The organism is Jiangella anatolica, assembly GCF_003236295.1.
Taxonomy (GTDB): Bacteria; Actinomycetota; Actinomycetes; order Jiangellales; family Jiangellaceae; genus Jiangella; species Jiangella anatolica.
The window spans coordinates 1-57,025 of record NZ_POTW01000035.1 but is presented as its reverse complement, the minus strand read 5'-3'; the positions used below and the strand labels follow the sequence as shown (position 1 = coordinate 57,025).

Annotated in this window: 52 protein-coding genes (1 of these 52 cut by a window edge); 19 read left to right on the top strand and 33 right to left on the bottom strand. The window is 74.4% G+C overall.

The features are described from left to right. Positions 1–1,155 carry the 5' portion of an RNB domain-containing ribonuclease gene (locus tag C1I92_RS16050; RefSeq protein ID WP_199521283.1) on the bottom strand. It extends 291 nt beyond the left edge of the window, so only the first 1,155 of its 1,446 coding nucleotides appear in the window; the start codon lies at positions 1,153–1,155; its stop codon lies beyond the left edge, outside the window. An 85-nt stretch (positions 1,156–1,240) separates the two neighbouring features. Here C1I92_RS16050 and C1I92_RS16045 point away from each other — a divergent pair, with 85 nt between their 5' ends. Both C1I92_RS16045 and C1I92_RS16040 read left to right on the top strand, forming a co-directional pair. After that, a complete protein-coding gene (locus C1I92_RS16045) occupies positions 1,241–1,804 on the top strand; it encodes a hypothetical protein (protein ID WP_111255656.1) in 564 nt (187 codons plus the stop codon). 226 nt (positions 1,805–2,030) lie between these two features. Next, complete coding sequence (locus tag C1I92_RS16040) at positions 2,031–2,594, top strand: hypothetical protein (protein WP_111255655.1); 564 nt, start codon at positions 2,031–2,033, stop codon at positions 2,592–2,594. Positions 2,595–2,715: 121 nt separating this feature from the next. Here C1I92_RS16040 and C1I92_RS16035 read toward each other — a convergent pair whose 3' ends face one another. Next, the gene (locus tag C1I92_RS16035; protein ID WP_111255654.1) at positions 2,716–3,696 is read right to left on the bottom strand and encodes a helix-turn-helix transcriptional regulator; all 981 of its coding nucleotides are present in this window, start codon (positions 3,694–3,696) and stop codon (positions 2,716–2,718) included. 43 nt (positions 3,697–3,739) lie between these two features. Here C1I92_RS16035 and C1I92_RS16030 point away from each other — a divergent pair, with 43 nt between their 5' ends. Next, complete coding sequence (locus C1I92_RS16030) at positions 3,740–4,882, top strand: epoxide hydrolase family protein (protein WP_111255653.1); 1,143 nt, start codon at positions 3,740–3,742, stop codon at positions 4,880–4,882. Here C1I92_RS16030 and C1I92_RS16025 read toward each other — a convergent pair. Next, the gene (locus C1I92_RS16025) at positions 4,876–5,778 is read right to left on the bottom strand and encodes a LysR family transcriptional regulator (RefSeq protein WP_111255652.1); all 903 of its coding nucleotides are present in this window, start codon (positions 5,776–5,778) and stop codon (positions 4,876–4,878) included. The two genes, C1I92_RS16030 and C1I92_RS16025, sit on opposite strands and share 7 nt — an antisense overlap. Positions 5,779–5,851: 73 nt before the next feature. On the opposite strand from C1I92_RS16025, the gene C1I92_RS16020 reads away from it, so the two are divergent. Next, positions 5,852–6,787 carry a DMT family transporter gene (locus C1I92_RS16020; protein WP_111255651.1) on the top strand — a complete coding sequence of 312 codons (936 nt, stop codon included), beginning with the start codon at positions 5,852–5,854 and terminating at the stop codon, positions 6,785–6,787. Here the strand turns inward: C1I92_RS16020 and C1I92_RS16015 are convergent. Genes C1I92_RS16015 through C1I92_RS16005 form a run of 3 tightly spaced genes read right to left on the bottom strand, consistent with a single transcriptional unit; the run spans position 6,784 to position 9,544 of the window. Continuing rightward, on the bottom strand, positions 6,784–7,725 hold the full coding sequence (locus C1I92_RS16015; RefSeq protein WP_111255650.1) for a hypothetical protein: 942 nt from the start codon (positions 7,723–7,725) through the stop codon (positions 6,784–6,786). The genes C1I92_RS16020 and C1I92_RS16015 overlap by 4 nt on opposite strands. Beyond that, positions 7,722–8,636: a hypothetical protein gene (locus C1I92_RS16010; RefSeq protein WP_111255649.1), complete on the bottom strand. Its 915-nt coding sequence runs from the start codon at positions 8,634–8,636 to the stop codon at positions 7,722–7,724. Before C1I92_RS16010 ends, C1I92_RS16015 begins: the two co-directional genes overlap by 4 nt. Beyond that, positions 8,633–9,544 carry a hypothetical protein gene (locus C1I92_RS16005; RefSeq protein WP_111255648.1) on the bottom strand — a complete coding sequence of 304 codons (912 nt, stop codon included), beginning with the start codon at positions 9,542–9,544 and terminating at the stop codon, positions 8,633–8,635. Before C1I92_RS16005 ends, C1I92_RS16010 begins: the two co-directional genes overlap by 4 nt. Before the next feature lie 44 nt (positions 9,545–9,588). Here C1I92_RS16005 and C1I92_RS16000 point away from each other — a divergent pair, with 44 nt between their 5' ends. The 7 genes from C1I92_RS16000 to C1I92_RS15970 all read left to right on the top strand — a co-directional run bounded on the left by C1I92_RS16000 (position 9,589) and on the right by C1I92_RS15970 (position 17,718). Further along, positions 9,589–10,488 (top strand): diacylglycerol/lipid kinase family protein, encoded by a 900-nt coding sequence (locus tag C1I92_RS16000; RefSeq protein ID WP_111255647.1) that lies wholly within the window; start codon positions 9,589–9,591, stop codon positions 10,486–10,488. A 10-nt stretch (positions 10,489–10,498) separates the two neighbouring features. Further along, entirely contained in the window at positions 10,499–11,569 is a 1,071-nt protein-coding gene (locus tag C1I92_RS15995; protein WP_111255646.1) for a DUF4232 domain-containing protein, read from the top strand. A gap of 88 nt (positions 11,570–11,657) precedes the next feature. Continuing rightward, the gene (locus C1I92_RS15990; protein WP_233507027.1) at positions 11,658–14,402 is read left to right on the top strand and encodes an ATP-binding protein; all 2,745 of its coding nucleotides are present in this window, start codon (positions 11,658–11,660) and stop codon (positions 14,400–14,402) included. Between the two features lie 89 nt (positions 14,403–14,491). Continuing rightward, a complete protein-coding gene (locus C1I92_RS15985) occupies positions 14,492–15,340 on the top strand; it encodes a helix-turn-helix domain-containing GNAT family N-acetyltransferase (protein WP_111255645.1) in 849 nt (282 codons plus the stop codon). Positions 15,341–15,395: 55 nt separating this feature from the next. Next, positions 15,396–16,031 carry a 5-oxoprolinase subunit B family protein gene (locus tag C1I92_RS15980; RefSeq protein ID WP_199521281.1) on the top strand — a complete coding sequence of 212 codons (636 nt, stop codon included), beginning with the start codon at positions 15,396–15,398 and terminating at the stop codon, positions 16,029–16,031. Then, positions 16,028–16,789, top strand: a complete 762-nt coding sequence (locus C1I92_RS15975; protein ID WP_111255644.1) for a LamB/YcsF family protein — start codon at positions 16,028–16,030, stop codon at positions 16,787–16,789. The genes C1I92_RS15980 and C1I92_RS15975 overlap by 4 nt, the downstream gene beginning before the upstream one ends. Further along, positions 16,786–17,718, top strand: coding sequence for a 5-oxoprolinase subunit C family protein (locus tag C1I92_RS15970; RefSeq protein ID WP_111255643.1), 933 nt, complete (start codon positions 16,786–16,788; stop codon positions 17,716–17,718). Before C1I92_RS15975 ends, C1I92_RS15970 begins: the two co-directional genes overlap by 4 nt. On the opposite strand, the gene clpX is transcribed toward C1I92_RS15970, so the two are convergent. Both clpX and C1I92_RS15960 read right to left on the bottom strand, forming a co-directional pair. Further along, complete coding sequence (gene clpX / locus C1I92_RS15965; protein WP_111255642.1) at positions 17,624–18,853, bottom strand: ATP-dependent Clp protease ATP-binding subunit ClpX; 1,230 nt, start codon at positions 18,851–18,853, stop codon at positions 17,624–17,626. The genes C1I92_RS15970 and clpX overlap by 95 nt on opposite strands. Positions 18,854–18,946: 93 nt before the next feature. After that, on the bottom strand, positions 18,947–19,594 hold the full coding sequence (locus C1I92_RS15960; RefSeq protein WP_199521280.1) for a pyridoxamine 5'-phosphate oxidase family protein: 648 nt from the start codon (positions 19,592–19,594) through the stop codon (positions 18,947–18,949). Positions 19,595–19,942: 348 nt separating this feature from the next. On the opposite strand from C1I92_RS15960, the gene C1I92_RS15955 reads away from it, so the two are divergent. The 4 genes from C1I92_RS15955 (at position 19,943) to treZ (ending at position 27,231) form a co-directional block, all read left to right on the top strand. Beyond that, positions 19,943–21,004 carry a type IV toxin-antitoxin system AbiEi family antitoxin domain-containing protein gene (locus C1I92_RS15955; protein WP_158564151.1) on the top strand — a complete coding sequence of 354 codons (1,062 nt, stop codon included), beginning with the start codon at positions 19,943–19,945 and terminating at the stop codon, positions 21,002–21,004. A 259-nt stretch (positions 21,005–21,263) separates the two neighbouring features. Next, positions 21,264–23,405 carry a glycogen debranching protein GlgX gene (gene glgX, locus C1I92_RS15950; RefSeq protein ID WP_111255640.1) on the top strand — a complete coding sequence of 714 codons (2,142 nt, stop codon included), beginning with the start codon at positions 21,264–21,266 and terminating at the stop codon, positions 23,403–23,405. Continuing rightward, on the top strand, positions 23,402–25,480 hold the full coding sequence (gene treY, locus C1I92_RS15945; protein WP_111255639.1) for a malto-oligosyltrehalose synthase: 2,079 nt from the start codon (positions 23,402–23,404) through the stop codon (positions 25,478–25,480). Before glgX ends, treY begins: the two co-directional genes overlap by 4 nt. Then, positions 25,477–27,231, top strand: coding sequence for a malto-oligosyltrehalose trehalohydrolase (gene treZ / locus C1I92_RS15940; RefSeq protein ID WP_111255638.1), 1,755 nt, complete (start codon positions 25,477–25,479; stop codon positions 27,229–27,231). The genes treY and treZ overlap by 4 nt, the downstream gene beginning before the upstream one ends. 137 nt (positions 27,232–27,368) lie before the next feature. Here treZ and C1I92_RS15935 read toward each other — a convergent pair whose 3' ends face one another. Then, a complete protein-coding gene (locus tag C1I92_RS15935) occupies positions 27,369–28,133 on the bottom strand; it encodes a sugar phosphate isomerase/epimerase family protein (protein ID WP_111255637.1) in 765 nt (254 codons plus the stop codon). 2 nt (positions 28,134–28,135) lie between these two features. Next, complete coding sequence (locus C1I92_RS15930) at positions 28,136–29,149, bottom strand: hydroxyacid dehydrogenase (protein ID WP_199521278.1); 1,014 nt, start codon at positions 29,147–29,149, stop codon at positions 28,136–28,138. Positions 29,150–29,296: 147 nt separating this feature from the next. Here C1I92_RS15930 and C1I92_RS15925 point away from each other — a divergent pair, with 147 nt between their 5' ends. Continuing rightward, positions 29,297–30,508, top strand: a complete 1,212-nt coding sequence (locus C1I92_RS15925; RefSeq protein WP_111255636.1) for a hypothetical protein — start codon at positions 29,297–29,299, stop codon at positions 30,506–30,508. 17 nt (positions 30,509–30,525) lie between these two features. Here C1I92_RS15925 and C1I92_RS15920 read toward each other — a convergent pair whose 3' ends face one another. After that, positions 30,526–33,588: an AfsR/SARP family transcriptional regulator gene (locus C1I92_RS15920; RefSeq protein ID WP_111255635.1), complete on the bottom strand. Its 3,063-nt coding sequence runs from the start codon at positions 33,586–33,588 to the stop codon at positions 30,526–30,528. A 174-nt stretch (positions 33,589–33,762) separates the two neighbouring features. Here C1I92_RS15920 and C1I92_RS15915 point away from each other — a divergent pair, with 174 nt between their 5' ends. Further along, complete coding sequence (locus C1I92_RS15915; protein WP_111255634.1) at positions 33,763–34,242, top strand: hypothetical protein; 480 nt, start codon at positions 33,763–33,765, stop codon at positions 34,240–34,242. On the opposite strand, the gene C1I92_RS15910 is transcribed toward C1I92_RS15915, so the two are convergent. Next, positions 34,226–36,193 (bottom strand): elongation factor G, encoded by a 1,968-nt coding sequence (locus C1I92_RS15910; protein WP_111255633.1) that lies wholly within the window; start codon positions 36,191–36,193, stop codon positions 34,226–34,228. The two genes, C1I92_RS15915 and C1I92_RS15910, sit on opposite strands and share 17 nt — an antisense overlap. A gap of 211 nt (positions 36,194–36,404) precedes the next feature. Here C1I92_RS15910 and C1I92_RS15905 point away from each other — a divergent pair, with 211 nt between their 5' ends. After that, positions 36,405–37,502 (top strand): winged helix DNA-binding domain-containing protein, encoded by a 1,098-nt coding sequence (locus tag C1I92_RS15905; RefSeq protein WP_111255632.1) that lies wholly within the window; start codon positions 36,405–36,407, stop codon positions 37,500–37,502. Here the strand turns inward: C1I92_RS15905 and C1I92_RS15900 are convergent. The 15 genes from C1I92_RS15900 to C1I92_RS15835 form a co-directional block, all read right to left on the bottom strand. Next, a complete protein-coding gene (locus tag C1I92_RS15900) occupies positions 37,499–38,725 on the bottom strand; it encodes a winged helix-turn-helix domain-containing protein (RefSeq protein WP_111255631.1) in 1,227 nt (408 codons plus the stop codon). The two genes, C1I92_RS15905 and C1I92_RS15900, sit on opposite strands and share 4 nt — an antisense overlap. A 2-nt stretch (positions 38,726–38,727) precedes the next feature. Further along, the gene (gene ligD / locus C1I92_RS15895) at positions 38,728–39,672 is read right to left on the bottom strand and encodes a non-homologous end-joining DNA ligase (RefSeq protein WP_111255660.1); all 945 of its coding nucleotides are present in this window, start codon (positions 39,670–39,672) and stop codon (positions 38,728–38,730) included. Between the two features lie 26 nt (positions 39,673–39,698). Beyond that, complete coding sequence (gene der / locus C1I92_RS15890; protein WP_111255630.1) at positions 39,699–41,072, bottom strand: ribosome biogenesis GTPase Der; 1,374 nt, start codon at positions 41,070–41,072, stop codon at positions 39,699–39,701. Further along, the gene (locus C1I92_RS15885; RefSeq protein WP_111255629.1) at positions 41,069–41,722 is read right to left on the bottom strand and encodes a lysophospholipid acyltransferase family protein; all 654 of its coding nucleotides are present in this window, start codon (positions 41,720–41,722) and stop codon (positions 41,069–41,071) included. The genes der and C1I92_RS15885 overlap by 4 nt, the downstream gene beginning before the upstream one ends. After that, entirely contained in the window at positions 41,719–42,411 is a 693-nt protein-coding gene (gene cmk / locus C1I92_RS15880; RefSeq protein ID WP_111255628.1) for a (d)CMP kinase, read from the bottom strand. The genes C1I92_RS15885 and cmk overlap by 4 nt, the downstream gene beginning before the upstream one ends. 24 nt (positions 42,412–42,435) lie before the next feature. Further along, a complete protein-coding gene (locus C1I92_RS15875; RefSeq protein WP_111255627.1) occupies positions 42,436–43,518 on the bottom strand; it encodes a prephenate dehydrogenase in 1,083 nt (360 codons plus the stop codon). Continuing rightward, positions 43,518–43,883: a chorismate mutase gene (aroH, locus tag C1I92_RS15870; protein WP_111255626.1), complete on the bottom strand. Its 366-nt coding sequence runs from the start codon at positions 43,881–43,883 to the stop codon at positions 43,518–43,520. Before aroH ends, C1I92_RS15875 begins: the two co-directional genes overlap by 1 nt. 269 nt (positions 43,884–44,152) lie before the next feature. After that, positions 44,153–44,308, bottom strand: a complete 156-nt coding sequence (locus C1I92_RS33840) for a hypothetical protein (RefSeq protein ID WP_233507025.1) — start codon at positions 44,306–44,308, stop codon at positions 44,153–44,155. Between the two features lie 295 nt (positions 44,309–44,603). Next, the gene (locus C1I92_RS15865; protein ID WP_111255625.1) at positions 44,604–45,338 is read right to left on the bottom strand and encodes a pseudouridine synthase; all 735 of its coding nucleotides are present in this window, start codon (positions 45,336–45,338) and stop codon (positions 44,604–44,606) included. After that, positions 45,331–45,894, bottom strand: coding sequence for an SMC-Scp complex subunit ScpB (scpB, locus tag C1I92_RS15860; protein ID WP_111255624.1), 564 nt, complete (start codon positions 45,892–45,894; stop codon positions 45,331–45,333). Before scpB ends, C1I92_RS15865 begins: the two co-directional genes overlap by 8 nt. Beyond that, positions 45,887–46,714 carry a segregation and condensation protein A gene (locus C1I92_RS15855; RefSeq protein WP_199521277.1) on the bottom strand — a complete coding sequence of 276 codons (828 nt, stop codon included), beginning with the start codon at positions 46,712–46,714 and terminating at the stop codon, positions 45,887–45,889. Before C1I92_RS15855 ends, scpB begins: the two co-directional genes overlap by 8 nt. Beyond that, positions 46,711–47,616 (bottom strand): ParA family protein, encoded by a 906-nt coding sequence (locus C1I92_RS15850; protein ID WP_325048150.1) that lies wholly within the window; start codon positions 47,614–47,616, stop codon positions 46,711–46,713. Before C1I92_RS15850 ends, C1I92_RS15855 begins: the two co-directional genes overlap by 4 nt. A 38-nt stretch (positions 47,617–47,654) precedes the next feature. Then, positions 47,655–48,635 (bottom strand): site-specific tyrosine recombinase XerD, encoded by a 981-nt coding sequence (xerD, locus tag C1I92_RS15845; protein ID WP_111255623.1) that lies wholly within the window; start codon positions 48,633–48,635, stop codon positions 47,655–47,657. 31 nt (positions 48,636–48,666) lie between these two features. Next, positions 48,667–49,782: an alanine dehydrogenase gene (gene ald / locus C1I92_RS15840; RefSeq protein ID WP_111255622.1), complete on the bottom strand. Its 1,116-nt coding sequence runs from the start codon at positions 49,780–49,782 to the stop codon at positions 48,667–48,669. A 143-nt stretch (positions 49,783–49,925) separates the two neighbouring features. Beyond that, positions 49,926–50,369: a TrmH family RNA methyltransferase gene (locus C1I92_RS15835; protein WP_111255621.1), complete on the bottom strand. Its 444-nt coding sequence runs from the start codon at positions 50,367–50,369 to the stop codon at positions 49,926–49,928. A 270-nt stretch (positions 50,370–50,639) separates the two neighbouring features. Between C1I92_RS15835 and C1I92_RS15830 the strand changes: the two genes are divergently transcribed. Further along, positions 50,640–51,284, top strand: a complete 645-nt coding sequence (locus C1I92_RS15830; protein ID WP_111255620.1) for a hypothetical protein — start codon at positions 50,640–50,642, stop codon at positions 51,282–51,284. Here the strand turns inward: C1I92_RS15830 and C1I92_RS15825 are convergent. From C1I92_RS15825 to C1I92_RS15800, 6 genes are all read right to left on the bottom strand, one after another. Further along, a complete protein-coding gene (locus tag C1I92_RS15825) occupies positions 51,224–51,889 on the bottom strand; it encodes an NUDIX domain-containing protein (protein ID WP_111255619.1) in 666 nt (221 codons plus the stop codon). The genes C1I92_RS15830 and C1I92_RS15825 overlap by 61 nt on opposite strands. Next, positions 51,886–52,416, bottom strand: coding sequence for a GNAT family N-acetyltransferase (locus tag C1I92_RS15820; protein ID WP_111255618.1), 531 nt, complete (start codon positions 52,414–52,416; stop codon positions 51,886–51,888). Before C1I92_RS15820 ends, C1I92_RS15825 begins: the two co-directional genes overlap by 4 nt. 1 nt (position 52,417) lies before the next feature. Beyond that, positions 52,418–53,776 carry an RsmB/NOP family class I SAM-dependent RNA methyltransferase gene (locus tag C1I92_RS15815; RefSeq protein WP_233507024.1) on the bottom strand — a complete coding sequence of 453 codons (1,359 nt, stop codon included), beginning with the start codon at positions 53,774–53,776 and terminating at the stop codon, positions 52,418–52,420. Further along, positions 53,773–54,702 carry a methionyl-tRNA formyltransferase gene (gene fmt / locus C1I92_RS15810; RefSeq protein ID WP_111255616.1) on the bottom strand — a complete coding sequence of 310 codons (930 nt, stop codon included), beginning with the start codon at positions 54,700–54,702 and terminating at the stop codon, positions 53,773–53,775. Before fmt ends, C1I92_RS15815 begins: the two co-directional genes overlap by 4 nt. A 236-nt stretch (positions 54,703–54,938) precedes the next feature. Then, positions 54,939–56,048 (bottom strand): barbiturase, encoded by a 1,110-nt coding sequence (bar, locus tag C1I92_RS15805; protein ID WP_111255615.1) that lies wholly within the window; start codon positions 56,046–56,048, stop codon positions 54,939–54,941. Continuing rightward, positions 56,041–57,006, bottom strand: a complete 966-nt coding sequence (locus C1I92_RS15800) for a carbamate kinase (protein WP_111255614.1) — start codon at positions 57,004–57,006, stop codon at positions 56,041–56,043. The genes bar and C1I92_RS15800 overlap by 8 nt, the downstream gene beginning before the upstream one ends. Positions 57,007–57,025 lie beyond the last annotated feature (19 nt).

The following is a 57,025-nucleotide window of genomic DNA, read 5'->3' as shown; positions in this document are numbered from 1 at the left end:
GCCGAGCCGGTCGATCACCCAGCCGGGCACCTCGTCGCCCGCGCTTAGGGCGACGCAGATCTCGCCGGCGTAGCGGTCGATCAGCCGCCGCAGCGGCGCCGTCACGTGCGCGTAGTCGGCGGCGATGGCCGAGTGGCCGGTGTGCTGCGGGAGCTCGCCGGCGAAGCCGACGTAGCCGGAGCCGCGCAGCAGCCGCGTGCAGGCGACCAGCATCGCGGCGTGGGCGGACGTCGCCGGGTCGAGGGAACGGACGAAGTCGGGGTAGCTCTGGTTCTCCGGCCAGTCGATGCGCAGCGCTCTGGCCGTGCGCCGCAGCCGCTTGACGTCGCGCGGGTCGGCCGGGGCGAGGGTGCGGAGCAGGCCGGTGCGGGCCTCCACCATGAACTTGGCCGCCGTCATGCCGGTGAGCAGGGAGATCTGCGCGTTCCACTGCTCGACCGGGTGCTGCTGGCGGAACTCCAGCGACCAGTGCTCGCCGTCGACCCGGACCTCCTGCTCGGGCAGCGGCAGCGAGACCCCGCCGCGCTCGGCCTCCTTCCTGAGGCGTCGCTCACCGACCTCTTTCAGCAGCGTGAAGACCGGGTCGGCGGCGCCGTGGTCGAGCTGCTCCTGCACGTCGGCGTACGAGAGCTTGGCCCGGCTGCGGACCCGGGCCCGCTCGACGCGGGCGGCGAGCGTGTCGCCGTCGGCGTCCAGCCCGATCGTCCACAGCAGCGCGGGCCGGACCTGGTCGGCCAGCAGCGAGGCGGCGTCCTCGGACAGCGCCTTCGGGTAGAGCGGCACCTTCGAGTCCGCCCCGTACAGCGTCTCGCCGCGCCTGTGCGCCTCCTCGTCTATGGCGTCGCCGGGGCTGACGAACGCGCCGACGTCGGCGATGGCGTAATAGACGGTGTAGCCGTCGTCGGTCCGCTCGATGTGGAGGGCCTGGTCGAGGTCCATCGCCGTCGCCGGGTCGATGGTGACGAACGGCAGGTCGGTGCGGTCGAGGTCGGGCAGGCGCGGGTTCTTCGCCGCGTCCTGCGCCGCCTGCTCGACGTCCGGCGGGAACTCCGGCGTGACGTCGAGCTCGGTCTGGATCGCCTGGATCCCCGCCCGCAGCGTCTCACCGTCGGCCGACAGCACCTCGTCGCGCAGGCGCACCACACGTCTGGGCACTGCCGCTCCCCTCGTTCGTCACCGAGCCGTCCACAGCCTCTCACGGGCTGTCACAAACGGCCCGCGAAACTCACCCATAGGAGGCGTGAGCTGGTTGGTCCACGTGGACGAGTCCATCCGCACCGACGACGGCGTCTACGTCCTCGCCGCGGTGGTCATCGGGGCGCCCGACGCCCCGCTCGTCCGCGACGCCATGCGGTCGCTCGAGCCTCGGCCTGGCCACCGGTTCCACTGGCGCGACCGGTTGCCCGACGCGCGCCTCGCCGCCGCCGCGGTGGTCGCCGGCCTGCCGGTCCTCCCCGTCGCCGTGATCGGCGCCCCGGTCGACGCCAGGCGGCAGGAGCGCGCCCGGCGGCAGTGCCTGGAGGCGCTGCTGTTCGACCTGGCCTCCGCCGGAGTCGACGAGGTCTGGCTGGAGTCGCGCAACCCGGCGCTGGACCGCCGCGACGTCCAGGCCATCGCCGCGTTCCGCTCCCGCGGCGTCATCTCACGCGACCTGCCGGTCGGTCATCGGCGCCCGGGCGAGGAGCCACTGCTGTGGGCGGCGGACCTGGTGGCCGGCGCGATCTGCGCGGCCGAAGGAGGCGAACCGGCCTACCGGGACCTGCTGGCTCCCGTCCTCACCGAGCACCGGATCCGGCTGACCTGACGGCGCCAGACATGCGCGAAGCCGAGGTCCGGGTATACCCCCGGGGTTCTCGGCTTCACTTCCTACCCAATCGCAAAAGGGCGGCTACCAAGGATGCTAGCAAGAGCGGACGATCGCGGCGACCCGTCCTAGCCGCCGGCGACGGCGCGGCGACTCGCCTTCAACCGACAGCACGTCGTTCCGCATGGGCTGTCACAACGGCCCGCCAAACCCACCCACAGGAAGTGTGAGCTGGCTGGCCTATGTCGACGAGTCCATCCGCACCGACGACGGCGTCTACGTCCTCGCCGCGGTCGCCCTGGAGCGGGTGGACGCCGCTGCGGTACGTGCCGCCGTCCGGGCGCTCGAACCACGGCCAGGCCGGCGGTTCCACTGGCGCGACAAGGAACCGTACGAGCGCCGCGACGCCGCCTCGTTGCTGGCCGACCTACCTGTCCTCCCGATCGTGACGATCGGTGCGCCGGTCGATCCGCGGCGGCAGGAGCGCGGCCGCCGACACTGTATGGCTGCCCTGTTGTTCGAGCTGGCCGAGGCTGGCGTGGAAGAGGTCTGGCTGGAGTCGCGCAACCCGACGGCCGACCGGCGTGACCTCCACGTCATCGGCGGATTCCGGACGCGCCGGATAGTCCCGGGCGGTCTCCGGATCGGCCATGCCCGCCCCGGCGACGAGCCGTTGCTGTGGGCGGCCGACATCGTCGCCGGCGCGGCAAGCGCGGGTGCGGGCGGTGACGCGGCGTACCGCGAGCTCATCGGCGCGAAACTGACCGAGCACCAGGTGACGCTTGGCTGATCGGGCCCCGGACAGCGCGAAGCCGAGGTCCGGGTATGCCCCCGGGGTCCTCGGCTCACTTCCGACCCCACCGCAGAGGGATCGGCATCGCGCTCAGCATAGCAAGATCAACCCTACGGCGTCAGATCGCCGTGACCGGCCGCGGGACGGCGCGGCGGTAGCGCTCCCCCAGCACCCGCAGGTGCTCGACCAGCGCCGGCGGCGAGGTCACCTGGAAGTCCAGCCCGAGCATGCCGATGTAGACGGCGATGATCTCGAGCGAGTCGGCGCCCGTGACCAGCACACACGTCGACTCGTCCACCGACTCGACGACGCCGACGGTGGGGTTGATGCGGGCCAGCACCTCGGTAGCCGGCGCGAGGACGGTGATCCGGGCGTGCACCGACCACCCCGCGGACGCGACCTCCCGCAGCACGAACGCCGTGTAGTCGCCGCCCGGCAGGACGGCCGGAGCGAACCGCAGGCCGGTCCGCATCCGCAGCGTCATCCAGTCGACCCGGTAGGGATGCCAGCCCGACGCGGGGTCGCGGCCGACCAGATACCAGTGCCGCTGCCAGCTGACCAGCCGGTACGGCTCGACGAGGAGGGGCGGGGTGTCGTCGGAGCGGCCGTGGTAGTCGAAGCGGACGTGCTCGTGGTCACGGATCGCCGCCGCCAGCGCGGTGAGCACGGCGGCGTCGACGACCGGGTCCTCGACGTTGCTGCCGGTGTTCTCCGGGCCGCGCGACATCGCGTCGTGGATGGCGGCGACCTGACGGCGCAGCCGGTGCGGCAGCACCTGCTCCAGCTTGGCCAGTGCCCGCGCGCTGCTGTCCTCGATGCCGGCGACGCCGCTGCCGGCGCGCAGCCCGATCGCGACGGCGACCGCCTCCTCGTCGTCCAGCAGCAACGGCGGCAGCCGGGCGCCGGCGCCGAGCCGGTAGTGCCCGGCCGGGCCGCGCGCGCCGTCGACCGGATAGCCCAGTTCGCGCAGCCGGTCGACGTCGTAGCGGATGGTCCGGGTGCTGACGCCGAGCCGTTCGGCCAGCTCAGTACCGGTCCAGGCGGGCCGCGACTGCATCAGCGACAGCAGCGCCAACATCCGTGCGGAAGTCCCGGTCATACTAGGAAGATACCTTGCCTAATAGGCCCGTAGCGTGACTGTCATGACGAACACCACCGCACCGATCCGCCCGTTCCGCGTCGAGATCAGCCAGGCCGACCTCGACGACCTCCACGACCGTCTGGTCCGCACCCGCCTCCCCCGCCCGATCCCCGGCGACAACTGGGACTACGGCACGCCCAACCACTACCTCACCGAGATGGTCGACCACTGGCGCGACGGGTTCGACTGGCGGGCGCAGGAGGAGCGGATGAACGCGTTCCCGCACTTCCTCACCGAGATCGACGGCCAGACGATCCACTTCATCCACGCGCCGTCGGCCGAGCCGGGCGCGACGCCGCTGCTGCTGGCGCACTCCTACCCCGGCTCGTTCGTCGACTTCCTCGACATGATCGGCCCGCTGACCGACCCGGTCGCGCACGGCGGCAAGGCCGAGGACGCGTTCTCCGTCGTCGTCCCGTCGATGCCCGGCTTCGGCTTCAGCACCCCGGTCGAGGACCGCGGCTGGACGATGGCCCGGGTCGCCCGCACCTACGACACGCTGATGCGCCGGCTCGGCTACGAGAGCTACGGCTCGCACGGCAGCGACGGCGGCGCCATGGTGTCGCGCGAGCTCGGCCTGCTGGACCCGCCCGGGTTCCTCGGCCTGCACGTGCTGCAGCTGTTCTCGTTCCCGTCCGGCGACCCGGCCGAGTTCGCCAACCTGTCCCCCGCCGACCACGCCGGGTTGCAGCACCTGGAGTGGTTCCAGTCCGTCGGCGGCTACAACGCCATCAACGCGAGCCGCCCGCAGACCGTCGCCGTCGGAACGTCCGACTCCCCGGTCGGGCAGCTCGCCTGGAACGAGCTGTTCAACTCCTTCGGCAACGGCACCAGCCTGGTGACCCGCGACCAGATCCTCACCGAGGTGTCGCTGTACTGGTTCACCAACACGTCGGCGACCGCGGGCCGCTACCACTTCGAGGAGGCCCGCTCCGGCGCCGAGCCGGCCGTCAACCACGCGCGGACCGGGGTCGCCGTCTTCGCCGACGACTTCCGCACCATCCGGGCCTTCGCCGACCGCGACAACGACAACATCGTCCGCTACACCGAGTTCCCCGACGGCGGGCACTACGCGGCGCTGGAGCGGCCGGACGTGCTGGTCGAGGACCTGCGGGCGTTCTTCGCGGGCCCGCCCGCTCAGTGACGACCCGCCGCCGCGCCGTCGACCGCCTCGCTGAGGAGGTCGACGGCGCGTCGCGCTGCCGGGTGCTGGGCGGCGGCCTTGCGGACGGCGACGTGGATGCGCCGCACCGGGGTCGGCGCGACGATGCGCACCGTCGTCACGTCCGGCGGCAGCTCGCGGATGCCCAGCGCCGGCACGACGGTGAGCCCGATGCCGGTCGCGACGAACGGGATCGCCGTGTGGTAGTCGTGCGTCTCGACGGCGAACTCGGGCGAGAAGCCGGCCTCGGCGCAGGCCCGCAGCAGCACCCGGCGGCAGGCCCCGTCGTGCAGGTCGTTGTCGATCCAGCGCCGCTCGCCCAGCTCCGCGAGCGGCACCTCGCCCCGTCCGGCCAGCGGGTCGTCGGTGCGCACCACCGCGAGGAACGGGTCGTCGACGAGGTGCCGGACGTCTGCGCCCAGCGGCGGCTCCCATTCCGGCCGCTCGACGAAGATGTCGACGTCGGCCTCGTAGCCGTCGGGCAGCTTCACCTCGGTCATCCGCAGGTCCAGGCGCAGTTCCGGGAACTCCCGATGCAGCGCGGCGACGACGGGCGGCAGCCAGGCCGCGCCGGCGGAGGCGAAGTAGCCGATCGAGAGGCTGCCGACGCGGCCGGCCCGCAGGTCGCCGACCAGCCCGTCGAGCCGGCTGAGCGCCTCGAACAGCGGCTCGGCCTCGGCCGCGAGCGTCCGCCCGGCGGCGGTCGGCTCGATGCCGCGGCCGGCCCGGTCCAGCAGCCGCAGCCCGGTCTCGCGCTGCAGCGCGGCGAGCTGCTGGCTGACGGCGGACGGGGTGTAGCCGAGCGCGTCGGCGGCGGCCCGGACGGAGCCGGTGGCGACGACGGCGCGGAGCAGGCGGAGGCGGGGCACGTCCAGCATGTGCCAATCATAAGCATGACTTAACGATCAGACAGAAATACGTGCTTGTGCTGTCGAATCGTCGCGCCGCACCATGGACGACGTGACGCAGACCCTCCCGGCGCCCGCCGCCACCCCGCCGTTCCTCACCGAGAGCCGCAAGGCCGCGCTCGCCGTCGCCGTCACCGTCGTGCTCTGGGCGTCGGCGTTCGTCGCGATCCGCGACGTCGGCCACACGCTGTCCGCGGCGCCGCTGGCACTGATCCGGCTGGCCGTCGCGTCCGCCGCGCTGACGGCGATCGTCGTCGCGACCCGTGGCCGGCGGGTGGTCCCGGTCCCGCCGTCGCGTCGGTCGCTCGCGCTGATCGCGGCCTGCGGCGTGCTCTGGCTGGCCGGCTACACCGTCGCGCTCAACGCCGGTGAGCAGCACGTCGACGCGGGCACCGCGGCGCTGCTGGTGAACGTCGCGCCGCTGCTGATCGCGTTCGGCGCCGGGCTGTTCCTCGGCGAGGGGTTCCCGCGGGCCCTGATCGCCGGCTCGGCGGTCGCGCTGAGCGGCGTCGCCGTCATCTCGCTCGGCTCCAGCGGTGACCGCGACTGGCTCGGCGTCGCGCTCTGCCTGCTGGCGGCGGTGCTGTTCTCGGCCGGCGCGCTGATCCAGAAGGTCGTGCTGCGCGCCGTCGACGGGCTGACGATGACCTGGCTGGCCTGCCTGGTCGGCACCGCGGTGCTGCTGCCGTGGACGCCGCAGCTGGTGTCGGAGCTGGCGGACGCGTCGGCCGGCGCGATCCTGGCGTCGGTCTACCTGGGCCTGTTCCCGACGGCGATCGGCTTCACCACCTGGGCGTACGCGCTCAAGCGGATGGACGCCGGCCGGCTCAGCGCCACCACGTACGTCGTCCCGACGGTGTCCGTGCTGCTGTCGTGGGCGCTGCTGAGCGAGGTGCCGACGGCGTTCGGCCTGGTCGGCGGCGCGATCAGCCTGGCGGGCGTGGCGATCTCGCGGCGCCGGTCCGGCCGCGTGCGCTAGGGACTCCCGCAGACCCGGCCGGCCAGCCGGACCAGCTCGACCATCGTCGGGCCGTCCAGCGGGTAGCGCTCCGGCAACTGCATGGTCCCCGACGTGACGGTGTACTCGATCTGGCCGTCGGCGCCGCCCATCGTCGTCGCGGCCGCGCAGTCGTCGACCGTCCAGACGATCTCGACCTGCGTGACCTCGTTGCCGTCCAGCTCGATCGGCACCTCCGGCGGCGTGGCGGTCATGCCGGGCGCCATCGGCACCAGGTGGGTCACCCGGGCGTGCCGGCCGGCGTAGTTCATCAGCGGCACCGTCTGCACGACGCTGGTCTCCTCGGCGCGGGTGTAGCCCGGCCCGGTGAACTGGACGTACCCGGCGCCGAAGTCGCACTGTGACGTCCACAGCATCGCCAGCCCGCCGCCGTAGTCGGGCTGCTGGTCGGCGGTGAGGGTGTGCTCGTCGCCGGCGTCGTCGCGGATGTGCACCCGGAGCTCGGCCGGCGCGGCGCTGTCGCAGTCGGCGACCAGCCCGTGCTGCCGGACGGTGACCCAGTCGCCGACCGGCGCCTCGACGGTCTCGAACCGGCCGGCGCCGGGCGCGACGGCGAACCCGTCGGCCTCGATCCCGACGATCTCGACGGTCCGGGCGCCGATGTTCATCAGCTGCAGGTCGGCGCTGGCGCCGTCCTCGTCACGGCTGGCCGGTGTCCACGTCGAGGCGCCGGCGACGACGCCGACGCGGGCGAGGTCGGCGGCCTCGTTGCGGGCGTCGGTGACGACGCCGCCGAGGAGCCCGCCGACGACGAGCGCGGCGGCCGGGAGGGCCCAGCGCCGCCAGGGATGCCCGGTCCGGTCGGCCGGCTCGAGGTCGCCCTCGGCGCCGGGGTCGCCGGGCGGGCCGACGACGCCGAGGTCGAGCGGGCGTTCGTCGGGCCGCTCCCCCAGGCTCATTCCTGGATTCTCGCCGGGCAGGCCCGCCCGGACAAGCGGGCCAGCGCGACGAACCCCTGGTCCGGCAGCACGATGATCTGCTCGGTCTCGACGCCGTCATGGCCGATGCGCACGCCCAGCGACCCGCCGGCCGCGGCCAGCGCCGGGTCGCAGTCGCGCACCGTCCACGTCGTCGTGACGGCGACACTCTCTCCGGCCGGGACGGTCACGGCGTCCGCGTCGGCCGTCAGCGCGAAGCCCGGCGCCCGCGACTCGACGCCACCGAGGACCACGTCGTCGAACCCGTCGTTGGCCAGTTCCAGCCGCAGCACGACGGACTCGTCGCCGGCCTCGACGACCGCGCTGTCGCGGACCTGCAGCCCGAACTCGTAGGTCTGGCACTCGTAGTACCAGAAGCCGCGCAGGCCGTCGTAGTTGTCCGGCGGCGCGACCTCGACCAGCCGCTCGTCGCCGGTCCCGGTGCGCACGCGCACCCGCACGGCGCCGGGCAGCGGGCCGGAGCAGTCCACCTGGATGTCGCGCTGCAGGTACGTCGTCCAGACGCCGGGCTCGGCGGCCACCGGCTCGGCCGGCTCGGCGCCGTCGGCCAGCCTCATCCCCTCGACCTCGACGCCGACGATCTCGACCGGGCGCTCGCCGGCGTTGAGCAGCGTGACCGACAGCTCGCCCCGCGGCCGCGGCCCGGTCATGAGCGACTGCACCGGCCCGCCGAACAGCTCGATGCCTGCGTACCCGTCCGCGTCGTCGCGCGCGTCGGCGACGACCAGCCCGACGGTCCCGCCGACGACGAACGCCAGCGCGACGGCGACCCAGCGCCACCGCCCGGCGGCCGTCCGGCGGGCCGGGTCCGGCGGATCGGGCGGGTCCGCGTCGCCGGGCCGGACGACGCCGAGGTCGAGCGGCTCGGTCACGGGCCGTCCCCGCAGACGCGGTCGACCATGAGGATCAGCTCGGCCTGGGCGGCGCCGGTCAGCGGGTGCCAGCCGGGCATGCTCGTGGTGCCGCTGCCGATCGAGTACTCGATCTCCGGCGCCACCCATTGCAGTGCCAGCCGGCAGTCGGTGACGGTCCAGGTCACCGGCACGTCGAGCGCCTCGTTGGGCGGTAGCTCGAACGGCACCTCCGGCCCGGTGGTGCTCAGCCCCGGCGCCAAGGTCTGGAACCGGCTGATCTCCATCGGCTCGGACCCGCTGTTCGCCACCTGCAGGGTCGTCGTGACGCTCCCGTCGTCGTTCACCCGCACGGTCGCGCCGCCCGGGAAGACCAGCTCGGGACCACGGCAGACGTACCCCCACACCTCCAGCGCGCCGCCGAAGTCGGGCAGCGCGCCCACCTCGACCAGCCGCTCGGTCCCGCCGGCGTCACGGACCCGGACCCGCACCGGCGCGTCATCGCCGGGATCGGTGCCGGCGCAGTCGGCGATCAGGCCGTCCTGGCCGGCGCTCACCCACTCGCCCGGCGGTGCGGCGACCGGCGCGGACGGCTCGTCGTCCGGCCGCACGGTCATGCCGGGCAGCTCCAGCCCGAGGATCTCGACCTCATGCTCGCCGAGATTGAGCAGACTCAGCTGGATCCGGCCTGGCGATTCCTCATCGGCCCGGTCAGGAATCGCCTGCAGCGCGCCGCTGACCAGCCGCACGTCGGAGTAGGACGCGGCGTCCTCGCGAGCGTCCGCGACGAACAGCCCCAGCCCGCCGCCGAGGACGAACGCCGCGGCTATGGCCGTCCAGACCCGCCAGCCGCCGCGCCCGCGCGGTGGCTCCTCGTCCGGCTCGTCAGGCGGCGCTCCCACCACACCGAGATCGAGCGGCGTGTCCATCGATGAATTGTCCCTGAGTAGCGGCTCCGGGCACAATCCCCTGGATGACGAGGCTGCTGGTCATCACGAACTCCCGGGCGGGCGGCGCGCGCGACGACGCGGTGGCGACGGCGCTCGGCGTGCTGCGGGCCGGCGGCGACGTCGAGCCGGCCGAACTGGACCCCGACGCGCTGCCCGGCGTGCTGGCCCGGCACCCGGAACACCGCCCGGTCGTGCTCGGCGGCGACGGCTCGGTGCACCTGCTGGTCGCGACGGCGCACCGGCTCGGCCTGCTGGACCGGCCGCCGTTCCGGTTCGGGCTGATCCCGCTCGGCACCGGCAACGATCTGGCCCGCGCGCTCGGCCTGCCGCTGGACCCGGCGCGGGCCGCGGCGGTGGCGCTGTCGGACACCGAACGGGAGGTCGACGTGCTGGTGGACGACGCCGGCGGGGTGGTGGTCAACGCCGTGCACCTGGGGGTGGGCGCCGAGGCCGGCCGGCGCGCGGTTCCGCTCAAGCCGCGGCTGGGCCGGCTCGCCTACCCCGTGGGCAGCGCGGTCGCAGGGGCGTCGGCGCGCGGCTGGCGGCTTCGGGTGAGCGTCGACGGCGCCGTCGTGGCCGGCGGCGAACGGCGCGCCCTGCTGGTCGCGCTGGGCAACGGCGTCACGATCGGCGGCGGCGCGCCGGTGACGCCGTCGGCGCAGGTCGACGACGGGCGGATGGACGTCGTGGTGTCGTTCTCGACCGGCTGGCGGGCCCGGCTGGCGTTCGCCGCCGCGCTGGTCCGCGGCCGGCATCCGGAACGGCATGACGTGGTCGAGGCGCGCGGCCACCGGGTCGTCGTCGCCGGCGGACCGGTGCCGCTCAACGCCGACGGCGAGCTGTCCGAGCTGACCGGCGCCCGCACCTGGACGGTGCTGCGGCACGCGCTGCGGGTGACGGTGCCCGGACCGAGCGGCACGTAGGGTCGGTTCCGTGCCGATTCGTCCCCTGCTCGCCGCCGCCGTCGTCCTCCTCCTCGCCGCGTGCGGCGAGTCCGTCGCGGCGCCGGACGCCGACCCGATCGTCGCCGCCGCCCGTGCCGTCCCCGGCGTCGACGCGGTCGCCGCCGGCTACCTGGGCCCGGACGGCGAGGAGCGGGAGGCGCCGCCGGCCGACCCCGACGGCTGGACGCTGCGCCTGGAGATCACCCACGACGTGGCGCGGGGCTCCGGCTGGGCGATCGAGACGATCGAAGGGCTGCTGGCCGACCGGCCGGACACGGCGCTGCCGCGACTGGAGATCTGGCTGCGCCCGACGACGCCGGCCGACGCGGAGATCGTCGCGCTGGCCTACCCGTCCGCGGAGTCGGACGACCCGGTCGGCGACGCGTACCTGCTGGCCGGCACCCCGGGCGTCGCGCGGGCCGTGTTCGACGGCGAGACGGCCGACGTGCGGGTGCGCGACGAGTCCGACCTGGCCAAGGTCGCCGACGTCGCGGCCGTGAACGGCGCGGGCGTCGACGTCGTCCGGACGCTCGACGACACCGCCGAGCTGGCCGTCGCCGACGCGCCGCCGCGGCCCGCGTACGTCCCCGCCGCCGGTCCGTGGCCGGCCGACCCCGCCGCGCCGGCCTGCGACCCGGCCCAGCTGCGGCTGGAGCTGACCGGCCAGGATGCCGCGCTCGGCTCGCGGTACCTGTTCCTCGGCGCGACGAACACCGGCGCTGCGCCGTGCGCGTTGCAGGGCGCGCCGTCGCTGGCCTTCCGGACCCTCACCGAGCAGCCGCTCGCCGTCACCGTGCTCCCGTCCCCGGCCGCGGACCGAGTGGTGGTGCCGCCCGGCGGCCGCGCCGTCGCGATGCTGGACTGGAACGCGATGCCCACCGCCGGCAACGACGACCTCAGCTACGAGGTGCTGCTCGCCGCCACCCCCGGCGCCCCGCCCACCGAACTGCCCCTCACGTCGCTCGTCATGGCCGGCCAGAACCCCGGCAGCTACCTCGACATCGTCGACGCCGGCGAGGTCATGGTGACCGCCTGGCAGCCCGACGGAGCGGCGCTCTGATCCCGGACCGGCCTCACTCTGGACAGGCGATTTCCGTCATCGCCGTTCACCGGCAGACTTGCGCTAGCCACGGGGGAAGGTGACGGCGATGACGATGGGTGGCGCGGCGCTCGAGCTCCGCGATCGGCGGCTGGAACGCGCTCGCCTCGACCGGCTGATCGCGGACGTTCGCTCCGGCCAGGGTCAGGTGCTGGTCGCCCGTGGCGAAGCCGGGATCGGCAAGTCCGCGCTGCTCGACTACCTGGTCGGCCGGGCCGACGGATGCCGGATCGTCCGGGCGAGCGGCGTCGAGGCGGAGATGGAACTCCCATTCACCGGCCTGCACCAGTTGTGCGGCCGGATGCTCGACCTCGCGGACCGGCTGCCGGGCCCGCAGCGCGACGCTCTGGCCGTCGCCTTCGGCCTGGAGGCCGGCGGTCCGCCGGACCGCTTCCTGGTCGGCGCCGCGACCCTGGGCCTGCTGAGCGAGGCGTCGGCGAACCAGCCGCTGCTCTGTGTCGTCGATGACGCCCAGTGGCTCGACCACGCCTCGGCACAGACGCTGACCTTCGTCGGACGGCGGCTGCTCGCCGACCGCATCGGTATGGCGTTCGCCGTCCGCGAGCCCGTGGACGGACCGCATTGGCGAGGCTTCCCGGAGCTCGTCATCGGCGGGCTGGCGGACCACGACGCCGAGAGCCTGCTCGCCGCCGTCGTCCCCGGCCGGCTCGACGAGCGCATCCGGCACCGGATCGTGGCCGAGACCCGCGGCAACCCACTCGCGCTGCTCGAACTGCCGCGCGGTCTGACCGCCGGCGAGCTGGCCGGTGGGTTCGAGCGGCCGGACGCCCGGCCGCTGCCGAGCCTGATCGAGCACACGTTCACCCGGCGGGTGCGGTCGCTGCCGCCGCAGACCCAGCGGCTGTTGCTGACCGCCGCTGCCGAGCCCGTGGGCGACCTCCCGCTCCTCCTGCGCGCCCTCACGATCCAGGATGTGCCGGTCGACGCGGCGGCACCCGCCGAGGCGGACGGCCTGATCGAGCTCGGCGCGCGGGTCCGCTTCCGGCATCCGCTCGTGCGCTCGGCGATCTACCGGGCGGCGTCCGCGGCCGAGCGCCGGGTGGTGCACCAGGCCCTGGCCGACGCCACCGACGTCGACCTCGACCGCGACCGGCGCGCCTGGCACCGCGCCCACGGTGCGTCCGGCCCCGACGAGGACGTGGCCGGCGAGCTGGCCAGGTCGGCGGACCGGGCGCAGCGCCGCGGCGGTGTCGCGGCCGCGGCCGCCTTCCTGCAGCGAGCGACCGAGCTCACCCCCGACCCGGCCACGCGCGCGACACGGGCGCTGGCCGCCGCCCGAACCACCATGCGAGCCGGCGGGTTCGAGGCGGCCCAGCGCTGGCTCCTGACCGCGAGCGACGGAGCTGCCGATCCCCTGCACCACGCCCACGTCGATCTCACGCGGGCGCAGCTCGCGTTCGCCGCCGGCCACAGCAGGGACGCCCCGCGCCGGCTCCTGGAGGTCGCCCGCCGCCTCGAGCCGCTCGACGCCGACCTCGCCCGCGACACCTACCTCGACGCCCTCGCCGCCGCGATCTTCGCCGGGCGACTGGCCGGCGAGTCAGGCGTGGTCGACGTCGCCCGGGCCGCCAAGGCGGCGCCCCCGCCGACGGCGCCCCGCAAGCGCGACCTGCTGCTGGACGGCGCGGCCGCGTTGTTCGCCGACGGGTATCCGGCGGCGGCGCTGCCGGTCGGGAAGGCCATCCGCTCGTTCCGCGACGACGACGGCGCCGGACAGGACGACCTGCGGTGGCTGTGGCTGGCGTCGGCCCTGGCCGTCTGTCTCTGGGACGACGAGAGCTGGGACGTCCTCACCGCGCGGCACGTCGCACTCGCGCGCGAGGCGGGCGATCTCACCGAGCTGCCGCTCGTGCTCAGTCACCGGGTGCTCCTGGACCTGTTCTCGGGCAACATCTCCGCCGCCGGCTCGCTCGTGGCCGAGATCCGGACGATCTGCGACGCCACCGGCGTCGGCCTGGCACCCTACAGCGCGATCGGGCTGGCGGTGTGGCGCGGCCGGGTCGACGAGGCCACCGGCCTGATCGACACCAGCCGGGTCGACGCCGAGGCACGCGGGGAAGGTGGCGCCGTCACCTACGGCTACGGCGCGCACGCGGTGCTGATGAACGGCCTGGCCCGCTACCCCGAGGCGCTCGCGTCCGCCCGCAGCGCGACCGCCCACCCCGCCGAGCTCGGTGCGGCCAACCTGGCGCTGACCGAGCTGTTCGAAGCGGCCGTCCGGGGCGGCGGCCGGCCCGAGGAGGCGGCCGGCGCCCTCGCGCGGCTTACCGAGATGGCGCAGGCCGCCGGGACGGACTGGGCGCTGGGCCTGCTCGCCCGGTCCAACGCGCTTCTGGCCGCCGGACCGGCGGCGGAGGCTCACTACCGTGAGGCCCTCGAGCGGCTCGCGGGCACCCGCATCCGGATGGACCTCGCCCGCACCCACCTCCTCTATGGCGAGTGGCTGCGCCGTGAGGGGCGCCGTCAGGACGCCCGGACGCAGCTGCGGTCCGCCCACGGCATGTTCACCGCCGCCGGCGCCGCCGCGTTCGCCGAGCGTGCCCGCCGCGAGCTCGCGGCCACCGGCGAGGTCGTCGACGAGCACGCCCGCCCGGCGAGCGAGGCCCTCACCGCCCAGGAGGCGCACGTCGCCGATCTCGCCGGCGCCGGGCTGACCAACGCCGAGATCGGGGCGCGGCTGTTCCTCAGCCACCACACGGTCGAATGGCATCTGCGCAAGGTCTTCACCAAGCTGGGCATCACGTCGCGGCGCCAGCTCCGCCCGCCGGCGTAGACGACGTTCCGACCGAGTTCGGTGCGAGGAAACCTCAGCGATACGCGAACATCACGCGAGGCTCGATCGGGGTGCCTAGGCTCACTGACATGACCGCCGGCACGCTCGCGCAGCCCGACCTTCTCCCCACCGACGACGTCCACCGATTCGCCGAGTCGTTCGCCTGCCTGGCCGACCCGACCAGGGTCCGGCTGCTGCACGCGGTCGCCACCGCGCCGGCCGGGCGCACCGTCGGCGAGCTGACCGAGCGGCTGGGCATCAGCCAGTCCACCTGCTCGCACCACGTGCGCAAGCTGGCCGAGATCGGCTTCGTCCACGTCGACCGGCAGGGGCCGTTCAGCCGGGTCACCGTCAACGAGGCGTGCATCATCGGGCTGCCGCACATGGCCGACGTCGTGATGGGGGCGCTCGCGACGCGGCCGCGGCACCCCGAGGACGTGCCGGCGGAGGTGACGGTGCGGCCGCTGGCCTACGAGGACTGGCCGGCGGTGCGGCGGATCTACCAGGAGGGCCTCGACACCGGCATCGCGTCGTTCGACACGACGGTGCCGCCGAGCACCCGGCTGGCGGCGGCCTGGCTGCCGGGCCACCGCTGGGTGGCCGAGCTGGACGGGAACATCGTGGGGTGGACGGCGGTGGCGCGGGCGTCGCTGCGCGAGCAGCTGCGCGGCGTCGGCGAGACGTCGGTGTACGTGGACCGGGCGTTCCGCGGCCGCGGCATCGGCAAGGCGCTGCTGTTCCGGCAGGTGACGGCGGCCGACCGGGCCGGGCTGTGGACGCTGCAGACGTCGGTGTTCAGCGTGAACCGGGCCGGGCTGTCGCTGCACCACCAGGCCGGATACCGCACCGTCGGCGTCCGCGAGAAGCTGGCCCGGCGCGGCGGCCTCTGGCACGACTGCGTGCTGCTCGAGCGGCACGCGGGCAACGCCTTGACATGATCACCACGGCCTCCCTTCAATGGCCCGAGAGGACGCCGTCCGAAGGGGCGAGGCCATGCGCACCAGCGAGTTGCAGGTACTCCCCTGTGGCGACCACGCGATCCTGGTCGAGCTGCCCGACCTCGAGGACGTCCTCGCGCTGAACGCGGCGCTGCGCGAGCACGAGCCGGCCGGGCTGGTCGACGTCGTGCCGGCGGCACAGACGCTGCTGATCATGTTCGATCCCGAGGTCACGTCGGCGCAGCGCCTGACCGACGACCTCACCCACCTGCCGGACGAGCCGCCGGCCACCACGGAGTCGGCGCCGCTCGAAGTCGCGGTCCGCTACGACGGGCCGGACCTCGACGCCGTCGCCGCGGCGGCCGGGCTGTCCGCGGCCGAGGTCGTCGAGCGGCACACCGCCGCCACCTACACGGTCGCGTTCACCGGGTTCGCGCCCGGCTTCGCCTACCTCACCGGGCTGGACCCGCGGCTGGTACTCCCCCGCCGGGACGACCCGCGCACCCGGGTGCCGGCCGGTTCGGTCGCGATCGCCGACCGCTACTCCGGCGTCTACCCGCGCTCCGGTCCCGGCGGCTGGCACCTGCTCGGCCACACCGACGCGGTGCTGTGGGACCTGGACCGGACGCCGCCGGCGACGCTGCTGCCCGGCGCCCACGTGCGGTTCCGGGCGGAGGACGGCCGCCGGTGACCACCCCGATCGACCTCAACTGCGATCTGGGCGAGGGCTTCGGCGCCTGGTCCATGGGCGACGACGCCGCCCTGCTGGCCGTGGTGAGCAGCGCCAACGTCGCCTGCGGGTTCCACGGCGGCGACCCGACGATCATGCGCGGCGTCTGCGAGATGGCCGCCGCCCGCGGCATCACCGTCGGCGCGCACGTCGGCTACCGCGACCTCGCGGGCTTCGGCCGCCGCCCGATCGCGATGCCGGCGACACAGCTGGCCGACGACGTGCTGTACCAGCTGGCCGCGTTGGACGGGATCGCCCGCGCCGCCGGGACCCGGGTCCGCTACGTCAAGCCGCACGGCGCGCTCTACAACGCGATCGTCCGCGACGCCGAGCAGGCGGCCGCCGTCGTCGACGCCACCCGCGCCTACGATCCGGGGCTGACGATCCTCGGGCTGCCGGGCTCGGAGGTGCTGCGGATCGCCACCGTGCACGGCCTGCCGACCGCCGCCGAGGCGTTCGGCGACCGCGCCTACCACGCCGACGGGACCCTGGTGTCGCGGCGCCGGCCGGGCGCCGTCATCACCGACCCGGACGAGGTCGCCGCCCGCTGCCTGCGGCTGGTGACGGCCGGCGAGCTGCCCAGCGTCGACGGCGAGCCGGTCGCCGTCGCCGCCCGGTCGTTCTGCGTGCACGGCGACACGCCCGGCGCGGCCGGCCTGCTGCGCCGGGTCCGCGACGTGCTGACGGAGCACGGCGTGCCGATCACGCCGTTCGCATGATCGAGGTCGTCGACCCTGGCCCGCTGGCGCTGGTGGAGGATCTTGGCCGGCCGGGGCTCGCGGCGCTGGGGGTCGGCCGGTCCGGCGCCGCCGACCTCGACAGCTTCCGGCTGGCGAACCGGCTGGTCGCGAACGCGGAGCAGGCCGCGGCCGTCGAGTTCGTGCTCGGCGGGCTGGCCATCCGATTCCGCCGGACGGCGACCGTCGCGCTCACCGGCGCCCCGGCCGCCGTGTGGGCCGGTGACCGGGCGGCGGCGTTCAACGCGCCGTTCGCCGTCCGGGCCGGCGAGGTGCTGCGGGTCGGCCGGCCGGAGCGTGGGCTGCGCGGCTACCTGGCGGTGCGCGGCGGGCTGGGCGTCGCGCCGGTGCTCGGGTCGCGGTCGTGGGACTCGCTGGCCGGGATCGGCCCGCCGCCGCTGCGCGTGGGCGACCTGCTGCCGCTCGCCGGCGACGTCGAGGGCGAGCCGTCGGTCGATGTCGCACCGGTCCCGTGGCCGGAGGGCGACGTGACCCTGCGGGTGCTGCCGGGGCCGCGAGCGGACCGGTTCGCGCCGTCCGCCCTGGACGCGCTGTTCGGCGGCGACTTCGAGGTGACGGCGGACAGCGACCGGGTCGGTCTGCGGCTGGCCGGCCCGCCGCTCCCGCCGGCGCCGGGCGCGCGGGAACTGCCACCGGAGGGAATGGTGACCGGCGCGCTGCAGGTGCCGCCCAACGGCCGCCCGGTGCTGTTCCTCGCCGACCACCCGGTGACCGGCGGCTACCCGGTGATCGGCGTCGTGCTGACGGCGGACCTCCCGCGCGCCGCCCAGCTGCGCCCCGGCGACGCGGTCCGGTTCAGGCCGACTGCTCGCCCCGCTGCCGGCGTTGCTGGCGCCGCCCGCGCGGCAGCAGCGTCGGCAGCACGTTCGCCTCGACCACCTCACGGGTGACGACCACGCGGGCGACGTCGTCGCGGGACGGCACCTCGTACATGACGTGCAGCAGGACCTCTTCCAGGATCGCCCGCAACCCACGGGCGCCGGTCCCGCGCAGCAGCGCCAGGTCCGCGACCGCCTCGATCGCGTCGTCGGTGAACTCCAGCTCGACGTGGTCGATCTCGAACAGCCGCATGTACTGCTTGACCAGCGCGTTCCGCGGCTCGGACAGGATCCGGATCAACGCGTCCCGGTCCAGCGGCGACACCGTCGTGATGACCGGCAGCCGGCCGATGAACTCCGGGATCAGCCCGAACTTCAGCAGGTCGTCCGGCATCACCGTGCCGGCCGCACGTGCCGTCAGGTCGACCGGCTCGGAGGAGAAGCCGAGCCGGCGCTTCCCGGACCGGCCCTCGACGATGCCGTCCAGCCCGGCGAACGCCCCGCCCACGATGAACAGCACGTTCGTCGTGTCGATCTGGATGAACTCCTGCCCCGGATGCTTCCGCCCGCCCTGCGGCGGCACGCTGGCCGTCGTACCCTCCAGGATCTTCAGCAGCGCCTGCTGCACACCCTCACCGGAGACGTCACGGGTGATCGACGCGCTCTCGCCCTTCCGGGCGATCTTGTCGACCTCGTCGATGTAGACGATGCCGGTCTCGGCCTTCTTGACGTCGTAGTCCGCGGCCTGGATCAGCTTGAGCAGGATGTTCTCGACGTCCTCGCCGACGTAGCCGGCCTCGGTCAGCGCGGTGGCGTCGGCGATCGCGAACGGGACGTTCAGCAGCTTGGCCAGCGTCTGCGCCAGGTACGTCTTGCCGCACCCCGTCGGGCCGATCAGCAGCACGTTCGACTTGGCGACGGTGACGTCCGACGACGGCGCCTGAACCCGCTTGTAGTGGTTGTAGACGGCGACCGCCAGCGCCCGCTTCGCCGCGTCCTGCCCGACGACGTAGCGGTCCAGGAACTCGTGGATCTCGCGCGGCTTCGGCGGCTCGACCGGCCCGGCGGCGTCGTCGACGGGCTCGTCGGCCATCAGCTCGTTGCAGAGCCCGACGCACTCGTCGCAGATGCAGATGCGGGCCGGCCCCGCGATCAGCTTCTTCACCTGCTTCTGGCTCTTGCCGCAGAAGGCGCACGTCATCAACATTCGGCCCACATTTCAGATGATCAGCCCCATCTGGATGGTAGGCGCTGATGCTACGGCTCCCCCGTGCGCATCACCCGTAGCGACCCCGGCGTGTCAGGAACCGAGCGCCCGCTTCGCGTGCACGCCGAGCCCGCGCGAGGCCGCCACCCCGAACGCGTCGCCACCCTTGGCCTTGCGGTCGTCGGTGCCCCACTGGCGGTTCCGCGGCACCGGCATGAGCCGCGGCACGTGCTTGGAGCAGTGGATGTAGGCCTCCTCGACGTGCACCACCACCCACCGCTCCGGCCGCCGGCCGGGCACGTCGGCGTCGTCGGGCACCTCCGGATGCCGGACGGCGAACTCCGACGGCGGCAGCAGCGCGGCGCCGCCGTTGACGTGCAACCCGACCAGATCGCGCACGAAGTCCATGAACAACAGGCCGACGTGGCCGTTCTCCACGATGTTGCCGGCACTGGCCATGACACCGTTGCCGCGGTACTCCGGCCAGGCCAGCGTCCGCGGGTCCAGCACCCGGACGAAGCCGGGCGGGCCGGCCCGGAAGGTGACGTCGCACTCGCCGCCGCTGTCCGACGAGCCCACGAACACCATCTCCATGCGGCCGACGAACTCGCGCATGTGCCCGTTGAGGTGATCGGAGACCTGTTCGCGGTAGAAACGGTCGGCCCGCTCCCGGGTGCCGTTCGCCTCCTGAAGTGAGTGCTCGCCGGCCGATCCGGGCCGTTCATGCGCGCCATGATCCATGTGTCGACCTCCACGTCCCCCGCCCCCGGGTTGTGTCTGACGCTCCATGATCGCCCAGAGCGGGAGGAACCGACAGCGGAAAGTCACATTCCGGGCACCGTGTGGGCCGGATCACCGCCCGGGGCCGGCACCACTCGTCCGCGGGGCACCTCACTCGCTGCCCGGACACGTCGCCGGCAACGGCACCACTCCGAGGCCGCAACCGGCGTTCCCGTGGCCCTGAGGCGGGCGAGGAGTGCGTCGGCCGAGCGAGGCGTGCTCCTCCACAGGCGGTGCGTATTTCTGCGGTCATCCACAAATCGGCTTCCGGACCTCATATGCCAGTCCGGCAGCGATGACGCTGAACACGTGGCGAGACGACTGCAGCGGATCCCCGACGACATCGCCGAGCTCATCGCGCGTGAGCACGGCGTGGTGTCGGTCGCCGCCGCCCGGGCGGCAGGTGTCGACCCTCGCCGCCTGCGCCGACTGTGCACGGCCGGACTGATGGCGCCGTTGCTGCCCGGTTGCTTCACCGTCGCGGCGCAGCTCGACGACGAGTGGGAGGCGTTCCGTCTCGGCGCCCGCGCATTCGGCTGCTACTGCGGACCGTCGGCGTTCCTGACCGGCTGGTCCGCCGTCGCCATGTGGCGACTCCCGGTCGTCGGCCGGCCACCCTCACGACAGGTCGCGGTGCGCGACGTTCGCGCTGGTCACTCCGTACGGAACATGCCGTTCGGCGACCTCCGAGCCGTCGACCTCGCAGCCGGTCACGCCCGGCGCACCGACGGCGTCAACGTAGTGAGCCGTGCGTGGGCGGTGGCCGACGTCGCCCGCACCGGGCCGATCCTGCCGGCGCTCGTCGTCGCCGACGCCGCGGCGGCTGCGGGCGCCGACCTTGCCGGCGCGGTGCGGCACCTGGCGCACTGGCCCGGGGCCGGACGGGCACGGTGGGTGGCCGACCATGCCGACCCGCTGTCCGAGTCGCCGCTCGAGACCCTCGGCCGGTTCACCTGTCTGCAGTTCGGCCTGCCATTGCCCGTATCCAACGCGTGGGTCGGCGCCAACGGGCCGGAGTACCGGGTCGACGGGCTGTGGCCATTTCACGGCGTCGTGTTCGAGGCCGACGGGGCGCTGAAATACGACGATCGTCCCGATGCGTCGCAGATCGTGGCCAAGCAGGGCGAACGCGAGTGGCAGCTGCGGCGACTGGGATTGGAAGTCGTCCGGTTCGGCTGGGGCCTCGCGTGGGGCAACCGGGCCGAGTTGGCCGCGCGGTTCGCCGCCGTGCTGCAGGACAACAACCGGCGCGAAAGCTCAGTGCGCTGGTGGAAGCACGTACGCGGCGTCGGCGCGGTGGAGCCTGAGCCGGCCGACTGGCCTTCGCCGGTACGCCCGGGCACCGTACTGCCAGCAGGCTGGGACCGGTGACCGCGCCCGCCTCGCCCGACACAAGGACACCTCACCCCCATGACCTGCACAGCTCGGGCAGCCTGGCAGCACTGTACGGTCCTTCCGGGAATGAGGAGCGCGGCCAGCTGGCGACGACCACGGTCACAGAGCGGCCCGCCGCCGGACCGCTGAACACACCCGGCAGACTCGGTGGTACCGGGCCGCCGCGCCTGGAACAGTGAGACCTGACTCGCGGCGCTGCGAGCACCACACCGAAACCCGCGACGAAGGGCCGCCGATGACCTCTGCCGAGCCGATGTCTCAATGGCCCGGTGCGGCCTACCCGCTCGGCGCCACCTACGACGGGTCCGGCACCAACTTCGCGCTGTTCAGCGAGGTCGCCGACGGCGTCGAGCTGTGCCTGTTCGACGCGGACGGCACGGAGACGCGGCTGGCCTTGACCGAGGTCGACGGGTTCGTCTGGCACACGTTCCTGCCCGGCGTGGAGCCCGGCCAGCGCTACGGGTTCCGCGTCCACGGGCCGCACGACCCGAAGGCCGGCCACCGGTGCAACCCGGCGAAGCTGCTGCTGGACCCGTACGCGAAGGCGATCGACGGGACGTTCGAGTGGCACCAGGCGCTGTTCGGCTACACGTTCGGCGACCCCGACAGCCGCAACGACGACGACTCCGCGCCGTACGTCCCCAAGTCCGTCGTCATCAACCCGTTCTTCGACTGGGGCACCGACCGCCCGCCGCGGCGCGAGTACGCCGAGACCGTCATCTACGAGGCGCACGTCAAGGGCCTGACGATGACGCACCCGGACATCCCGGCGGAGATCCGCGGCACGTATGCCGCCATCGCGCATCCCGTCGTGCTGGAGCACCTGACGTCGCTCGGCGTCACCGCGCTGGAGCTGATGCCGGTGCACCACTTCGCCAACGACGCGACCCTGCAGGAGAAGGGCCTGTCGAACTACTGGGGCTATAACTCCGCCGGGTTCTTCGCGCCCGCGCACGAGTACGCGTCCGCCGCCACCCCGGGCGCGCAGGTGCAGGAGTTCAAGGCGATGGTGCGCGCGCTGCACGGGGCCGGCATCGAGGTGATCCTCGACGTCGTCTACAACCACACCGCCGAGGGCAACCACCTGGGCCCGACGGTGTCGTTCCGCGGCATCGACAACGCCGCCTACTACCGGCTGGTCGACGACGACAAGCGCTACTACCTCGACTACACCGGCACCGGGAACTCGCTGCACGCCGGCCACCCGCACACGCTGCAGCTGATCATGGACTCGCTGCGGTACTGGATCACCGAGATGCACGTCGACGGGTTCCGCTTCGATCTCGCCTCGGCGCTGGCCCGCGAGTTCTACGACGTCGACAAGCTGTCGGCGTTCTTCGAGCTGGTGCAGCAGGACCCGACGGTGAGCCAGGTGAAGCTGATCGCCGAGCCGTGGGACCTCGGCCCGGGCGGCTACCAGGTGGGCAACTTCCCGCCGCAGTGGTCGGAGTGGAACGGCAAGTACCGCGACACGGTCCGCGACTTCTGGCGCGGTCAGCCGGCCACGCTGGGCGAGTTCGCCTCCCGCATCACCGGCTCGGCCGACCTGTACGAGCCGTCCACCCGCCGCCCGGTCGCCTCGATCAACTTCGTCACCGCGCACGACGGCTTCACGCTGCGCGACCTGGTCTCGTACAACGAGAAGCACAACGAGGCCAACCTCGAGGACAACAAGGACGGCGAGAGCCACAACCGGTCGTGGAACTGCGGCGTCGAGGGCCGCACCGACGACCCGCAGGTCAACGCCGTACGGGCCCGGCAGCAGCGGAACTTCCTCGCGACGCTGCTGCTGTCGCAGGGCGTGCCGATGATCGGCCACGGCGACGAGCTGGGCCGCACCCAGGACGGCAACAACAACGCGTTCTGCCAGGACAACGAGCTGACCTGGGTGGACTGGGACGACGCCGACCACGCGCTGCGTGAGTTCACCCGGCGGGTGACGACGCTGCGGGCGGCGCACCCGGTGTTCCGGCGGCGCCGGTTCTTCGACGGCCTGCCGGTGCGCCGGTCCGGCGTCGAGGGGCTGCCCGACATCGACTGGCTGCGCCCCGACGGCAGCCCGATGACCGACGCCGACTGGGGCGCCGGGTTCGGCCGCGCGATCGCGGTGTTCCTCAACGGCAACGGGATCGCCGAGGTCGACGCGCGGGGCCGGCGCGTCGTCGACGACTCGTTCCTGCTCTGCTTCAGCGCGCACGACCAGCCGCTGGAGTTCACCCTGCCCGGCCCGGAGTTCGGCGCCGCCTGGGACATCGTCCTGGACACCGCCGACGACGACGCCGGCGACCGCGGCGGGCCACGCGCGGCCGGCGCCGTCGTCACCGTCCAGGCCCGGTCGCTGCTGGTGCTGCGGACGCCGCGGGACGCGGCGTCGTGACCGCACCCTCGTCGACCTACCGGCTGCAGCTGAGCGCGGCGTTCCCGCTGACGGCGGCCGCGGAGCTGACGCCGTACCTGCGCGAGCTCGGCGCCGGCGCGGTGTACCTGTCGCCGCTGCTGCGGGCCGCGGCGGGCTCCACGCACGGCTACGACGTCGTCGACCCGCGGGTCATGGACGAGGAGCGCGGCGGCGAGGACGGCTGGCGGACGTTCCTCGCGTCGGCCCGCGCGCACGGCCTGGCCGTCGTGGTCGACCTGGTGCCGAACCACCAGGGCGTCGCCGACCCGGCGCAGAACCCCGCCTGGCACGACCTGCTGGCGCACGGCCGGGATTCGGCGTACGCGGACTGGTTCGACGTCGACTGGGCCGCGCCCGGGCCGGACCCGGTCTACCGGCGATTCTTCTCGGTGTCGTCGCTGGCGGGCGTGCGGGTGGAGGACCCGGCCGTCGCCGCGGCGACGCACTCGCGGATCCTTCGCTGGGTGGACGAGGACGGCGTCGGCGGGCTGCGGGTGGACCACCCGGACGGGCTGGCCGACCCCGGCGGCTACCTGGCCTGGCTGCGCTCGCGCGCACCGCACGCATGGATCCTGGCGGAGAAGATCCTGGAGCCGGGCGAGACGCTGCCGGCGGACTGGCCGGTCGACGGGACGACCGGGTACGACGCTCTGGCCGAGGTGGGCCCGCTGTTCGTCGACCCGGACGCGGAGGACGCCGTCGACCGGCTGTACCGGGAGGCCACGGGCGACGAGCTGGACTGGCCGGCGCACGCGCTGGCCGGGAAGCGGGCGGTCGCGACGACGATCCTGCGGCCGGAGTTCGACCGGCTGGCCCGGCTGGCGCCATCCGTGCCGGACGCGCTCGCCGCGCTCACCGAGCTGGCCGTCTCGTTCCCGGTCTACCGCTCCTACCTGCCGTCGTCGGGGGCGGCCGACCTGGCAGTGGCGGTCGCGGCGGCGCGGGCCCGGCGGCCGGAGCTGGCGTTCGACGCTCTGCTCCCCCGGCTGACCGATCCGGCCGACGAGTTGTGCGTCCGGTTCCAGCAGACCACCGGCGCGGTCATGGCGAAGGGCGTCGAGGACACCGCTGCGTACCGGTACACCCGGTTCGTCGCGCTGAACGAGGTCGGCGGCGACCCGTCCCGGTTCGGCGTCACCCTCGACGAGTTCCACGCCGCCCAGCAGCGGCGGGCGACGGCGTCGATGACCACGCTGTCCACCCACGACACCAAGCGCGGCGAGGACGTGCGGGCCCGGCTGGCGGTGCTGGCCGAGGTCCCGGACGAGTGGGCCGCGCTGGTCCGGCTGCTGGCCGTCGAGGCGCCGATGCCGGACGCGGCGATGGCCCACCTGCTGTGGCAGACGGTGCTCGGGATCGGCCTGGACACGCCCGACCGGCTGCACGCGTACGCGACGAAGGCGATGCGCGAGGCGGCGACGTTCACCGGCTGGGCCGAGCCGGACGAGCACGCCGAGGCGGCGGTGCACGCGGCGCTGGACGCCGTCGCGACGCGGCCGGGGCCGCGGGCGGCGGTCGAGGCGCTGATCGCCCGGATCCGGCCGCACGGCTGGACCAACGCGCTCGCCCAGAAGCTCGTGCAGCTCACCATGCCCGGTGTGCCCGACGTCTACCAGGGCACCGAGGGCTGGGAGGACTCGCTGGTCGACCCGGACAACCGGCGCCCGGTCGACTTCGCCCGGCTGCGGTCGCTGCTGGCGGAGCTCCCGGGGCCGGCCGGGCCGCCGCCGGTGGACGGCGCGGCGAAGCTGTGGGTCGTCTCGCGGGCGTTGCGGCTGCGGCGGGACCGGCCCGAGCTGTTCACGGCGTACCGGCGGGTCCCGGCGCACGGGCCGGCGGCGGACCACGCGATCGCGTTCGACCGCGGCGGCGCGGTGACGGTGGCGACCCGGCTGCCGGTCCGGCTGGAGCGGCGGGGTGGGTGGGCGGACACCGTCGTGGAGCTGCCGGACGGTCTGGTCGACGTGCTCACCGGGCGGCCGTACGGCGGGCCCGCGCGGCTCGCTGACCTGCTCGATCACTATCCCGTCGCGCTGCTCGTCCCACCGGCATGACGGCGTTCGCGCTCTGGGCGCCGGCCGCGCGCCGGGTGGTGCTCCTGGCCGGCGGACGGCGGGCGACGGCGGTGGCGGCGCCGGGCGGGTGGTGGACGGCGCACGCGCCGGCGCCGCCGGGCACCGACTACGGCTGGCAGCTCGACGACTCCCCCGACGTGCTGCCGGACCCGCGCGCCGCCTGGCTGCCGCACGGCGTCGAGGGCCGCGGGCGCACCTACGACCACGGCGCGTTCGGCTGGACCGACGGCGACTGGCGCGGCCGCCCGCTGGCCGGCGCCGTCCTGTACGAGCTGCACATCGGCACGTTCTCCCCGGCCGGCACGTTCGACGGGGCGATCGAGCGGCTGGACCACCTCGTCGCGCTGGGCGTGACGCACGTCGAGGTGCTGCCGGTCAACGCCGTCGCCGGGGACTGGAACTGGGGCTACGACGGCGTCGGCTGGTACGCGGTGCACGAGCCGCTGGGCGGGCCCGACGGCTTCAAGCGGTTCGTCGACGCCTGCCACACCCGCGGCCTGGCCGTCGTCCTGGACGTCGTCTACAACCACGTCGGCCCGAGCGGCAACAACCTGCCGCGGTTCGGCCCGTACCTCACCGATGCCGGCGGCGGCACCGCCTGGGGCGACGTCGTCAACCTCGGCGAGCCGGCGGTGCGCCGGTTCATCGTCGAGAACGCGCTGATGTGGCTGCGCGACTACCACCTGGACGGGCTGCGGCTGGACGCCGTCCACGCACTGTCCGACCCGCTGGCCGGGCACGGACACCCGCACCTGCTGGCCGAGCTGTCCGCGGCGGTGGAGCGGCTGTCCGGCGAGCTGCGCCGGCCGCTGCCGCTGATCGCCGAGTCCGACCTCAACGACCCGGTCATGATCGAGCCGCGCGCGTTCGGCGGCTACGGCCTGGACGCGCAGTGGGACGACGACGTGCACCACGCCCTGCACGCACTGCTCACCGGCGAGCGGCAGGGCTACTACGCCGACTTCGGCTCGCTGACGGTGCTGGCCAAGGTGGCGCGCGACGCGTTCCTGCACGACGGCCGGTTCTCCTCGTTCCGCGGCCGCCCGCACGGCCGCCCGGTCGACCGTGCCCGCACGCCGGGCCGCCGGTTCGTCGTCTGCCTGCAGAACCACGACCAGGTCGGCAACCGGGCGGCCGGCGAGCGACTGAGCGAGCTGGCGTCGGCGGCGCGGCTGCGGATCGGCGCCGTGCTGCTGCTGTCGCTGCCGTTCACGCCGATGCTGTGGATGGGCGAGGAGTGGGCGGCGGCGACCCGCTGGCCGTACTTCACCTCGCACCCGGATCCGGTGCTGGCCGCCGCGATCGGCCCGTCGCGGCGGGAGGAGTTCCGCCGGCACGGCTGGGACACGTCGGCGATGATCGACCCGCAGGATCCGGCCGCGGTCGCGGCGGCCCGGCTGGACTGGACCGAGCCGGACCGGCCCGGGCACGCGGAGGTGCTCGATCTCTACCGCCGGATGATCGCGCTGCGGGCGGCCGAGCCGGAGCTGCGCGACGACGACCTCACCGCCGTCGCCGCCGGGTTCGACGAGGACGCCGGCTGGTTCGTGCTGCACCGCGGCGCGCTGCGGGTGGCGGTCAACCTGGCCGGCGAGCCGCAGCGGGTGCCGCTGTCGGCGCCGTTCGGCGACCTGCTGCTGGCCACCGGACCGGTGACGGCCGACGGCGACGGCGCCGAGCTGGGCGCGCAGACCGCCGCCGTCGTCAGGACCCGGCCAGGGGGTGTCTGACGGATATTGGCGGATGCGGGCGGCGTCCAGGCGTCGGTCCAGCAAGGCGCCGGAGGAGATCGATGCGGTGTCATCGGGCGACGACGGCAACGCAGCTGGTCGGCGTCTGGGCGTCGATCCGCGCCGCCGAAGATCCGTCAGCCACCCCCTAGCCACTCCCGCAGCGTGATCGCGTCGCGGACGAGCGCCACCGGGTCGTCGTCGGGGACGAACTCCAGCAGCGCGTAGCGCTGCGCGTCGCCGGCCGCCCGCAGTGCGTCCAGCACCGGCAGCCACAATGGCGCCCCGCCGACCAGCGGCAGCTTGGTGCCGTCGGCGGCCCAGTTGAAGACGTGCACCGTGACCAGGCCGGGCAGCAGCGCCGTCACCTCGCGCACCGCCTCGTCCGGGTCCAGGCCGAGCCGCGGCTGCCAGTACGGCCGCAGCCGCGGGTGTCCGGCCTCGGCATAGAGCGCGAGCGCGGACTCCAGCGTGTCGGTGAGCGTGCCGGGATGGTGCTCGACGGCGATCTCGATGCCCTCGACGGCGGCCAGCGCGGTGATCCTGCGCACGTCGTCGACGACCAGGTCGCGCCGCGCCGGGTCCAGCTCAGCCGAGCCGGCCGCGCCGGCCCAGACCCGGATCCGCGGCGCGCCCAGCGCGATCGCCGTCCGCAGCACGGCGTCGAACGCGCCCGGTTCGTCGCTGCCGGCCCGGTAGTACGAGCCGTACGCGACGATGTCGACGCCGCGGCCGGCGCAGGCCGCCGCCACCCGCTGCGCGGCGCCGAGGTCGCCGGTCGGCACGTGCACGTCGCCGCCCCACTCGACCGCGTCCAGCCCGGCCAGGTCCATGACGTCGAGGACGTCGCCGACGCCGAGCTGCCGGAACGTGACCGAGACCAGGCCGGTGCGCACGCTCATGCTCATGCCTGCAGCACCAGGTCGTCGCGGCGCACCGCGTGCTGCGGCGGCTGTCCGGCGGCGAACCGCTCCAACTCGTCCAGCGCCAGCGCGGCCAGCCGGCGGCACTCGGTGCCCAACGCGCCGGCGACGTGCGGCGTCAGCACGACGTTGGGCAGCCGGTACAACGGCGAGTCCGGCGGCAGCGGCTCGGGCTCGGTGACGTCGAGGACGGCCGACAGCCGGCCGCGCTCGCACTCGGCGGTCAGCGCGGCGTGGTCGACCAGCGCTCCGCGCGCCGTGTTGATCAGCGTGGCGCCGTCGCTCATCAGCGCACATCGACGCGCGTCGATGAGGTGGCGGGTCTCCGGCAGCGACGGCGCGTGCAGCGTGACGACGTCGGCGCGGGCCAGCAGGTCGTCCAGCTCGACGAGGTCCGCTCCGGCGGCCGCGACCGCCACCGGATCGGCGTACGGGTCGGCCACCAGCACCGTCAGGTCGAACGGCCGGAGCAGTTCGGCCACCCGGCGGCCAATCCTGGAGAAGCCGACCACGCCGATCACCCGCCGGTAGTTCGACGCCGCGCCGACCTCGTCGCGCCAGCTCCAGTCGCCGGGGCGCGCACGGAGGCCGGCGGCGAACTGCGGCACCCGCTTCCCGGCCGACAGGATCGCGGCCAGCGTGTACTCCGCGACCGGGACGGCGTTCGCCGCGGCCGCCGTCGTCACCGTCAGGCCACGGTCCCAGCAGGCGTCGGTGACGTGGTGCTTCACGCTGCCGGCGGCGTGCAGGACGGCCCGCAGCCGCGGCGCGCCGGCGAGCACGTCCTCGTCCAGCGGCGGAGACCCCCACGACGTCAGCAGCACGTCCGCGCGCGCGAGCGCCGCCCGCACCTCCGGCGGCCGGAACGTCGCGACCGGGCCCGGCAGCACCAGGTCGGCGAGCCCGTCCAGCCGCGCGCGCAGCTCGTCGTCGAACAGATCCCGATACGCGGCATCTGACATGACCAGCATGGCGCTGACCCGCTCGTGCGGCATCGAGACTCCCGTCGGTGGTGGCACTCCGGACCAGGGTAAGCGCTTTCTTGACAGCGCCGCAATTCGGATGGATCATCCATATTGCAACGTTTCAAGCCACATTCTCGATCGTCCACCCCGTTCACCGTCGTACGGAGGAGAGCCGAGATGACCCGTCAGCACGTCCTGCGCCGCCTCGCGGCCGTCGGCGCCGTCGCCCTCGTGGGCGCCGCGCCCGCGCTCACGCCCGCCACCGCCGAGGAGACGGCGCTCGCCACCGTCGGCTTCGCCGTCACCGGCCCCCAGGAGATCGTCTTCGACTACGGGGACGACGCGTGCGCCACGATCGACCTGCCCGACGCCGCCGCGCGAGCGTTTCGCGACTCGTCCGGCGACGTGCACCTCATCGCCACCCATTACCAGCACTGGGCCTCGATCGGCCCGTCGCTGAACGCCGTAGAACGCGACTGCGGGCACATGATCTACGCCGCCGGCGCCAACCCGCTGCCCGAGACCTTCGACAACCGCGGCTGGCTGGAGTCGTTCTACACGCTGGACGGCGACACGATCCACGGGCTGGTCGCGATGGACTACCACCCGGACCACTACACCGGTCTGGACTGCTCGGTCCAGGACGAGTGCTGGTACGGCACCACCGTCCAGGCCACCTCCACCGACGGCGGCTACTCGTTCACGTCGCCGCCCACCGGCACGCCACGCTTCATCGCCGGCCCCGACGTCCCGTTCGACGCCGCCAGCCCGGACCGCGTCGGCACCTTCGTCCCCTCCACCATCGTCGAGGGCCCCGGCGGCTACCTGTACGCGACGCTCTCCTACGACCGGCCCAGCGGCGAGGGCAGCTGCCTCATCCGGACGCTGCCGCAGGACCTCGGCAACCCGGCGTCGTGGCGGGCGTGGGACGGCACCGGGTTCGGCGTCCAGTTCAGCAGCCCGTACGCCCCCGGCACCGAGCCGGGCGACAACGACTGCGCGCCGGTCGCATCCTCGCTCGGCTGGCCGATCCGCAGCCTGATCAAGGTGGAGGGCCAGAACCTCTACCTCGCGATCGCGCACGGCACCGCCACCGTCGGCGGTGTCACCAAGGCCGTCGTCCGCGCCTCGACGTCGACCGATCTGCGCACGTGGACGACGCCGCAGACGGTGATGGAGCTGCCGCGGTACGGCCAGTTCGGCGAGAACTGTTCGACGCACGCGAGCCAGGAGCGCTACCAGTACCCGTCGCTGCTGGACCCGGAGAGCACGTCGATCAACTTCAACTCCACCGGCTCGACCGCGTACATCTACGCGACGGCGATCCGGTACTGCGAGGGTCTGGATCGCAATCTCGTCCGCTGGCCGATCAGCATCACCGTGAGCTGACGGCCGGCGGCGCCGGCCTACCGGCGGCGGACGTAGTCCTGGATCAGCGCGTTCGCGGCCGGGCCGGCCAGCCCGCGGCCGCGCTCGTACGCCGTCGCGAACTCCTCCTGGCCCAGCTCGGCCCGCAGCCGCGCCGTCAGCTCGACGACGTCGGGGTTGAGGCCGTCGGCGGCGCCGCGCAGGGCGTGCGCGGCGCCGAGCAGCTCGGCCGCCGCGCCCGGCTCGCGGTCCGAGCGGGCCAGCGCGGCCGCGGCGACGCCGACCGCCGCCACCAGCGGCAGGTCCTTGATGTGCGCGGCCGCCGTCGCCGCCGCGGTCAGCTCCCGGGCCGCGGTGTCGGCGGCGCCGGCCGCGACCGCGAGGTGCCCGGCCGACGTGCCGAGGATCGCGACGAACATCGGCTCACCGGACTCCGCGGCGTGCGCCGCCGCCTCGCCGTACCAGCGGCGGGCGCCGGCGAGGTCGCCGCCGAGCCGGTCCAGATCGCCGAGCAGCACCCGGACCAGCACGACGCAGTGCACCGACGGCGCCGCGAGCCCGGCCAGGCCGGTCAGCTCGGCCCGGGCCTGCTCCGGCGCGCCGGTCCAGGCGTGCAGCTGGGCCAGCCAGGCGCGCTGCTCGATCGCCTCGTCGGACGGGTCCAGCCGCCGGCGCAGCCCGATCGCCCGCTCCAGCGCGGGCGCCGCGGCGGCGTCAGCAGACCTGGTCCGCATCAGCGCCAGGAAGGTCAGCGTCGTCGACTCGCCCCAGAGGTCGCCGGCCGCCCGGTACGCCGACGCCGCGCCGTCGAGGTCGGCGATCGCGCCGGCCAGGTCGCCGCCGGCGCCGGCGAGCATCGAGCGGACCAGCAACAGCCCGCCGCGGGTCCAGTCGCCGGCGGCGGGCAGCAGGCGGTCGGCCGCGGCCAGGCCGGCCCCGGTCTCGTCGGCCAGCAGCGCCAGCAGCGGGTCCAGCAGCGGAAGGACCGGGTGCCCGGCGGCCGGCGCCGCGCCGGCCCACCCGCGCAGCCGGCCGGCGATCGCCGGCGCCGCCTCGGGGTTGTGCTCGCCGAGCAGCGCGTTGAGCACGTAGTACGCGACGACGACCGCGCGGTGCTCCGGGTCGGCCGGGCCGTCGAGCTCGACCAGGCGGCGCAGCCGGTGCGTGGTCGCGGTGTGGTCCGACGAGATCGTCCAGTACTGCGCCAGCGCGGCGCCCAGCCGGACCGCCGTCGCCGGATCCGTGCCGACGGCCAGCTGCACCGCGGCGCGCAGGTTCTCCCACTCGCCGCGCAGCCGCACCAGCCACTGCGGCTGGTCCGCCGACCGCAGGCCCGGCTCGGCCCGCTCGGTCAGCTCCAGCACCGACGCGACCAGCGCGGCCTCCGCGGCCGCCCGGCGCCCGGAGGCGGTCAGCCGGGCCAGCGCGAACTCGCGGATCGTCTCCAGCATCCGGTACCGCGGCTGCGCGCCCTCGGCCAGCTGCAGCAGCGACTTGTCGACCAGCGCCGCGAGCAGCTCGGGCGCGTCCGGGCCACCCTGCGCGGCGGCGCTGGCCGGCGTCACGACCGGGACGACGGCCAGCCGCTCCAGCAGCGTCCGTTCCGGCTCGGTGAGCAACTCCCAGCTCCAGCCGACCAGATCGCGCAGGGTGCGATGCCGCTGGTCCGCGGTGCGGGCGCCGCGGGTGAGCACGTCGAACCGGTCGCCGAGGCGGTCCGTCAGCTCGGCCAGCGGCAGCGACCGCAGCCGGGCGGCGGCCAGCTCGATCGCCAGCGGCAGCCCGTCCAGGCGGCGGCAGACCTCGGCGACCAGCGCCGGGTCCAGGTCCAGCTCCGGCCGGACGTCGTGGGCGCGCTCGGCGAACAGCCGGACGGCGTCGGCCGGCGCCAGCGGACGGACCTCGTGCAGCGCCTCGCCGGGCAGCCGCAGCGGCTCGCGGCTGGTCGTCAGCACCCGCAGCCGCGGGCAGCGACGCAGCAGCTCGCCGGCCAGTTCCGCCGCGGCGTCGACGACGTGCTCGCAGTTGTCCAGCAGCAGCACGATCTCGCTGCCGCCGAACGACTCGACCAGCCGCTCGACGGCGGTGCGCCCGGCCGGCTCGACCGTGCCCGGCGCCGGCAACGCGTCGGCGGCGGCCTGCGGCACCTCCTCCGGGTCGGCGACCGCGGCCAGCTCGACCAGCCGGACCGGCACCGGCAGCGTCGCGGCTGCGGCCACCGCCAGCCGGGTCTTGCCGGCGCCGCCCGGCCCGGTCAGCGTCACCAGCCGGGCTCGACTCAGCGCCTTCGTCACCTCGGCGAGGTCGTCGTCGCGGCCGATCAGCGAGGTCAGCGGCGCCGGCAGCGCCGGCCGGGCCGGCACCGGCTCGTCGGCGCGCAGCGCGTCCAGGTGAGCGGCGCGCAGCTGCGCGCCCGGGTCGGCGCCGAGCCGGTCGGCCAGCAGCGTCCGCGCGTCCTCGAACGCTTCCAGCGCCTCGGCCCGGCGGCCGGCCGCGACCAGTGCGCGCACGTGCAGCGCCCGCAGCCGTTCGCGCAGCGGCTGCTCGGCGACCAGCGCACGCAGCCGCACGGCGACGTCGGCGGCCGTGGTCCCCGCGGCCAGCTCCGCCTCGGCGAGGTCCTCGGCGGCGGCCAGCCGCAGTTCGTCCAGCCGGGACAGCACCGGGCCGGCGACCGCCGCCCCGTCGAGGTCGGCCAGCGGCCGGCCGCGCCACAGCGCCAGGGCCGCGCGCAGCGCCGTCACCGCCTCGGCGGCGGCGCCGGCCCGCAGCCGGTCCCGGCCGGCCCGGGCCAGCCGCTCGAACCGGCCCGCGTCGACGTCGTCGGCGGCCAGCTCCAGCCGGTAGCCGCCGGCGACCTGCCGCAGTTCGGCGCCGGTCCCCAGCAGCCGGCGCAGCCGCGACACGAGCGTCTGCACGGCGTTGACCGGATCGCCCGGCGGACCATCCGGCCAGACCGCGTCGACCAGCGCCGGCATCGGCACGACCGCGCCCGGCTCCAGCGCCAGCCGGGTCAGCAGCGCCCGCAGCCGCGCCCCGCCGACGGCGACGACCCTGTCGCCGTCGCTGAGCCGGACCGGCCCGAGAATGCCCACCTGCACGGACCCAGCCTGTCACGGCCGTCGGTGGACGACGCTCACCGATCACCACCACGCGGACGTGCTCAAGCGCTCGCGGTAGGTCTGACCGGCCACGAAGGCGAGTCTCGCAGGCGGCGCCGCCGGAGCCGCATGGGACAATGCGTGCCGTCACGACCGATTCCGGGGGGATTCACCATGAGCGACACCGCGTCCGCGACGATCGACCCGGAGCTGCACCGCCGCCTGGCCGCCGCCCTGTTCAACGACACGTGGCGGCTGATGGAGTCCGAGGACCGCTCCCCCGGCGACGACGTGCTGATGGTCCACCAGGCGCACGCGTCGGCGTACCACTGGCTGCAGGTCGGCACGCCGCACAACGTCGCCCGCAGCCACTGGCTGTGCTCGCGCGTCTACTGCGTCCTCGGACGGGGCGAGCCGGCGCTGTTCCACGCCCGGCTGGTGCTGTCGACGTGCCAGGACAACGGCATCGGCGACTGGGACCTGGCCTTCGCCTACGAGGCGCTGGCCCGCGCCCACGCCGTCGCCGGCGACGTGGACGAGGCGCGGCGCCACCTCGCGCAGGCCCGGGAGGCCGGCGCCGCCATCAGCACCGACGAGGATCGAGAGCTGCTGCTCGGCGACCTGGCGACGATCCCCGTCACACCCGGCGGATGACCCGCAGCAGGTACTCCTCGCGGTGCAGCGGGTCGTGGTCGGTGCGCGGACGCTCCGGCGGCGGGCCGGCGACCGGCTGGTAGCGCTCGAACCGGGTCTCCAGGACGCCTTCGCCGCGGGTCAGCGACGGCAGCAACTGCTGCAGCTCGTGGGCGTGCGCCGCCGGCAGATCGCCGTCGAGCAGATAGCCCTCCGGTGTCGCCGCGGGTGTTCCCGGCACCGCGCGCAGCCGTGCCAGCACCGGCAGCACCTGGCCCAGACAGTCCGCCGGCAGCTCCAGCACGAACCGGTGCACCGGCTCCAGCACGCAGGTCCCGGCCCGGGCCAGCGCCGTCGTCAGCACCAGTGGCGTCAGCAGCCGGAAGTCGCCGGCCGTGCTCGACATGCTCTTGTCGAACGTGGCGTGGGCGTGGCTCTGCCGAGGTGCGTACTGCGACCGGATCAGCGTCACCCGGCAGTCCGGCACGTCCCAGCCGTGCAGCCCCTGCCGCAGCGTCTCGTGGACGGTCTCGTCGATCGCCCGCAGGAACGCCGGTGGCAGCGATCCCAGCTCGATCTCGATGCCGAACCGCACCCCCTCGCGCTCGGCGGCCGGCTCGACCCGCAGCCCGATCCCGGCGAGGAACGGGTTGCCGTCCTGCTTCATCAACTCGACCGCCTCGCCCGTGCCGGTGACCCGCTCGACGTGGATCGTGGTGGACTCGCGGAAGTCGACGTCGAGGCCGTAGTCGGCGGCCAACGTGGCCTGGACGACCTCCTTCTGCACCTCGCCGTAGAGCGAGACCGACACCTCCTGCCGCAGGTCGTCCTGACGCAGGTCGATCAGCGGGTCCTGCTCGGCCAGCTGGGCCAGCGCGGCGTGCAGCGCGCCCCGGTCCCGCGCCCGTCGCGGCACGACGACCGTCTCCAGGGTGGGCGGCGCGAAGTGGTGCTCGGCGGACTCGGCGCGTTCGCCGAGGGTGTCGCCGATGCGCACGCCGGTCAGGCCCCACACCTTGGCGATCCGGCCGGCGCCGGCCTCGCCCCGCGGCCGGGCGCCGCCGCCGTCGAAGACGCTCAGCGCGGTGACCCGGCCGGCGGCCAGCCGGTCGCGGACGCGCAGCGTGCCGGCGACCATGCGGACGTAGGCGACCTTCTCACCGGCCGGCCCGCGCTCGACCTTGAAGACGGTGCCCTGCGGCCGCCCGTCGGCGCCGTCCTGCGGGGTGGACGGCAGCAGCCGCGCGATGCCCGCCGTCAGCTCCGCGACGCCGGCGCCGGTGATCGCCGAGCCGGCGAAGACCGGGTGCACCTGCGCGCGTCGCGACTGCCGGGCCAGCGATCGCAGCAGCCGCCGGTGCGTCACCGCCGCCGGGTCCTCGACGTAGTCGGCGAGCAGCGCGTCGTCGCCGTCGGCGAGCGCGTCCACCAGCCGCGCGTCGAGCCCGTCGTCGCTGGTGAACGGGCGGAACCTGGCCGCCGCGGTGCCCTGCCCGGTGGCCGTGCCGAGCGGCACGATCCGCGGCGTCAGCTTCGCGGCCAGCTGCGCGGTGACGGCGTCGAGGTCGGCGCCGGCGCGGTCGAGCTTGTTGACGAAGATCAGCGTCGGCAGGCGCAGGCGGCGCAGCGTGCGCATCAGCACCCGCGTCTGCGCCTGCACCCCCTCGACCGCCGACACGACCAGCACGGCGCCGTCGAGCACGCCGAGCACCCGCTCCACCTCGGCGATGAAGTCCGGGTGGCCGGGTGTGTCGATGAGGTTGACCGCCGTGTCGCCGATGGTGAACGCGACGACGGCGGATCTGATGGTGATGCCGCGCTGGCGCTCCAGCGCGAGCGAGTCGGTCTGGGTGCTGCCGGCGTCGACGCTGCCGACCTCGTCGATGACACCGGCGGCGTACAGCAGCCGCTCGGTGAGGCTGGTCTTACCGGCGTCGACGTGCGCGAGGATGCCCAGGTTGAGCGTACGCAATGAGCTTCGAGTCCCTTGCTCGGACGAATGGAGTCACTGGGGTGGACCCGAAAGCTCGGCGCATGACGCTCTCCCTTCTCACTCGCTGGTGGTGTCCAGTCGATCACCGGCCGGTGCGCGCGGGCAACCGGTTTTCCGCGCGAGTGTCACGGTTCGAGGTGGGACAGTGTCGAGGACACTCGGTGGCCCCCATCGGGCCTACGGTGCTGACATGCACCAGCGACTCGACGGGCGGCGGCTGAACCGGGCGACGCTCGCGCGCCAGCACCTGCTCGGCCGCGTCGGCCGATCGGCGCTGGACGTCGTCCGCGACGTCGGCGGGCTGCAGGGCCAGGATCCGGACCCGCCGTACGTCATGCTGTGGAACCGGGTCGAGGGCTTCACCGTCGCGCGGCTGACGGCGCTGCAACTGGACCGCAGCGTCGTCCGGGCGACGCTGTTCCGCGGCACGCTGCACCTCGTCGCGACCGACGACTACCTGTGGCTGCGGCCGCTGCTGGCGCCGATGCTGGCCCGCTGGCAGCGCGGCGCCTGGGGCAAGGCCCTCGACGGCGTCGACCCGGACGACCTCGCGAAGGCGGCGGCGGACCTGCTCGACGACGGCCGGCTGACCCGGCCCCGGCTCGCTGCCGCGCTGGCCGCCCGCTGGCCCGGGCACAACCCGACGGCGCTGGCCCGGTCGGTGCAGGGGCTGCTGCCGGTCGTCCACCCGCCGCCGGACGGGCTGTGGAACCGGCACGGGCCGGCGCACATCGCGCTGGCCGGCAACTGGCTGGGCCGGCCGCTGTCCCCCGGCGTGCCGCCGAGCACGCTGGTCCGGCGCTACCTGGCCGCGTTCGGCCCGGCGACGGTGAAGGACGTCCAGGCGTGGAGCGGGCTGACCCGGCTGCGCGAGGTCGTCGAGGCGATGCGCCCGGAGCTGCTGACATTCGCCGGCGAGCACGGCGAGGAGCTGTTCGACCTCCCCGACGCGCCACGTCCGGACCCGGACACGCCCGCGCCGCCGCGGCTGCTCGCCCTCGCCGACAACGTCGTCCTGGGCTTCGCCGACCGCTCCCGCCTGGTCGGCCCGGAGGCGGCGACGCGGATCGGCTGGGAGGCCGCCGTCCTGATCGACGGCGAGGTGGCCGGCTTCTGGACCATGGCGGTGGACGACGACGCCGCCACGCTGACGGCCGAGCTGCTGCGTCCGCTCACGGGCGACCAGGAGACGGAGCTCGAGGCCGAGGCGTCCCGGCTGCTGGCGTTCGCCGCCCCCGCCGCCGACCGGCGCGACGTCCGGCTGCGGATCCCCGCCGGCAAGGCCTAGAACCTCCGCCGCAGCGGTCCGGCCAGCGACCCGCGCGACCCGACCTCGACGGCGGACAGGCCGAGCCAGCCGGCCAGCCGGGACAGCTCCTCGGCCAGCGCCGGAACCACCTCGTCCTCGGAGGCGGCGGGCTCGAGGAACGCGCCCGGGACCAGGAGCGCCCCACGCGGCCGGTCCGCCTTGACGTCCACGCGCGCCACCAGCGCGTCACCGAGCAGGAACGGCAGCACGAAGTACCCGAACTCACGCTTGTCCGGCTTCACGTACAGCTCGAAGCTGTGCCGGAAGCCGAACAGCCGCCGCACCCGGCCGCGTTCCCACAGCAGCGAGTCGAACGGCGACAGCAGCGCCCGCCCGTCGACGGCGCGCGGGATCGGGCCCGGCGCCAGCCAGGCCGGGTCCGCCCATCCCTCGACCCGCGCCGGCGCCAGCTCCCCCGACGACACCAGCTCGCGCAGCCGGGCCCGGGTCTCGACGCCGGGCAGCCGGAAGTAGTCGGCGACGTCGCGGGCGGTGGCGACGCCGAGGGCGGCCATCGCCCGGCGGACCAGCTCGCGCTGACCGTCGGCCAGGGACAGGCCGGGCGCCGCGAGCACGGCCGACGGCAGCACCCGGGACGGGACGTCGTAGAGCCGCTCGAACCCGCGCCGCCCGGCGGCCGCCAGCTCGCCGGCGTCGAACAGCCCCTCCAGTGCGGACTTGCCGTCCGACCAGCGGTACCAGAGCAGCGTCGAGTCGGCGTACCCCGCGCGGGCGGACCGGTCCCGCGGCGCCTTGTCGGCCAGGTCCGCGTACGCCAGCGGCCCGCGCGCGCCGACCTCGGCGGCCAGCGCGTCCAGGTAGCCGGGCCGCTCCCGCTCGACCCGGTCGCGGAACCGCCGCCAGGACGGCTGCTCGGCCCGCCGCCGCATCCGCCAGCGCAGCGCCGGGTGCAGCTCGACGGGGACGAACGACATCGCGTGCCCCCAGTACTCGAACCCGTGCCGTCGCCGGTACACGACATCGTCGAGCAGCTCCGGCGCGGACGCCCCGAGCCGCGAGTACAGCGTCAGATAGTGCGACCGCACCAGCACGTTGACGGCGTCCAGCTGGACCGCGCCGAGCGCCCGCAGCACCGACCGCACCCGCGCCGCCGTCACCGGCGCAGCCGGCGGCGGGCGGTCGAGCAGCTGGGCCCGCAGCGCGATCCGGCGCGCCTGCGCGAGCGACAGCTGCCCGGTCACGGCTACCCGGCGGTTTCCCGGACGACGTCGCGGGCGGGCTTGTCGGTGCGCAGCCCCTTGTAGGCGGGGTGGCGCAGGGTGCCGATCGCGGTCCACTCGGCGAACGCGACCTCGCACACCAGCTCCGGCCGGACGAACACGCAGCCGCGCTTGTCCGGCTGCGCGCCGACGAACGGGCTGGCGCCCGACGCGAGCGGCGCCAGCAGCCCGGCCAGCCGCCGCCGCTCGGCCACCGTGAACCCGGTGCCGACCCGGCCGGAGTAGCGCAGCTCGTCGCCCTCGTAGACGCCGATGGCGAGGGCGCCGAGGGTGCCGCTCAGGCCGCCCTCACCGGCGAACCAGCCACCGATGACGACCTCCTGGCGGTTGACGTTCTTCACCTTCAGCCAGTCGGTCCCGCGCTTGCCAGGCTGGTAGCGGCTGGCCAGCCGCTTGGCGATGACGCCCTCCAGCCGCTGCGCCTTCGTCGCCTCGAGCATCGCCGCGCCGTTCCCGGCGACGTAGTCCGGCCGCTGCCAGCCCGAGCCGCCGGACGGCAGCAGCTCGTCCAGCGCGGCCCGCCGCTCCTCGTACGTCGCGTCGAGCAGCGACCGGCCGTCAAGGTAGAGCAGGTCGAACAGCAGGTACACCGCCGGAGCGCCGGTCACCAGCCGGTCCGACAGCCCGGACACCTCGACGTTCATCCGCGACTGCAGCTTCTCGAACGACGGCCGGCCGGTGTCGTCGAACGCGACGATCTCGCCGTCGAGCACCGCGTCGCGCCCGTCCAGCGCGGCCGCGACACCGTGCACGTCGGGATACACCCGGGTCACGTCGCGCAGCGTGCGGCTGGACAGCTTCACCTCGCCGCCGGACACGTAGGCGATGGTCCGGACACCGTCCCACTTCACCTCGAAGCCCCAGCGGTCGTCGTCGGCCGGCAACCGGTCCGACAGCGTCGCCATCATCGGGGTGATGGTGCCCGGCCGCGGCATCACGACCGCGAGCGCTTCTCTCGGATCTTCATCGCGATGTCCAGCGGAGTGCCCTCGAAGCCGAACTCCTCGCGCAGCCGCCGCTCCACGAACCGCCGATACGACGGCTCCAGGAAACCGGTGGTGAACAGCACGAACCGGGGCGGGCGGGTGTCGGCCTGGGTGGCGAACATGATCCGCGGCTGCTTTCCGCCACGCACCGGGTGCGGGTGGGCGGCGACCAGCTGGCCGAGGAACGCGTTCAGCTTGCCGGTCGGGATCCGCTGGTCCCAGCCCTCGAGCGAGGTGTCCAGCGCGCGGACCAGCCGGTCGACGTGCCAGCCGGTGCGCGCGGAGACGTTGATCCGCGGCGCCCAGGCGACCCGATCCAGCTGCCGGTCGATCTCGCGGTCGAGCGTGTCGCGGCGCTCCTCGTCGAGCAGGTCCCACTTGTTGAACGCCAGCACCAGCGCCCGGCCGGCGTCGACGACCATCGAGATGATCCGCAGGTCCTGCTCGGCCAGCGGCTCGCTGGCGTCGATGAGCACGACGGCGACCTCGGCCCGCTCCAGCGCGGCGGCGGTGCGCAGCGACGCGAAGTACTCCGCGCCGGACGCCTCGTGCACCCGGCGGCGGATGCCGGCGGTGTCGATGAGCCGCCACTCGCGATCGCCCAGCTCGATCAGCTCGTCGATCGGGTCGACGGTGGTGCCGGCGACGGAGTCGACGACGACGCGGTCCTCGCCGGCCAGCTTGTTCAGCAGGCTGGACTTGCCGACGTTCGGCTTGCCGACCAGCGCGACCCGGCGCGGGCCGCCCTCGAGCCCGTCGAAGGACTCCGGCGGCGCGTCGGGCAGCGCGGCGACGACGGCGTCGAGCAGGTCGCCGCTCCCCCGGCCGTGCAGCGCCGACACCGGGTACGGCTCGCCCAGCGCGAGGTTCCACAGCGCCGCCGCGTCGGCCTCGCCGCTGGGCCCGTCGACCTTGTTCGCCACCAGCAGCACCGGCTTGCCGGACCGGCGCAGCAGCTTCGCGACCGCCTCGTCGGTGTCGGTGGCGCCGACGGTGGAGTCGACGACGAACATGACGACGTCGGCGGCGGCCATGCCGACCTCGGCCTGCGCGGTGATCCGCGCCGCCATGCCCTTCGCCTCCGGGTCCCAGCCGCCGGTGTCGAGCAGCGTGAACGACCGCCCGGCCCAGGCGGCGTCGTAGGCGACGCGGTCGCGGGTGACGCCGGGCACGTCCTCGACGACCGCCTCGCGGCGGCCGAGAATGCGGTTCACCAGCGTCGACTTACCCACGTTGGGACGGCCGACGACGGCCACGACGGGCGTGTAGACGTCCGCCTCGGCGACGGCCTCCAGGGCCTCCGCCGGGATCTGCTCACTCACTTGCGCTCCTCGCTCCGGGACGCCACGGCCTCGCGGTGGGCCACCAGGGCTTCGCGCAGCTGTTCGGTCGCCGCGTCGAGGGCCGAGCGCGTGCGCCCGCCGCCCGCCGGCAGCGTGACCGGACGGCCGAAGACGACCTCGACCCGGGACCGCAGGCCGGGCATCCCCCCCAGGGTACGTCCCCGGGACGCCGTTCCCGTGAACACGACCGGGATGACGGGCGCGCCGGAGCGCAGCGCGAACCAGGCCAGGCCGGTCCGCAGCTCGGAGAAGTCGCCGGCGCCGCGGGTGCCCTCGGGGAACACGACCAGCACCCGGTCGGCGTCGAGCACGCCGATGCCGGACTTGACCATGCTTCGGCTGGGGTCGTCGCGATCGAGCGGGATCTGCCCGACGCCGTGCAGCAGCCAGCCCAGCGGCCCCTTGAACAGCTCCTTCTTCGCCAGCGTGTGCACCGGCCGCGGGCAGGTGCCCATGAGCAGCGGCGCGTCGAGGAAACCGGTGTGGTTGGGCGCCAGGATGACCGGCCCGGTCCGCGGCACGTGCTCGGCGCCGGTGATCGTCACCCGGTACAGCAGCCGGGCCAGCGTCCAGGCGGCGTACTTGCCGAAGACCGAGCCGCGGTAGGTCGGCAGGCCGGAGTCGCTCACGCCCGCACCCCCGTGCGGGCCTCCACCAGCTTCAGGACGGCGGCGACGGTCTCGTCCAGCGACAGCAGCGAGGAGTCGACGACGTCGACGCCGTCGGCGGCCTGCTGGAAGCTGGCGACGGTGGAGTCGTCGGCGTCGCGGCGGACCACTTGGTCGCGGGTCGCGTCGACGGCGTCGGCGTCGGCGCTGCCGTGCACTTCCAGCGCGCGGCGGGACAGCCGGACCTGCTCGTCCGCCGTCAGCAGCACCCGGACCGGCGCGTCCGGCGCGACGACGGTCGTGATGTCGCGGCCCTCGATCACGACGCCGCCGGCCCGGGCCACGGCCTGCTGCCGGGCCACCAGCTCGGCCCGGACGCCCAGGTTGGTGGCGACGGCGCTGACGGCGGCGGAGATGCGGCTGGTGCGGATCGCCGCGGCGATGTCGGCGCCGTCGACGGACAGCGTCTCGATCTCCGGGTCCAGCCCCTGCTCCAGCCGCAGCTCGCGGGCCAGCTGCGCCACCCGCTCGGTGTCGGCGAGGTCGACGCCGCGCTCCAGCGCCCACCAGGTGACCGCCCGGTACATCGCGCCGGTGTCGAGATAGCGCAGGCCCAGCGCCGCCGCGACCCGGCGGGCCACCGTCGACTTCCCGGAGCCGGAGGGGCCGTCGATGGCGACGACGAGGTGAGCGAGGTCGGTTTCGGACACGTCCAGAAGGGTACCGGCCGCCGGTCAGCCGCGGATGGTCCACCCGCGTGCCCGAAGCGACCCCGTCAGCTCGTCCTCGGCGCCGGGGCGCACGTCAAGCTCGACCAGGCCGATCGGCTCGCCCGGGCTGTGCTCGATCCGCACGTCCTCGACGTTGACGCCGGCCGCGCCGGCGTCGGCGAACAGCGCGGCCAGCTGGCCGGGCCGGTCGTCGACGGCGACGATGACGGTGCCGAACTCGGTGCGCGCGCTGCCGTGCTTGCCGGGCAGCCGGGACCGGCCGTCGACGCCGTCGCGGAGCAGCTCGCGCAGCACCGGCTGGCCGGCGACCGGCGCCTCCAGCGCGCTCATCAGCCGGTCCAGGTCCGAGCGCAGCCCGGCCAGCACCGGGCGCACGGCGGCCGCGTTCGCCGTCAGGATCTCGGTCCACAGCTCCGGGTCGCCGCCGGCGATGCGGGTGACGTCGGTGACGCCGGGGCCGGCCAGGCGCACCTCGTGCCCCGGCGCGCCGGCCAGCCGGCCGGCCATCAGCGCGGCGACGACGTGCGGCGTGTGCGAGACGAGCGCGACCGCTGCGTCGTGCTCAGTCGCCGTCATCGTCATCGGGACGGCGCCGGCCAGCCGGGCGACCGCGAGCGCGCGGGTCACCGCCTGCTGGTGGGTGCCGTCGTCGGGGCAGATCACCCACGGGCGGCCGGCGAACAGGTCGGCCAGCGCTGCGCTCGGTCCGCTGACCTCGCGGCCGGCCATCGGGTGGCTGCCGACGTAGCGGCCGGGGTCGGGCACCCGCTCGCGCACCTGCGTCGTCGGCAGCACCTTCACGCTCGCGACGTCGGTCGCGTACTCGGCCCGGCCGCCGGACATCACCTCGCCGACTACCGTCGCGACGGCCTCCGGCGGCACCGCGACGACGGCCAGCGCGGCCGGCTCGGCCGGCGTCTCGGGCTCGGCGTGGCCGGCGCCGAGCCGGATCGCCTCGGCGAGGAACTCCGGCTTCGCGTCGGCCAGCCGGACGTCGACGCCGGCCCGGGTCAGCGCCAGCCCGAGCGACGTGCCGACCAGCCCGGTCCCGACGACGAGGACGGCGCGGCCGCCGAAGGGGTCCATCACCGGTCCGCGAGGTCGTCGCGCAGCACCGTCGTGCCGTGCAGGTACACGTGCCGGATCTCCGAGCGCGGCTTGGTGGTCTCGACGTGCGCCATCAGCCGCACCACCCGCGGCAGCGCGCCGGCGACGCCGATCTCCTGCGCGCACATCATCGGCACGTCGGTGATGCCGAGCTGGCGCACCGCCACGGCCGGGAACGCCGAGCGCAGGTCCGGCGTCGCGGTGAGGAAGATGCTGATGACGTCGTCAGGCGTCAGCTCGTTGCGGTCGAGCACCGCGGTCATCAGCTCGGCGGTCCGCTCCAGCAGGTGCCCCGCCTCGTCGGCGTCGAGCTGGGTGGCCCCCCGTATCGCGCGTACAGTCACGAGACAGCAAGGTACCCGTTGCGCCCTCGAAGCCGCGTCCGACCGCCCTTCGTCAGGCAAACCACGTGACCTGGACGACCACGATCCGTTCGCCGCGGACATCGGTCAGGTAGGTGAGCATGACCCGGCCGCGACTCTCGGTTCGCGGGCCCGGACTGGGTCCGGTGTAGAAGCTCCGTCGAGAAACACCATGGAGCCGCTCGGCTTCGGCTACGGCCTCGGCTGGGAGACTGCTGAGCAGATCGTCGGGACTGACCTCCCAACGCCACTCAGCCACCGGCGACCACGCGATGAGCCGCCCTGACGATCTCACCGGCCGCGCGGATGGCGTCGTCACGAACCTGCGGATCGTCACTGTCCATGGCTCGCTCCGCCGCCTGCAGACGTCGTGCTGTGTCTGGATGGCGTTCGATCTCGACGGTCACGCCCCACTGGTAATAGAACATCCGGATCGGAAGGACCGTGTCCTCCTCGCCGGCCCGGACGAACGCTTGCGCATGTCCTCGAAGAACTCCGGCAGCCGCGACGGCGCCACAGCCGCCACAGCCTGGCGGAGCGCGGCCAGAGTCAACGACGGCCTCGCGACGATCGCACCGTCGTCGTCGACGTCACGTACGGTCATCGGAGCACTCCGTCCCTGCGGTCAGCGGACCACACAGCCTCAGGATAGCGATCGCGACCGACGGATCAGGTGTTCCGCGCTACGGGGGCGTGATCGGGTCAGAGCCCGACGTCGTGGTAGAGGGCGGCGACCTCGGCCTTGGTCAGGGTGCGGGTGTTGCCGGGCCGCAGCTCGCCCATCGCGACCGGGCCGATGTGGGTGCGGACCAGCCGCTTCACCGGATGCCCGACCGCCTCCAGCAGCCGCCGGACGATGTGCTTGCGGCCCTCGTGCAGTACCACCTCGACCATGACCCGGGTGCCGGCCCGCCCCACGACGCGGAAGGAGTCGACCCGGACGGGGCCGTCCTCGAGCTCGATGCCGGCCCGCAGCTCGCGGCCGAGCGCCGGCGCGACGGGGCCGGGCACCTCGGCGACGTAGGTCTTCAGCACCTCGTACGACGGGTGGGCGAGGCGGTGCGCCAGCTCGCCGTCGTTGGTGAGCAGGATCAGGCCCTCGGTGTCGGCGTCGAGCCGGCCGACGTGGAACAGCCGCTCGCGCCGGCCGCGGACATAGCCGCTGAGGTCGGGCCGGCCCTCCGGGTCGTCCATGGTGCTGACGACACCCGTCGGCTTGTTCAGCGCGAGGTACACCTGGCCGCTCTCGGCCGTCGTGATGCGCGACCCGTCGACCTTGATGACGGCGGTCGCGGGGTCGACCCGGGTGCCGAGCGTGCGCACCACCTGGCCGTCGACCTCGACGCGGCCGGCGGCGATCAGCGCCTCGCTGGCCCGGCGGCTGCCCACCCCGGCGGCCGCCAGCACCTTCTGCAGCCGCACCCCTTCGTCAGGCATTCTCGGTGTCACGTTCCTCGATGGAGTCGGCGTCGGGCAGGTACGGCGCCAGCGGCGGCAACTCGTCGATCGAGGCCATGCCGAGGCGCTCCAGGAAGTAGGACGTGGTGCGGTAGAGGATCGCGCCGGACTCCGGGTCGGCGCCGGCCTCCTCGACCAGCCCGCGGGCGGTCAGCGTGCGCATGACGCCGTCGCAGTTCACGCCGCGGACGGCAGACACCCGGGCCCGGCTGACCGGCTGCCGGTAGGCGACGACGGCCAGCGTCTCGAGCGCGGCCTGGGTCAGCTTGGCGTGCTGGCCGTCCAGCACGAACCGCTCGACGACGGGCGCGCAGGAGGCGTGTGTGTAGAACCGCCAGCCGCCGCCGATCTCGCGCAGCTCGAAGCCGCGGCCGGGCCGGGCGTACTCGTCGCGCAGGATCTCCAGCACGTCGGAGACCTCGCCGCGCGGGCGCTCCAGCACCTGGGCGAGCGTGACCACGTCGATCGGCTCGTCGACGACCAGCAGGATCGCCTCGACGGCCGCGCGCAGGCTCGGCTCGTCGATGTCACTCACCGGCCGCCTCCTCGTCGAACTCCGCGCCCACCGACATGTCCTCCTCGTCGTCGCCGGTCCACCGCACCGTCAGCTCGCCGAGCGCGACGACCTGCTCGAACGCGACCGCCTTCTCGCGGTACAGCTCCAGCAGCGACAGGAACCGGGCCACGACGTGCAGGGTCGTCGGGCAGTCGGCGGCCAGCGTGCGGAACGTCAGCACCCGCGACCGGCGCAGCCGCTCCACGACGATGACGGCCTCCTCGCGGACGCTGACCCGCGGCTGGTGCAGGTGCGCCAGGCCGACCAGCGGCGGTGGCTTCGGCGTCAGCACCTTGGCCGCCAGCATCGCCAGCTCCTCCGGGCCCAGCCCGACGACGACCTCCGGCAGCAGCGAGGAGTACCGCTCCTCCAGCCCGACGGCGCGCGGGAAGCGCAGCGCCTCGTCGGCGAACCGGGCCGCCAGCACGCCGGCGACTTCCTTGTACGCCTTGTACTGCAGCAGCCGGGCGAACAGCAGGTCGCGCGCCTCGAGTAGGGCGAGGTCGTCCTCGTCCTCGACCTCGCCGCTGGGCAGCAGCCGGGCCGCCTTGAGGTCCAGCAGCGTCGCGGCGACGACGAGGAACTCGCTGGTCTCGTCCAGGTCCCAGTCAGCCGTCTTGATGTAGGCGATGAACTCGTCGGTGACCTGCGACAACGCCACCTCGGTGACGTCGAGCTTGTGCTTGGCGATGAGCGTGAGCAGCAGGTCGAACGGGCCCTCGAAGTTGTCGAGGTGCACCTCGAAGGCCGAGCCCTCGTCCTGCTCGGGCTCCAGCAACAGCGTGGTCGCGTCGGTCACGGGCGAGCCGGCTCCCAGCGGGCCAGGACCTCGCGGGCCAGCTGACGGTAGGCCGAGGCGCCGCGCGACGACGGCGCGAAGCTGGTGATCGGCAGCCCGGCGACGGTGGTCTCGGGGAACCGGACGGTGCGGCCGATGACGGTGTGGAACACCTTGTCGCCGAACGCCTCGACCAGCCGGGACAGCACCTCGCGGCCGTGCACCGTGCGGGAGTCGTACATGGTGGCCAGCAGACCCTCGATCTCCAGCTCCGGGTTGAGCCGGTCGCGCACCTTCTCGATCGTCTCCTGCAGCAGCGCGACGCCGCGCAGCGCGAAGTACTCGCACTCCAGCGGCACGATGACGCCGTCGGCGGCGGTGAGCGCGTTGACCGTGAGCAGCCCCAGCGACGGCTGGCAGTCGACCAGCATGAGGTCGTAGTCCGCGGTCAGCGGCTTGAGAATGCGAGCCAGCGCCTGCTCGCGGCCGACCTCCGTGACCAGCTGGATCTCCGCCGCGGACAGGTCGATGTTGGCCGGCAGCAGGTCCATGCCCTCGATCGGCGTCTTCTGGACGATGTCGGCGGCGCGCAGCGACGGGTCCATCAGGACGTTGTAGATGGACAGCTCGAGGTCGTGCGCGTCCAGACCCAGGCCGACCGACAGCGCGCCCTGCGGGTCGAAGTCGACCAGCAGCACCCGGCGGCCGTAGTCGGCCAGCGCGGCGCCCAGGTTGATCGTGGTGGTGGTCTTCCCCACGCCGCCCTTCTGGTTGCACATGGCGACGATGCGCGCCGGGCCGTGGTGGTCCAGCCGCTTGGGCTTCGGGAAGTCGACCGGGGGACGGCGCGTGGGTCCGAGATCGAGCTCAGGCTCGGTGTCGAACGGCAGCACGCCCGCGGCGTCCGGCTTCGAGGGTGCCACGTCGTTCAGAGCTCCTCGATGGTCGTTTGAGTGGCCTTCTACGCTTCGTCCTGGGAGGGGAGCCTACCTCGCGCGGGCGGCGCGGACCCGCGGGCGCGCGGGTGGGCGGCCACATAGACCTCGCGGAGCTGGTCGACCGTCACCAGCGTGTACACCTGAGTGGTCGTGACCGAGGCGTGGCCGAGCAGCTCCTGCACCACCCGGACGTCGGCGCCGCCCTCCAGCAGGTGCGTCGCGAACGAGTGCCGCAGCGTGTGCGGCGTGACCGCGGTGCTCAGCCCGGCCCGCCCGGCCGCCGTGCGCAGCACCGTCCAGGCGCTCTGCCGGGACAGCCGGCCGCCGCGGGCGTTGAGGAACAGCGCAGGTGTGCCCCTACCCGTCCCGACCAGCGCCGGCCGGGCCCGGACCAGGTACGCGTCGACGGCCTCCCAGGCGTAGCTGCCCAGTGGGACGACGCGGTCCTTGCCGCCCTTGCCGCGCAGCAGCACCGTGCCGGACTCGCCGTCGAGGTCGTCCAGGTCCAGGCCGACGGCCTCGGAGATGCGTGCGCCGCAGCCGTACAGCACCTCCAGCAGCGCGCGGTCGCGCAGCACCCGCGGCCCCTCGCCGATCGACGCGGCCTCCAGCAGCCGCTCCACCTGGGCCAGCGGGATCGCCTTGGGCAACCGCCGCGGCGGGGTCGGCGGGCGGACGGCGCCGGCCGGGTCGCCGTCGGACAGACCCTCGCGGTGCAGGAACCGGTGCAGCCCGCGGACGGCGACGACGGTGCGCGCGGCCGAGCTGGCGCCCAGCGCGACCCTGCCTTCGTCGCCCTCGCGCAGGCTGCGCAGGAACGCCGTCACGTCCTCCTCCTCGACCTTCTCCGGCGAGTCGCGGCCGCGATCGCGCAGGAACTCGGTGTAGCGGCGCAGGTCGCGGCGGTAGGAGGCGAGGGTGTTGGCGGCCAGCCCGCGCTCGACGGCGAGGTGGTCCAGGTAGCCGCGGACGGCGCGTTCCAGCGCGGACTCGGCGGTGTCCATACGGCGGCGGCTCCTCGGGGGCGGAACGAGGCTAGTGCAGGGCCTTCTCCAAGGCGACGGACGGCAGGCCGTGCGCCTCGGCGACCGGCTCGTAGACGATAGCGCCGTCGTGCACGTTCACGCCCTTCGCCAGTGCCGCGTCGGCTCGCGCCGCGTCGCGCCAGCCGCGGTTGGCCAGCTCGACCGCGTACGGCAGCGTGACGTTCGTCAGCGCGTAGGTCGAGGTGTGCGGCACCGCGCCGGGCATGTTGGCGACACAGTAGAAGATCGACTCGTGCACCCGGAACGTCGGGTCGTCGTGCGTGGTCGGGCGGGAGCTCTCGAAGCAGCCGCCCTGGTCGATGGCGATGTCGACCAGCACGCTGCCGGGCCGCATCTTCGCCACGAGCTCGTCGGAGACCAGTTTCGGCGCCTTCGCGCCGGGCACCAGCACCGCGCCGATCACCAGGTCGGCGTCGACGACGGCGGTCTCGATCTCGAACAGGTTCGACGCGATCGTCTGCGCCGTGCCGCCGTACAACTCCTCGACGTCGCGCAGCCGGGCCACGTTCTTGTCCAGCACCCACACGTCGGCCTGCATGCCCATCGCGATGACGGCGGCGTTCATGCCGGCCATCCCGGCGCCGATCACGACCACCTTCGCCGACTTCACGCCCGGCACGCCGCCGAGCAGGATGCCGCGGCCGCCCTGCGCCCGCTCCAGCACGTGCGCGCCGACCTGCGTCGCCATCCGGCCGGCCACCTCGCTCATCGGCGCCAGCAGCGGCAGCTGCCCGCCGGCGGTCTCGACCGTCTCGTAGGCGATCGCGGTGATGCCGGAGTCGAGCAGCGCCTGGGTGCACTCCTGCGACGCGGCGAGGTGCAGGTAGGTGAACAGCACCTGGTCGCGCCGCATGCGGTGGTACTCCTCCGCGATCGGCTCCTTGACCTTCAGCACGAGGTCCGCGTCGGCCCAGACGGTGTCGGCGTCCGGCGCGATCCGGGCGCCGGCCCCGGCGTACTCGTCGTCGCGCACCGACGAGCCCAGCCCGGCGCCGGACTGGACCACGACGTCGTGCCCGTTGCGCACGAGCTCGTGGACGCCGGCCGGGGTGATCGCGACGCGGTACTCGTTGTTCTTGACCTCGGTTGGTATGCCGACCAGCACTGGGTTCCCACCTTCTCGGTCCTCCCGACGACGCTGTCGGGGACGCCGCCCCCGGTGGACGGCGGGGCGAGTCTAAATCGACTCGCGGGTCTCCGTCCCGGTCACGTCATGACAAGTGAACACCCCCACATTTTCGCTCCGTCCTAGGGAAAACGCGAGGATTTGCCGGCCCGGGCCTCACACAGCAGGACGGAGGCGCACACGGCGGCGTTCAGCAAGTCCCCGCTACCGAGCATGGTGATGCCGATGCGCTGGTAGCCCGCCGCGTAGAAGTCATCACGGACGCCGTACTTCTCCGACCCGATCACGATGGCGGTGCGCCCGGAGTAGTCGGCGTGGCGAGAGTCGATCGACTCGTCCAGGTGCGGAACGGTGATGCTCATCCCCTGAGAGGCGCGCAGCACCTTGGGATGCGACATCCGCGTCTTGCGGTGCGTCAGCACCAGACAGTCGGCTCCCACCGCGTCCATGGTCCGGAGCATGGTGCCCAGATTCCCGGGGATCTCGACGCCGTCGGTGACGAGGACCAGCGCGGACTCCGCGAGCGGGATCGCGTCGGGCGTCCACGGCGGCATCTCGGCCAGCACGACCAGGCCGTCGGCCCGTCCGCCGCGCTCGATCCCGCGTCGAGCACGTCGGACGCCTCCCAGACGCCGTCGGCGACCAGGAGTCCGAACCGGTTGGGCGCGGTGTTCCGCTGGATGTCGCGCACCAGCTTGACCGCACTGTGCCCAGCGCCGATCTGCCTGAACTCCATCGGGTCGTCCAGCCCCCTCGCCGCTCGGCGGGAGCCGATCGTACGGAGCGCCGCCCGGGAACTCACCTGGATTTCCAGCCGCCTGCGGTAGACCTCTGCCATGCGCTTCTACGCCGACCGCCCGCAGCGGCGGAGACGACAGGTCATCGCCGACGTGCTCGGCCCGCTGTGGTGCGCCGGGATGATCGCCGGCGGGCTGGCCATCCGGCACTCGATCCGGTCCCGGACCAGCCCGGCCACGTTCCTCGAGACCAGCGCTGGAGCCCTGGCGGACGCGCTGGCCGAGACCGCGGACTCCATCGCCCGCGTGCCGCTGGCCGGCGAGGCGCTGGCCGAGTCGCTGCGGCGGGCGGCCGACGCCGCGGGGCGGATGAGCGCATCCGGCGCCAGTACGGCAGCCTCGATCGAGCGGGCCGGCGACGTGATCGGGCTGGTGGTGATCGTGCTGGCGCTGGCCGCGGCGGCGTACGTCTGGGTGCGGCCGCGCGTGCTCTGGTACCGCGCGGCGTCCGACGCCCGCGCCGTCGCGGCCTTCCCGGACCGCGACGACCTGCTGTCGGCGCGGGCGCTGGCGACGGCGCGGCTGCCGCGGATCGGCGGCGGGCTGGTGGCCGGGTGGCGCTCGGGTGACAGTTCCGCCGTCCGGGCGCTGGCGCGGGCCGAGTTGGACCGGCTGGGGCTGGACTACCCGCCGGATCTGTCACCCGAGGGCCACGGCGCGTCGACGGGGCGCAGCGCGTCGTAGCCGGCGCCGTCGCGGGCGGCCATCGCGGCCAGCGCGCCGGCGCACAGCGTCGCGTTCTGCACCTCGCCGGCCAGGACGGCGGCGACGAGGTCGTCCAGCGGCACCCACTCGACACCGAGGTCGGCCTCCTCGGCGACGCCGTCGAACCGCTCGTCGTCGGGCAGCGCCTCGACGCCGCGGGCGAGGAACACCCGGATCGCCTCGTCGGTCATGCCGGGCGAGGTCAGCAGGTCGATCAGCACCCGCCAGTCCGCGGCCCGGACGTGCCCCTCCTCGTACAGCTCGCGGGCGGCCGACTCGTGCGGCGGCTCCCCCGCGACATCGCGCAGCCCGGCCGGCAGCTCCACCGGCCGCAGCCCGACGGGGTGCCGGTACTGCCGCACGACCAGCACCCGGCCGGCGTCGTCGACGGCCACGACGGCGACCGCGCCGGGGTGCACGACGACGTCGCGGACGAACTCGCTGCCGTCGACCGGCGAGCGGACCGTATCGCTGCGCACGGCGATCACGTGGCCCTCGAACCGTGTCCTCGTCTCGGTCACGGGCCAGCTCAGCGGCTCGTCGCGCGGCGCGCTCACCGGGGGTTCGGCGGGGTGGGATGTCATCGCGTCCCCTCCGCCAGTGCGTCCAGCGACCGCCAGGCCATGCGCACGATCGGCACCTCCGCGCCGTGGTCGTCCCAGATGTCCGTGCCCGCCTCCTCGCCGCCGGCGGCCACGTAGAACCGGCGGGCCGGCTCGTTGGCCTCGATCACCCACAGGTACATGCGGCTGCCGGGGGCGAGCTCGCGCAGCCGGGCCGCGGTGAGCGCGACCAGCCGGCGGCCGACGCCCTGCCGCTTGAGGTCGGGGCGGACGTGCAGGTTGTCCAGCAGCGTGCCCCACTCGGGGTCGTCGTCGAGGACGCAGTGCGCGAACCCGGCCAGCCCGGCGTCGTCGCGCGCGACCAGCGTCAGCGTGCCGGTGCGGTCGGCGAAGCGGCGGGCCCACGAGGCGGTCCGCTCCCCGAGGAGATCACCGTCGAGGACGTCGTCGGGCAGGATGCCGCGGTAGGCGGTCTGCCAGCTCACCGCGTGCAGTTCGGCGATCGCCGCCGCGTCGCCGTCCACCGCGAGCTCGTAGCGGATGCTCATCTCACTCCGTCCGCCGCAGGAGCGCCAGGTACATCGCGTCGGTGCCGTGCCGGTGCGGCCACAGCTGCACGTCCGGGCCGTCGCCGAGGTCGGGGACGCCGGGCAGGTACGGCCGCGCGTCGACCCGCTCCACATCGTCGCGGCCGGCCAGCACGTCGTCGACCAGCGTCGCCGTCTCGGCCGGATGCGGCGAGCAGGTGATGTAGCCGACCAGCCCGCCGGGCCGGACCGACCACAGCGCGGACCGCAGCAGGTCGCCCTGCAGCTGCCGCAGCCCGGCGACGTCGGACGGGCGGCGCCGCCAGCGCGCCTCGGGCCGGCGGCGCAGCGCGCCCAGGCCGGTGCACGGCGCGTCCAGCAGGACGCGGTCGAAGTCGGCCTCCGGCCAGCTCGGCTTCGTCGCGTCGGCGACCAGGATCTCGTGCTCGCCGGGGTCGCCGGCCAGCGCCTGCGCGACCAGCCGGGCCCGGTGCTGGTGCTGCTCGACGGCGAGCAGCCGGCCGCCGCGCTCGGTCAGCAGCCCGGCCAGCAGCGCCGCCTTGCCGCCGGGACCGGCGCACAGGTCCAGCCAGCGCTCGTCCGGCGGGTCGACCGGCGCCGTGGCCAGCGCGAGCGCGACCAGCTGGCTGCCCTCGTCCTGCACCCCGGCCCGGCCGTCGCGAACCGCGGCCAGCCGGCCCGGCGACCCGGACTCGACGACGGCGCCGTACGGCGACCACCGGGTCGGCGTCGCCCCGCCCTCGACCAGCTCGGCGACCGTGCCGCGTCCGGGCCGCGCGGCCAGCGTCACGCCGGCCGGCTCGTTGTCCGCGCGCAGCGCCGCCTCCAGCTCCGCGTCGTCGCCGCCCAGGGCGTCGCGGAAGGCGCGGACGATCCACTCCGGGTGGGCGTGCCGGAAGCCCAGGTATCCGACGGCGTCGTCCTCGCGCGACGGGGCCAGCCGCGCCGCCCAGCCGTCGAGGTCACGCTCGCCGACCCGGCGCAGCACTGCGTTGGCCATCCGCGCGGCGCCCTCGTTGACGTGCCGGCGGACCAGATCGACGCCGGTGGAGACGGCGGCGTGCGGCGGGACGCGCGTCGCCAGCAGCTGGTGCGCGCCGAGCCGGAGCGCGTCCAGCAGCGGCGGGTCGAGGCCGTCCAGCGGCCGGGTCACGCAGGCCCCGATCACCTCGTCGTAGGTGCCCTGGCCGCGCAGCGTGCCGTAGGCCAGCTCCGTCGCCAGGGCGGCGTCACGGCCGCTCAGCTCGTGCCGGCGCAGCGCCGCCGGCATGGCCAGGTTGGCGTAGGCGTCGTCGGCGGAGACCGCGCGGAGCACCTCGAAGGCGGCCTCGCGGGCCGGGTCGGTCCTGTCCCGCCTCACGCGCCGAGCCGCTCCCCCGGCTCCGGCCGGACGCCGCGGGCCCAGTCCGTCGCCGGCATGGCCTTCTTGCCCTGCGGCTGCACCTCGCCCAGGACGACGGCGTGGCTGCCGGTCCCGACCCGGACGCCGGACTTCTCGACGACGATCTCGCCGGGCGCCAGGCCGTCGCGGCCGCGTTCCAGCTGGACCGGGCGCAGCTTGAGCCGCTCGCCCCGGAACGTCGTCCAGGCGCCCGGCGCGGGGGTACAGCCGCGGACCACCCGGTCGACCCGCAGCGCCGGCGTCGTCCAGTCCACCCGCGCGTCGTCGACGGTCAGCTTCGGCGCCAGCGACACGCCGTCGGACGGCTGCGGCTGCGGGCGCAGCGACCCGTCCTCGATGCCGTCGAGCGTCCGCACCAGCAGCTCCGCGCCGGACAGCGACAGCCGGTGCAGCAGATCGCCGCTGGTGTCGGTGGGGTGGATGCTCTCGGTGACGGTGCCGAAGACCGGGCCGGTGTCCAGGCCCTCCTCCAGCTGGAACGTGGCCGCGCCGGTGAGGTCGTCGCCGGCCAGCACGGCGTGCTGCACCGGTGCGGCGCCGCGCCAGGCCGGCAGCAGGGAGAAGTGCAGGTTCACCCAGCCGTGCTTGGGCACCTCCAGCGCCGCGGGCGGGATCAGCCCGCCGTAGGCGACGATCGGGGCGCAGTCCGGCGCCAGCTCGCCCAGGCGCTCGAGGAACTCCGGGTCGCGTGGCTTCAGCGGCTTCAGGATCTCGACGCCGGCCTCGGCCGCGACCTCCGCCACCGGTGACGGCGTCAGCCGCCGGCCCCGCCCGGCCGGCGCGTCCGGCCGCGTCAGGACGGCGACCACCTCGTGCCGCGACTCGAGGACGGCCCGCAGCGAGGGGACGGCGACCTCGGGGGTTCCGGCGAACAGCACACGCATGACCGCCGAGCCTACCGGCCCCCAGCGCCGGGAACGCCGCGCAGGCGGCCCTCCGCCCCCGTCGCTCGGTGTGTCACCTGATCATCTCCAGGGGAACGATCAGGTGACGTAGACGACGCCGGAGCGCTCGGTCCGTCACCTGATCGTCTCCAGCATGCGGACGGAAAACGATCAGGTGACACAACGGCGGGCGAACCGTCGCGTTTCGTCACCTGATCGTCCGGACCGGCGGGTCGTCACTCGCCGACGTCGACGATGGCGGCGACCGGGCCGCCGCCGTCCGGGCCCTGGTGGGCGGCGGAGACCGAGACGAACGCGGCCGGGTCGCCGGTCACCGAGGCGGTGACGCCGCCGACGGCGGCCTTGATCTGGCGGTGCCAGTGCACGTCGGAGTCGTCCAGCATCGCGTTGCGGCGGCCGCGCACGACGCCGTCCTGGCTGACCTCGCACTTGAGGAACACGTTGACCAGCCGCCCGTCCAGATCCGACGGGTGCGGGCGCTCCGGCAGCGACAGCCCGGCGGACCGGATGGCCGACCAGATCCCGTCGGCGTCGATCGCGTCGCGCATGACCGAGTGCCCGATCCGGTACCGCCCGCCCACCCCGCGCACGTTGCCGACCACGACGACCTGAGCCTGGTCCAGCTCCACACCGGACGAGCACGACGCCACGGACGAGTACAGCGACCGGTCGTGCAGCACGGCGTCGTCGGCCGGCATGGCGATCTCGCCCAGCGCCACCGCGACGCCGAGTCCGGTGGCGCCGTTGGAGAGGTCCATCGACTCGTGCGTGTTCTCCGTCCACACGTCCCGGCCGCGCGCCTTCGCGTCGCGGATCGTGTGGATGGTCAGCAGCGGCGTCTTCGTCTGCACGTAGTGCACGTCGGCGGTGTCGGTGATGCCGGCCCGCTCCATGCCGACGCGGACCGCGGCGGCGACCTTCTCGATCATGCCGCGGCGGCCGATCTCCTCGGGCAGGATCGGCTCGCTCATCGCGAACCCGACGGACAGCCGCGGCTCGTCGGTCGGCTCGACGGAGCCGGCCGGGAGCGTCGCGAACACCGTCGCGTGCGGGCTGAGCACCCCGTCGGTGCCGCCGGACCAGACGATCGGGACCTGCTTGACCTCCTCCGGCGTGCGGGTGCCGCGATCAACGAGCACCTCACGGAAGGCCCGGTCGGCGATGATCCGCGTGTAGTCGTTGACCCCGCCGTTGCCCTCGGTCTTCCCGACGACGGCGATGACGCGGTCGGCCTCCATGACCCCGGCGTCGATCAGCTCGGCGAGCCCGGAGGCGTCGCTGACGTGCGTGATCGGCACCTTGCGGACCTCGATCGGCTCAGGCATGCCCGGCCACCTCTCGTGTGATGTCTGCCGGCAGCACGGTCGTGCCAGCGTGGTCGCGGACGGCGTCGGCGATCCGGGTGAGCGAGGTGATGACGGCGCGCCGGCCGCCCCGCTCGACGAACCGGCAGGCGGCCTCGACCTTCGGGCCCATGCTCCCGGACGCGAAGTGCCCCTCGGCGGCGTACCCGCGCAGGGTCGCGACGTCGACGGTGTCCAGCTGCCGGGCCTCCGGCGTGCCGTAGCCGAGCACCGCGCCGTCGACGTCGGTCGCGATGACCAGCGTCTCCGCGCCGAGCGCCCGGCCGAGCAGCGCCGCGCCCAGGTCCTTGTCGATGACCGCCTCCACGCCGCGGATCGACCCGTCGGCCGAGCGGACGACGGGGATGCCGCCGCCCCCGTTCGCGACGACGACGAACCCGGCGGCCAGCAGCGCGGCCGCGGCCGGCGCGTCCAGCACCTCCAGCGGCTCCGGGCTGGCGACGACCCGCCGCCAGCCGCGCTCGCCGCGGTCCTCCCAGGTCTCGCCGTGGTCGACCAGCACAGCCGCTTCGTCGCGCGGCAGGTACCGGCCGATCGGCTTGGTCGGCCGGGCGAACCCCGGGTCGCCGGCGTCGACGAGAGTCCGGGTGACGACGGCCGCGACCCGGCGGCGCACGCCACGCGCGGCCAGCGCGCGCTCCAGGGCGTTGACCACGATGAAGCCGATGGTCCCCTGGGTCTGCGCGCCGCACCAGTCCAGCGGCACCGGCGGCACGACGCTCGCCGCCAGCTCGTTCTTGACCAGCAGGTTCCCCACCTGCGGACCGTTGCCGTGGGTCAGCACGACGTCGTAGCCGGCGGCCACCAGGTCCGCGACCGGCTCCATCGCGACGGTGACCGCGGCGATCTGGTCGCCCGGCCGCGCCCGCCCGTCCGTCGTCGTCATGGCGTTGCCGCCCAACGCGATCAGCACCCGCACGCGCCGAGCCTACGGACCC

Bases quoted from the DNA above. Each gene is read 5' to 3' on its own strand.
- C1I92_RS16035 (WP_111255654.1), bottom strand. From the start codon at position 3,696: ATGACCGGGACTTCCGCACGGATGTTGGCGCTGCTGTCGCTGATGCAG.
- C1I92_RS16030 (WP_111255653.1), top strand. From the start codon at position 3,740: ATGACGAACACCACCGCACCGATCCGCCCGTTCCGCGTCGAGATCAGC.
- C1I92_RS16025 (WP_111255652.1), bottom strand. From the start codon at position 5,778: ATGCTGGACGTGCCCCGCCTCCGCCTGCTCCGCGCCGTCGTCGCCACC.
- C1I92_RS16020 (WP_111255651.1), top strand. From the start codon at position 5,852: ATGGACGACGTGACGCAGACCCTCCCGGCGCCCGCCGCCACCCCGCCG.
- C1I92_RS16015 (WP_111255650.1), bottom strand. From the start codon at position 7,725: ATGAGCCTGGGGGAGCGGCCCGACGAACGCCCGCTCGACCTCGGCGTC.
- C1I92_RS16005 (WP_111255648.1), bottom strand. From the start codon at position 9,544: ATGGACACGCCGCTCGATCTCGGTGTGGTGGGAGCGCCGCCTGACGAG.
- C1I92_RS16000 (WP_111255647.1), top strand. From the start codon at position 9,589: ATGACGAGGCTGCTGGTCATCACGAACTCCCGGGCGGGCGGCGCGCGC.
- C1I92_RS15990 (WP_233507027.1), top strand. From the start codon at position 11,658: ATGACGATGGGTGGCGCGGCGCTCGAGCTCCGCGATCGGCGGCTGGAA.
- C1I92_RS15985 (WP_111255645.1), top strand. From the start codon at position 14,492: ATGACCGCCGGCACGCTCGCGCAGCCCGACCTTCTCCCCACCGACGAC.
- C1I92_RS15980 (WP_199521281.1), top strand. From the start codon at position 15,396: ATGCGCACCAGCGAGTTGCAGGTACTCCCCTGTGGCGACCACGCGATC.
- C1I92_RS15970 (WP_111255643.1), top strand. From the start codon at position 16,786: ATGATCGAGGTCGTCGACCCTGGCCCGCTGGCGCTGGTGGAGGATCTT.
- clpX (WP_111255642.1), bottom strand. From the start codon at position 18,853: ATGTTGATGACGTGCGCCTTCTGCGGCAAGAGCCAGAAGCAGGTGAAG.
- C1I92_RS15960 (WP_199521280.1), bottom strand. From the start codon at position 19,594: ATGGATCATGGCGCGCATGAACGGCCCGGATCGGCCGGCGAGCACTCA.
- glgX (WP_111255640.1), top strand. From the start codon at position 21,264: ATGACCTCTGCCGAGCCGATGTCTCAATGGCCCGGTGCGGCCTACCCG.
- treZ (WP_111255638.1), top strand. From the start codon at position 25,477: ATGACGGCGTTCGCGCTCTGGGCGCCGGCCGCGCGCCGGGTGGTGCTC.
- C1I92_RS15935 (WP_111255637.1), bottom strand. From the start codon at position 28,133: ATGAGCGTGCGCACCGGCCTGGTCTCGGTCACGTTCCGGCAGCTCGGC.
- C1I92_RS15930 (WP_199521278.1), bottom strand. From the start codon at position 29,149: ATGCCGCACGAGCGGGTCAGCGCCATGCTGGTCATGTCAGATGCCGCG.
- C1I92_RS15925 (WP_111255636.1), top strand. From the start codon at position 29,297: ATGACCCGTCAGCACGTCCTGCGCCGCCTCGCGGCCGTCGGCGCCGTC.
- C1I92_RS15915 (WP_111255634.1), top strand. From the start codon at position 33,763: ATGAGCGACACCGCGTCCGCGACGATCGACCCGGAGCTGCACCGCCGC.
- C1I92_RS15905 (WP_111255632.1), top strand. From the start codon at position 36,405: ATGCACCAGCGACTCGACGGGCGGCGGCTGAACCGGGCGACGCTCGCG.
- ligD (WP_111255660.1), bottom strand. From the start codon at position 39,672: ATGATGGCGACGCTGTCGGACCGGTTGCCGGCCGACGACGACCGCTGG.
- C1I92_RS15875 (WP_111255627.1), bottom strand. From the start codon at position 43,518: ATGGACCCCTTCGGCGGCCGCGCCGTCCTCGTCGTCGGGACCGGGCTG.
- C1I92_RS15865 (WP_111255625.1), bottom strand. From the start codon at position 45,338: ATGCCTGACGAAGGGGTGCGGCTGCAGAAGGTGCTGGCGGCCGCCGGG.
- xerD (WP_111255623.1), bottom strand. From the start codon at position 48,635: ATGGACACCGCCGAGTCCGCGCTGGAACGCGCCGTCCGCGGCTACCTG.
- C1I92_RS15830 (WP_111255620.1), top strand. From the start codon at position 50,640: ATGCGCTTCTACGCCGACCGCCCGCAGCGGCGGAGACGACAGGTCATC.
- C1I92_RS15825 (WP_111255619.1), bottom strand. From the start codon at position 51,889: ATGACATCCCACCCCGCCGAACCCCCGGTGAGCGCGCCGCGCGACGAG.
- C1I92_RS15820 (WP_111255618.1), bottom strand. From the start codon at position 52,416: ATGAGCATCCGCTACGAGCTCGCGGTGGACGGCGACGCGGCGGCGATC.
- fmt (WP_111255616.1), bottom strand. From the start codon at position 54,702: ATGCGTGTGCTGTTCGCCGGAACCCCCGAGGTCGCCGTCCCCTCGCTG.
- bar (WP_111255615.1), bottom strand. From the start codon at position 56,048: ATGCCTGAGCCGATCGAGGTCCGCAAGGTGCCGATCACGCACGTCAGC.